Here is a 57251-nt window from a genome sequence, read left to right on the forward strand (position 1 = left end):
GGCTAGAGCGGTTTCAATCCCGCTTCGATCTCGGCCCGGCGCCCTTCGAGGAAGGGCGGAAGGGCGAGGCGTTCGCCGAGGGTTTCCATGGGCTCGTCGGTGGCAAAGCCCGGCCCGTCGGTCGCGATCTCGAAGAGAATTCCGTTGGGCTCCCGGAAATACAGGCTCTTGAAATAGAAACGGTCGATCGGCCCGCTCGATGGCGCGCGGATCGTGCGCAGGCGCTCGGCCGCTTCACGGTAGGTCTCGTCGTCGGGTGTGCGGAACGCCACATGGTGGACGCCGCCGGCCCCCGGATGCGTGGGTTCCAGATGCGGTTCGACCGCCACATGGAGTTCGGCCGCCGGTCCGCCATCGCCCATCTCGAAGACCTGCACGGCGGATTGGCCGCGCCGATACTCCCGGGTCGCGCGCATGCCCATGCCGTCGGCGACGACACGGCCGGTCGGCTCCAGCCGCGGCACGCTCATGGTGATGGGGCCGAGGCCGCGGATTTGATGCTCGGCCGGCACCGGGCTGCGATCCCACGGATGGGCCTCGCCCGCGCCGCCATCATCGACGAGGCCGAGACGCTGGCCCTCGTGGTCCTCGAAATCCAGCCACAAACGACCGTCGCGTTCGACAATGCCCTCGTGGGCGATGCCCCGCGCCGCGAAGCGGTCCTTCCACCATGCGAGCGTCGTCTCGCCGCTCACGCGCAAGGCCGTGTGCACGATGCTGTTGGTGCCCCGCCGCTCGCGCTTGGTGGGAAAATCGAAGAACGTCAGGTCGGAGCCCGGGGACGCGAGCCCGTCGGCATAAAACAGGTGATAGGCGCTCACATCGTCTTGGTTGACCGTCTTCTTGACCAGCCGCATCCCCAGAGCCTGCGTGTAGAACGCGTGGTTTCCGGGCGCGTCCGCCGAGACAGCGGTCAGGTGATGAATTCCGGTGAGTTTCATGGCTCTTCTCTCCACTCTTGCTGCGAGGAAGATAAGGTTGCGAAGACGCACGCGCGACCCCGGCTAATGCCAAATTTCATTTGCACGAACGCAAGACGACTTTCAGCCGACCGCGAAAAGGTCCCGGCTCTCGGTGATAGCCGCCGGCTCCTCGTAGGCGTTCTGATCGCCGGGTCCGGTTTCCCATCCAAGATCGGGAAGGGCGATGATGCGCAGACCGCGGGGATCGTTGCGGGTGACCACGAGGTTACGGCTTTCCAGATAGGCGACGAGCCGGCGGGCCCTTCCGGGCGAGCGGCTGCCGCAGGATCGGGCGATTTCGCCATCGGCCGGACAGGGGGCGCCCATCATCGCGGCGCGGGCGAGGAGCAGGTAGACGCCCTGGATATCTTCGGCGAGATCCGCCGCGAACGCCATCGCGCGACCCCAGTCGGCACCCGCTGCGGTGTCCGCGTCGACACCCGCGCGGGCAACGGCCAGGAGCCGGCGGAAGGCGGGCAGGTTCGGCGGTTCCCCGCCGATCCGCTTGATGCGGCAGCGCACCAGAAAGTCCTGATAGAGCACCGCCACGGTTCGAAACGCCGCTTCGGGATCGGCAAGGATCTCGCGCAGGATCGTATCGAGCGCCACCTCCCGAGCGGCCTTCGATTCGTCCGTCATCTCCGGCGCTGCCTCAGGGGCCGGGGGACGCGAACGTGCGAGCTGGGCGAGGAGGTCGTTGGTGGCCGGCGGAGGCGGGGCCACCGCGCGGCGCGGCGCGACCGGCCGCGCGACTTCGTCCTCGCCGGCGGTGAAAATCAGATCGCGCGCTTCTTCCTTGGCCTGGTCCGGCAGCGGCATCAGCTTGAACGAGCCGCTGCGCGCGGAGGTTTCGACTTCGCCGATGCGCACGGGAACCGGCCGACGCGAAAGGGCGGGGCCCAGCGCCACGAAATGCCCGCGCTCGAGATCGCGGAACATCTCGGCCTGCCGGCGCTCCATGCCCAGGAGATCGGCGGCGCGCGCCATGTCGATATCGAGGAAGGTCCGGCCCATGAGGAAGTTGGAGGCTTCGGCCGCGACGTTCTTGGCGAGCTTCGCCAAGCGCTGGGTCGCGATGATGCCGGCCAATCCGCGCTTGCGGCCCCGGCACATCAGGTTGGTCATGGCGCCGAGCGAAATCTTCCGTGTCTCGTCCGAGACTTCCCCCGCGGCCGATGGAGCGAAAAGCTGAGCCTCGTCGACCACCACCAGCATCGGGTACCAGAGGTCCCGGTCCGCATCGAACAGGCCGCCGAGGAAAGCCGCCGCGCAACGCATCTGCGCCTCGGTATCGAGACCCTCGAGGTTCAGGACGACCGAGACGCGGTGCTGGCGCACACGAGCGGCGATTCGCTGGAGGTCTCCCTCGCTGCGGGCCGCATCCACCACCACGTGACCGAATTTTTCCGCCAGGGTGACGAAGTCGCCTTCCGGGTCGATGACCGCCTGCTGCACCATCGGGGCGCTTTGTTCGAGAAGGCGGCGCAGCAGATGCGACTTGCCGGAGCCGGAATTGCCCTGGACCAGCAGACGGGTCGCCAGCAATTCCTCGAGATCGAGCATCGCCGACGAGCCCTTTGCGGCTCCCGACGCCATCCCCGAGGAGACCTGCCCCATATCGATGCCGACCTTCATCCGCCTCCCTTTCGCAATGCCCTCTTGGCGACCAACCGCTTAGCACATCCGACGAAGAGTCAGCGAACGGGGCCGGAATGCTCCACAGGGCAAGAGGCCGCAGGCGCCCCAAGAGGCCGCAGGCGCCCAAGAGGCCGCAGGCGCCCAAGAGGCCGCAGGCGCCCAAGAGGCCGCAGGCGTATTCAATCGGCGATGGCCGCCTCGGCGGCGCGGACCGCGCTGCCGCGCAGGGGCAATTCCTTCATCCGCAGGAGGAAGAACAGCGAGAGACCGAACCCCACGAAGGCCGCCCCGAAAACGTACCGGAAGGTCTCCGCCATATCGGCGCCCTGTTGCGCGGCCGCCGGACCGAGCGCCTCGTGGCTCGATGCGCCGCCTACTCCCGACAGACCGAGAATGATCGCGCCGAAGATCGCCACGATGAACGCGCCTCCGATGGAGCGGAAGAAATTGGCCACCCCCGTGGCCGTGCCGAGCTCGTGGGGTCGGACCGCGTTCTGGATCGCGACCGTGCTGACCGGCAGCAACGTTCCGAGCCCGACGCTGAGGAAGCCCAGCACGATCTCGATCCCCGTCAAGGAAAGAAGGTGGCCGGCCGCCACCAGAATGCCGGTGCCGACCAAAGACGCCGCCAGGCCCACGACCGGCACCCGCTTGTAATGGGTGATCTTGGCCATCAGCGTCCCCGACAGGTTCGCGCCGAGGACGGTGCCGGCCATCAGGGGGATCAGCGCAAGGCCCGAATGGCTCGCCGACAATCCCCGCACCGTCTCGAAATAGACCGGCAGGTAGATGGTCAGGCCGATATAGGTGCCCATGCCGAAACAGGCGGCAAGCACCCCCATCCGAACCACCGGGTTGTGCAGGACGCCGGCCGGAATCAGCGGCTCGACAGCCGTCCCCATGCGCCAGCTGAAGAGCATCCAGAATACCCCCGACAGAACGACCAGGGCCAGAATGGGCATGGAGATCCAGGGATAGCGCAGACCGCCCCAGCTCAGCGCGAGCAGGATCGACACGGTGGCTGCGACCAGCAGAAGGGCCCCCAGAAGATCGAGCTTGTGCGGCCGCTCATGCCGCGGCAGGCGCTTCAGGCCCCGATAGGAGATCAGGAAAGCCAGCAGTCCGAGCGGAAGGTTGATCCAGAAGATCATCGACCAGTGCAGATGCTGGGCGAAAAAGCCCCCCAGCACAGGCCCGGCGAGACTCGATGTCATGAACACGCTGGCAAAATACACCTGATAGCGCCCGCGATCCCGGGGCGCTACGAGATCGGCCACGATGGTCTGCGACAGGGCAATCAGCCCCCCGCCGCCGAGGCCCTGCAAACCGCGCGCCAGAATGAGAATGAGCATCGAGGGCGCCAGCGCGCAGGCGATGGAGCCGATGATGAACACCGAGATGCCGATCAGCAGGGTGATTCGCCGCCCATGCGCGTCGCTGAACTTGCCATAGAGCGGCGTCGCCACCGTGGCGGTCAGGAGATACGAGGTGACCACCCATGGAAGATGCTCGAGGTCCCCGAGCTCGCGCCCGATGGTCGGCAACGCGGTGGCGATGATGGTCTGGTCCAGCGCGGCAAGCAGCAGCGCCACCATCAGGCCGATGATGATCGAGCGGATCTCGGCCTGGGTCAGCGGCGGCCCGTCGGTCGCGGATCGGCTGGGAGGTGTGGCTTGGTCCATGACATCCAACGTTGGTGGTCCGTCGCTCATAGCCCAGGAATGGGGCGGCGTCCCGGCGCGTTCTGCAACGCAGATATACAGCGCGCGGGTCGAGAGGCGAGAGCAGGCGCTCCCGCGAGGCCCGGGCTTGCGACCTGGGCCGGATTGGCGCTACCTCTTGCATCCATTTCATCCCGGTCTTTATGCCCGTTCGCACGCGACTTTCCCTCTCTCAGGCCCGCCGGATCGCCCTCGCAGCCCAAGGGTTCGGCGACGCGCGCCCGGCGGCTCCCGGGGCCCGGCACGTGGCCCGCACCCTCGGGCGCTCCAAGCTGTTCCAGATCGATTCGGTCAATGTGCTGGTGCGCGCCCATTACATGCCGCTGTTCTCGCGGATCGGGCCGTATGATCGGGGCCTCCTCGACAGGGCGGCCTACCACCCAACGAAACGGGCCACCTTCGAGTACTGGGGCCACGAGGCTTCGCTGATCCATCTCGATCTCCACCCCCTGTTCCGCTGGCGCATGGACCGCGCGGCGCGGGGCGAGAGCATCTATGGCGGGCTGGCGAAGTTCGGGCGCGAAAAGCACGTCTTCATCGAAGAGGTGAGGCGCGAGATTGCCGAAGGCGGCCCCATCGGCGCCGGCGGACTCTCCGGAGGTGGGAAGGGCCTTGGGTCGTGGTGGGGATGGAGCGACGGCAAGCGGGCTCTCGAATGGCTGTTCTGGGCAGGCGAGGTGACGACCGCGACGCGGCGGGGCTTCGAGCGCATCTACGACCTGCCGGAGCGGGTCCTGCCGGCCTCGGTCCTCAACGCGCCGACGCCTCCGGAGGACGAGGCGCAACGCCGGCTTCTGACGCTGGCCGTCCAGGCCCTCGGGATTGCGAGCGAGCGCTGCCTCAGGGACTATTTCCGCATCGAGCCGGCGGACGCCAAAGCGCGTATCCCCGAGCTCGTCGAGGCGGGCGCGTTGCTCCCGGTAGCGGTCGAAGGCTGGCCGGGGCCCGTCTATCTCGACCCTGAGGCGCGCGTTCCCCGGCGCATCGATGCGCACGCGCTGCTGTCGCCGTTCGATCCGATCGTCTGGGAGCGCACGCGCACCGAACGCCTGTTCGATTTCCGGTATCGCATCGAAATCTACACGCCCGCCGAGAAGCGGGAATTCGGTTATTACTGTCTGCCGTTCCTCCTCGGCGAGAGCATCGTCGCGCGGCTCGATCTCAAGGCAGATCGTGCCACCGGCCGGCTTCTGGTCCATTCGATCCACCCCGAGGCGAACGCCCGGCGCGATGAGGTCGCCCCGGCGCTTGCCGGTGAGTTGCGCCGGATGGCCGACTGGCTCGGCCTCACCGAGATCGTCACACCGAAGCCCTGGGCAAGGCTGCTCGCGATCTGAGCCACAGCCGAAAACCGCTTCACACTTTTCGACATCATGCTCTATCTCTTCAGCCATGCAGTTTCTCATCGCGCCCGCGACACGCCTCTGGCTCCGCTTCCGACTGAACGAAGTCGGCCCATTGCTGTCCCTATCGGCCTTCGGCCTTTTTGCCTGGGCGTTCATCGCCCTCGCAGACGAGGTCCGCGAAGGCGAAACGCAAAGTTTCGACCGGGCGCTGTTGCTTGCCCTGCGGAACCCTCAGGACCCCGCCGACCCGATCGGACCGGGTTGGCTCGAAGAGGCGGCGCGCGACATCACCGGGCTTGGAGGCGATACGGTGCTGACGATCGTGACCCTCGCCGCATTCGTGTATCTGCTCCTCGCGGGGAAACGCGCCGCCGCCCTTCTGGTGCTGGTGGCGATCATCGGGGGCATGTTGCTGTCGACCGGTCTGAAACTCGGCTTCGAGCGGGCGCGGCCGGATCTCGTGCCCCATGGGGCCCGTGTCTACACGGCAAGTTTCCCCAGCGGCCACGCCATGCTGTCAGCGGTCACCTATCTCACGCTGGGCGCATTGCTCACACGCGTGCAGGAGCGTCGCCGCATCCAGGCTTTCCTGATGGGGCTGGCGCTCTTCCTCACGCTGCTGGTCGGAATCAGCCGCGTCTATCTCGGGGTGCATTGGCCGAGCGACGTGATGGCCGGGTGGGCCGTCGGCGCCGCGTGGGCGGCCCTGTGCTGGTTTGTGGCGCTGCAATTGCAGCGGACCGGCGCGGTCGAGGATCCCGGTGAGACCTCTCGCCCTTGAGCGACGCCATCGAAAAGGCCGCCCGCAAGGTTCCGCGAAAGGTCACTTCGGCTTATCTGCAGCGGGCCGCCATGGCGTATCTCGAACGCTATGCGGCCTCCGCCGAGCAATTGCGCCGTGTTCTCACGCACAAGGTCGCCAATCGGTGCCGCCTGCGCGGGGAAGATGCGGCGGAATTCCGGGACGCCATCGACGAGGTGGTGGCGAAAAGCCTGCGCGTCGGCCTCGTCGACGATGCCCGCTATGCGCAGGGACGGGTGGCGAGCCTTCGCCGCCGCGGCGGTTCCGCGCGCGCCATCCAGGCGAAGCTGTCGCTAAAAGGTGTCGACCGCCAGACGATCGCCGCGGCCCTCGATGGACATGACGGGGATGACGAGGAGGCGGCCGTGGCGTTCGCGCGGAGGCGCCGGCTTGGTCCCTATCGGCCGGGGGAACGGTTGCCATACCGCGACAAGGACCTGGCCGCGATGGCACGGGCGGGTTTCGGCTTCGGTATCGCAAAACGGATCGTCGATGCGCCGGGCGAGGACGAGCCCTAGATCAGGCTTGCACCCACATTGATGGCGAGCGCCAGAATCATCGTGTTGAAGAGAAACGACAGGATCGTGTGGGCCAGCACGAGGCGGCGCATTTTGCGCGACACCACCGTGACGTCGGAGGTCTGGGCGGCCGCCCCCATGTTGAACGAGAAATACAGGAAGTCCCAATAATCGGGCTTGTCCTCCTTGGGGAAAACCAATCCGCGCCGCTCACCGCCATCGCCGTAGAATTCGTGTGCGTAGTGGATCGCCCAGATGGTGTGCACGAAGAACCACGAACACAGGATCGTGATGCCGGCAATGGCGAGGCGAAAAGCCTGATCGGGCGCCTGCTTTTCGTGGATGCCGTGCAGCTCGATCCCGATGGCCGCCAGACTGGCCAGAGCGGCCGCGACGGTCAGGACGAGAATAGCCACCGCGCCGACATCCTCCACGCTCGCGCGCTTGCGGATCGACTCCGGGCTCGACCGGGCCGCCAACTCGCCAGCGAGCATCAGATACAGAACGGCACCGATATCCCACGAGACGAGAAAGCGTGAATTCGCCCGCCACGCGGAGGGCAGCAGCATGAAGGCGACGATGGTCGCGAGCACGGCGCCCAGGAGGCGGGGGCGAAGCCACCCCGGAATGAGGCGCATGGTTCATCCTTCTGAGCGGCGTCCGGCGCGCGCAACGTCGGTGGCTTGCACCGTAACGACGCCGGACGCGGCGGCAAGCAGGCTTTTTCCGCCTGCGCGATGGCAATCGCGATACCGCGCTCTAATTGCAAGCGCGAACCAACCGAGGGAGATACAGGTATGGATCGCAAGGCAAAGGCCGTCTGGCAAGGCACGGGCAAAGAGGGAACCGGACATCTCTCCACCGATTCGGGCGTCCTCGCTTCGGCCCCGTATTCGTTCAAGACGCGGTTCGAGAACGAGAAGGGCACCAATCCCGAAGAACTGATCGCCGCCGCGCATGCCGGGTGCTTCACCATGGCGCTCGCTTTCCAGCTTCAGGGCGCAGGCTTCACCCCGACGGAACTCACCACCGAGGCCGCCGTGTCGCTGGACAAGGACGGTGACGGATTCAAGATCGGTAAATCGCACCTCACCCTCAAGGCGAACGTTCCGGGTATCGACCGGGCCAAATTCGAGGAACTGGCGCGGACCGCCGAGAAGAACTGCCCGGTCTCGAAGGTGCTCAATGCGGAGATCAGCATGGATTTCACGCTCGCCTGAGAGCGTCCAGTTGCCTGCGGGACGGCCCAAGCTCCTCCCCTTCATGGGGAGGAGTGATTTCGCGAATTATGCGCGCGCCCTGGCGATGGCCTCGCGCTTCTGCTCAAGCGTCATGCCCCCCACATAGGCCTCGGATGCGACGAGATAGGACGGCGTCGCAACGAACCCGAGCGAGTTGCCGAGCGTGAAGGCGTCCTTCATCCACTGGGTGGTGCGGTCGCTGTCGGCGGCCTCGATGATACGCTTTCGGTCGCCGCCGAGACGCTCGGCCTCGGCGACGGCGCGCTCGCCATTGACGGCGCCGCGGAGCGAGAAGAGCGCGAGATGGAGCGGCAGATAACGCTCCGGCCCCTGCGCCTGCAAAAAGCCCAGGGCCGCCCGTGTGGCCTCCACCGAAGGCTTGCCCAGAACGGCAAAATTCACCAGCACGTAGGTGAGATCGGGTTCGGCCTTCAGGAGCGCCTGCAGATCGCCTGCCGAGCGTTTGCACCACGGACAATTGTAATCGAAATACTCCACCATGATCACGTCGCCGCGCGCATGTCCGAGCCGCACTGCCGAACCTAGATCGAGCGTGTCCTCGACGAGTTCGATGGGAACCCGCTGCGCCTCCGGCGCCGATTGAGCGTGGGCCTTGGCGGACACGCCCGACAGGGCAAGGCCGGCGAGAAGCGTACGACGGGACAGAACGATCATGATGAACGGCACTCGAGACAAAAACGCCGCGAGGCCGTAAGGCGCTCGCGATGACGACGCGGTCTTGCGCCGCCTTCGCGGCTCTTGAAGCGTCGGATTGCGGTCTTTTTCAGATCGTCGGAAGGTGACCCAGTCACCCTCGAGCGTGAGGGCCAAAGGCGAGACCGGCGCGGGGCCTAGTCTTCGTCGCCCGTGACGCCGGCTGCATCCTGCGCCTTCAGCACGTCGGGCCGGGGCATCGAGATGGTGTTGTAGCCTGAATCCACATAATGGATCTCGCCCGTGACGCCGTTCGAGAGATCCGACAGAAGATAGAGGGCGGAACCGCCCACATCCTCGATCGTCACCGTGCGCCGTAAAGGAGCGTGCGCCTTCTGGTAGGTGTACATGAGCCGCGCATCCGCGATGCCCGCACCCGCGAGGGTCCGCACCGGACCGGCCGAGATGGCGTTGCAGCGAATGTTGTCGGGGCCGAGATCGGACGCGATGTAGCGCACGCTTGCCTCCAGCGCGGCCTTTGCGACGCCCATAACGTTGTAGTTCGGCATCACCCTGGTCGAGCCGCCATAGGTCAGCGTCAGGAGCGATCCGCCGTTTTTCATGCGCTTTGCCGCGCGCTGGGCAATCTCCGTGAAGGAGAAGCATGAGATCACCATGGTGCGGGAAAAATTGTCCCGCGTGGTGACGTCCACGTAGGGACCCTTGAGCTGGGATTTGTCGGAAAAGCCAATCGCATGCACGACGAAGTCGAGCCCGTCCCACCTCTTGTCGATGGCCTCGAAGGCGGCGTCCACCGACGCGATATCCTCGACGTCGCACGAGACCACGATATCGGATCCGAGCGATTGCGCGAGCGGCGTCACGCGGCGGCCAAGCGCCTCGCCCTGATATGTGAAGGCGAGGTCGGCGCCGTGCTGGCTGAGTGTCTTGGCGATGCCCCAGGCAATCGAATGGTCATTGGCGACCCCCATAATGAGGCCACGCTTTCCTTGCATCAGACCGTTCACGCAAAAAATCCCCTTATGTCCGCTGCTCGGGCCGCAGCCGAAGGCACGATCCGGAAATCGTGCCCCTGTGGCCATATCAAGCAGCGAACGCGATGTCGTTTCAATCTTTGTAACGGCTGAAGACAAGCGTCGCGTTGGTGCCGCCGAAGCCGAAGGAATTGGACAGCACCGTGTCGAGCTTGACGTCGTCGATGCGCTTGCGGACGATGTTCATGTCGGCGACCGCCGGATCGATTTCCTCGATATGGGCGCTCTCGCAGATGAAATCGTTGTTCATCATCAGGAGCGAATAGATCGCCTCCTGCACGCCGGTTGCACCCAGCGAATGGCCGGTGAGGGATTTGGTGGCCGAGATCGGCGGGCATTTGTCGCCGGAGCCGAAGACCTCGCGGATCGCCTCGATCTCCTTCAGGTCGCCGACGGGAGTCGAGGTGCCGTGCGGGTTGATGTAGTCGATCGGGGCCTTCACGGTCTGGAGGGCCATGCGCATGCACCGCACCGCGCCTTCGCCCGAGGGCGCCACCATGTCGTAGCCGTCGGAGGTCGCGCCATAGCCGATGATCTCGCCGTAGATCTTCGCGCCGCGCGCCAGCGCGTGCTCAAGCTCCTCGAGCACGAGGACGCCCGCGCCGCCGGCGATCACGAAGCCGTCGCGATTGGCGTCATAGGTGCGCGATGCGGTGGCGGGGGTGGCGTTATACTTGGACGACATTGCCCCCATGGCGTCGAACAGGTTCGACATCGACCAGTCCAGATCCTCGCATCCGCCGGCGAACATCACATCCTGCTTGCCCATCTGAATCGTCTCGTACGCATTGCCGATGCAATGGTTCGAGGTCGCGCAGGCGGAGGAGATCGAATAATTGACGCCCTTGATCTTGAACCAGGTCGCAAGCGTCGCGGAGGCCGTGGACGACATCGCCTTCGGCACTGCGAACGGCCCGATGCGCTTGGGACCCTTCTCGCGGGTGATGTCGGCGGCCTCGATGATCGTGCGGGTGGAGGGCCCGCCCGATCCCATGATGATGCCGGTGCGCTCGTTGGAGATGTCCTCGGGGCTCAGCCCGGAATCGGCGATCGCCTGATCCATCGCCACGTGGTTCCATGCCGTCCCCAGGCCGTGGAAGCGCATGGCTCGGCGATCGACGAGCTCCTCCGGGTTGAGCGTCGGCTTGCCGTGCACCTGGCAGCGAAAACCGTATTTCACATGGTCTTCGGCCGTGGTGATGCCGGATTTCGCTTCGCGCAGGGAAGTCAGAACCTCCTGCGTGGTGTTGCCGATGGACGAGACGATGCCCATTCCGGTGACGACGACGCGCCTCATAGCCTACCTCTTCAAAGGAAAGTTCCGCCAAGCCTGACCCATGAAGTAGGGTCGGCGGTTGTCATTCTCAACATTAGGCCCGCATTAGGGCCGGAAACGGGATGGTGCCGGGCGTGTCCGCTCAGCCCCCCGCGGCGTCGGCCTGGAAGAGTCCGACCCGGAGGTCCTTGCCCTCGTAGATCCGCTTTCCGTCGGCTTCGAGCCAGCCATCGGCGATGCCGAGAACCAGTTTGGAGCGGAACACGCGCTTGAGATCGACGCCGTAGACCACTTTCTTGTGGGTCGGCAGGACCTGGTCGCTGAACTTGACCTCGCCGATGCCGAGCGCGCGGCCGCGACCCGGCGATCCCGACCAGCCGAGAAAAAAGCCCACCATCTGCCAAAGGGCATCGACGCCCAGGCACCCCGGCATCACCGGATCGCCTTTGAAATGGCAGGGGAAAAACCATAGATCGGGCCTGACGTCGAGCTCGGCCACCACGTGCCCCTTGCCGTAGGCGCCGCCATCCTCGCCGATCGACGTGATGCGGTCGAACATCAGCATCGGCGGAAGCGGCAATTGCGCATTGCCGGGACCGAACAATTCTCCCCGGCCGCAGGCGAGGAGTTCTTCGTAATTAAAGCTCGACTGGCGCGCCATGCCGGATGCCGATCCTTCTCAACATATTGTCATTGAAAGCCCCGGATGGACCGGGACCACGAACTGGGGGCTCTGGTAGCACAGGCTTGGCCGTCCATCAAAGGGGCCGGACGGAGCCTTGCGGGGATGCGCTCGCTTTCTTATCATTGTGATGATAGAAGCCCTTTTTCAACAGACAGTTCCGGCCAAACAGCTTTGACGATGACCGATCCCCTATCCGCCTATATCGAGTCCACGTCCGCGCCTCTGCAACGGCGAGGGTGCCCGCTGTCCGAATTGCGGGACAAGCTGCGCCGCGTCGGCCTGCGCCCGACCCGCCAGCGGGTTTCGCTCGGCTGGCTGCTGTTCGGCAAGGGCGACCGGCATATCACCGCCGAAGTGCTGTTCGACGAGGCGACGCGCGCCCGCGTGCCGGTCTCGCTCGCCACCGTCTACAACACCCTGCACCAGTTCACCGAGGCCGGCCTCCTGCGTCAGCTCGCAGTGGATGGCGCCAAGTCCTATTTCGACACCAATCCCAGCGAACACCACCACTTTTTCCTCGAAGACGAGGGCGAGCTTGTGGATATGCCGAGCGCCGGCATCAATGTCACCGAACTGCCCGAGCCCCCCGCCGGCATGGAAGTCGCCGGCGTCGAGGTGATCGTCCGCTTGCGCCGCAAGGCCGCCTGACCCCGTTCACATTCACGGCTGATCGAGGCCCTGACGTTTCGACATGCCGCTCACCCACATCCTGCTCGCCATTCTGGTCGCCTTCATCTGGGGGCTGAGCTTCGTCGTCATCAAGGTCGGCGTCTCCACGACGCCTCCGCTGGTGCTCTGCGCTCTCCGGTTCGTTTTCGCGGTCTTCCCTGCGATTCTCTTCGTGCCGCGTCCGAAAACCGGCTGGCGGTTCCTGATCGGATACGGGTTCTTTCTTGGCATCGCCCAGTTCGGGCTGCTGTTCGCCGCCATCGCTCTCGGCATGCCCGCAAGTCTGGCGTCGCTGGTGATGCAGGCGCAGGTCTTCTTCACCATCCTGTTCGCGTCCGTCCTCATGGGCGAGCGTCCCGGCCCGCACCAGATCGTCGGGGGCATCGTCGCCTGCCTCGGGCTGATCCTGATCGCCTGGCCGCGTCTTGCCGGCAGCGAAGCGGTGCCGTTTCTGATGACGGTGGTGGCGGCCGCCGCCTGGGGCGTCGCCAACATCATCTCGAAACGGGCCGGGCGCATCGACATGCTGGGTTTCGTCGTCTGGTCGAGCCTGATGGCGCCGATACCGCTACTCGGCCTGTCCCTGTGGCTCGACGGCCCGGACCGGGTCCTGGCCTCGTTCATGCAGCTGGATGCGGCGGCGCTCGGCGCGGTCGCGTATCTGGCCTACCCGACGACCATCTTCGCGTTCGCCATCTGGGCATGGCTCCTGTCCCGCCATCCGGCCGCCACGGTGACGCCCTTCGCGCTCCTCGTGCCGGTCGCGGGGATCATCGGCTCGGCGTTCTTTCTCGGTGAGATCATGCGGCCCGTCGAGGCCATCGGCGGTGCCGTCATCGTGCTGGGCCTGGCGATCAACATCTTCGGCCTGCGCCTGGTCAGGCGCCTGCGGGCCGCTTGAGGCCCGGCGCCTTAGCGGATGAGCCCCAACCCGTAGATTCCGAACGCGATCAGGAAAATCGCCACGAATACGTTGAGGAAACGCGGCGCGACGATCGACGCGACACCGAGAATGATGGCGAGCAGGGGCAGAAGGTTCTTGAGGCTGAAGGAAAGCGTCATCGGGGTCTCAGGTTCAAGTTTCAGGGTCTGTCGGAGAAAGCGGACAGGGCTTCATTCGACCTTTTCGTTGGGATAGACGCCCCACAGCTTTTCCTGGCGGACAAAGCCGTCGACGTCGCGGGCGCGGTCCATCGGAATGGTGACGCGGCACCAGCCCTTGTCGCAGGTTTTGATATTGGCGATGACGCCCGGCTGGAGGTTCGCCAGGACGCCGCCTTTTTCTTCCGCACGGTCGAGAAGCTGGATCGGCGGCTGGTCCGGTTTTGCCCAAGGCATCACCTGGGCGGTCCGGCGACCGGAGAGGAGCGAGTGCAGCACCCAGCCGTCCGTGCCTTCCGCGTCGCGAATCCGCCGCCATGTCTCGTATTCGGCCACGATTTCGACCGGTAGCCCGGCGCGCTGGAACACCCAGGCGGTCCGATGATCCTTCGAGGGTCCTTCGCGCAGGTTCACCCGATCGGTCTTGAGGCTCACATAGCGCGGCACCGGAAGCCCGGTCCCGAGGCGTCCGCCCGGGGGGGTCTGCGCGGATGCGAGCGATGCGCCAAATCCCAGCACGACGAGGGCCAAGATGATCTTGCGCATGGTTTCCTTCACCTTCGGATTTGTGCGGCGGGCCGAGCCTCTGGTAGAGAAGCGTGACGGCCGTTGCCACGGCTCATCGCCTGATGGGTGAGCGAAGGGTCGCGGACGTCGTCGTGTCTCGTCTCTCTTACTCGCCGAGACACGGTTAAGAGACCGTGAAGGTCGTGCGTGGGCGGGTGCGTTTTTAAGTGTTCGGGCCGGGTCGTGATCCGGATCGAAGCAGAGGCCGGACAAGATGATGGGACATTGCCAAGCATGAAGAAGAGACCCCTCGTCGTCGTGACCCGCCGCCTGCCGGACGTCATCGAGACCCGGATGCGCGAATTATTCGACACAAGGCTCAACCTCGAGGACAAGCCGCTCTCGCGAGAAGAGCTTGCCGAGGCGGTAGCGAAAGCCGACGTTCTGGTGCCGACGCTGACCGACGAAATCGACGCTGATCTGCTGGCGAAGGCCGGTCCGGACCTCAAGCTCATCGCAAATTTCGGCAACGGCATCGATCACATCGATGTGCCGGCCGCTTTGGCGCGGGGCATCACCGTCACCAACACCCCGGGCGTGCTGACCGAAGATACCGCCGACATGGCGATGGCGCTGATTCTCGCCGTCGCGCGCCGGATTCCCGAAGGCGCCCGGATCGTTCCCGATGGCGATTGGGCCGGGTGGTCGCCGACCTGGATGCTTGGTCGACGGATCACCGGCAAGCGCCTCGGCATCGTCGGCATGGGGCGCATCGGCCAGGCGCTCGCCCGCCGCGCCAAGGCTTTCGGCCTTTCGATCCACTATCACAATCGCCGCCACGTACCGGCCAAGGTCGAGCAGGAGCTCGAGGCGACCTATTGGGAATCCCTCGACCAGATGCTGGCGCGCATGGACATCGTGTCGGTCAATTGTCCGCATACACCCGCCACCTTCCACCTCCTGTCGGCCCGCCGCCTCAAGCTGATGAAGCCCGATTCCATCTTGGTGAACACTGCCCGCGGAGAGGTGGTCGACGAGGTGGCCCTGACGCGCCTCATCGAGGCGGGCGCGATCGGCGGGGCGGGGCTCGATGTGTTCGAGGAGGAACCGGCGGTCAATCCGCGCCTGCTGAAGCTTGCCCGCGCCCACAAGGTGGTGCTGCTGCCCCATATGGGATCGGCTACGCAGGAGGGCCGCGTCGATATGGGCGAGAAGGTCATCGTCAACATCAAGTCTTTCATCGACGGCCACAAGCCGCCGGACCGGGTCTTGCCGAGCATGCTGTGATTCGCCCTCTGGCGGCGTTCGCCGGGACCCTATGCCAAACCCTTCCCCCCTGTTGTCGAGAGTTCGCCGATGCTGATCCCCTCTGTCTACGCGGCGGCGCGCCAGGTGTTTTCAACGCCGCTCCGCGGCATCCTGTGGAAGTCGCTCGCCCTGACGGCGGCGTTGCTCATCCTGGTCTGGCTCGGGCTCACCCGGCTCGTCGGCTGGTTCCTCGAGGGCCATTCGCTCAGCACCAGCTACCCCATCCTCGACAGCTTCGCGTTCTTCCTGGCCGGTGCCGGCCTCTTCGTGGCGCTGGCCTATCTCCTGCCCGTGGTGTCGGCCATTGTTGCCGGATATTTCCTCGATGACGTGGCCGAGGTGGTGGAGGAAACCGACTTTCCGGCCGATCCGCCGGGACAGGCACTCCCCGTCGGCCGCGCCATTCTTTACGGGTTGCGCTTTGCCGGTTTGTCGCTGCTGGTCAACCTCGCGGCCCTGCTGCTGTTCTTCATCCCCGGCGTCAATATCGCGGTGTTTTTCATGGCGAACGCCTATCTGCTGGGGCGGGAATATTTCGAACTCGCAGCAGGGCGGTTTCGATCGCTCGACGAGGCGGCGCGGATGCGGGTCGCGAATCGCGGAACGGTTTTCGCAGCCGGCGCCATTATCGCAGGACTCGTGTTGGTGCCGGTCCTCAACCTGCTGACGCCGATCTTCGGAGCGGCCCTGATGGTCCACGTGCACAAGCGGCTGAGCGCCTCGCGCGGCAGCGCGATCCTGCCGCCATCGCGAGGCAGGTCGTCCGGAACCTGAGATCCTGACGGGCGGAGCCGCCGCCTCGCCTAGGTCGCTGCCCGGTTTTCGTGCGGGCCGGCCGGCGGTGTCTCGGCGGAATTGCGTTTCAGGTCGAACTGGCCCGTGCGCCGGAAGCGGACGAGATAGGTCGGCACCACGGCCTCGAAGGACGTCGGCACGACGCCTAAGCCCGCCAGGGTGCGACCCTCGGCGATGGCCTTGTCCGACACGACGTTGTCGGTTTCCAGCATGATCGCCTGATCGCGGGTCATCACCAGGTCGTCCGGCATCAGGCCCAGGGTAACCTTGTCGAGAAAACCCAAGGTTCTGCCCTGCAGCCGCCCGAGGGACTTGGGAAGAGACAGGATGACGGCGCGCCGCTCGGTCGCCTGAAGAACGAAGCTGACAATGTCCCGCAGGGTGCGGATTTCAGGCCCGCCCAGTTCGTAGACACGCCCGCCGGGAACCGAGCCTTCGACCGCGCGCGCGATGACTTCGGCGACATCGCCCACGAAGACAGGCTGCAACCGCGTATCCGCGCCCACGAGCGGCAGGACCGGCAGAAGTCGTGCGAGGGCCGCGAAACGATTGAAGAAGCTGTCACCAGCCCCGAAAAGCAGCGATGGACGAATGATGACCGCATCGGGCCGCTTTTCGAACAAGGCCGCCTCGCCCTCGGCCTTGGTCCGCGCATAGGCGGCCTCGGAACGGCGATCCGCCCCGATGGCCGAGACCTGCACCAGATTGGCCTTCGGAGACGCGGCTTCGGCGATGAGGCGCGGCCCCTTGGCCTGGAGGTCGTCGAATGTCTGCCGACCGCCCTCCTGCAGGATCCCCACCAGGTTCACCACATGGTCCGCCCCCGCGACCGCGCGCGCCACGGAGGCCTTGTCGCGCATGTTCGCCTGGACGGCCTGGATCTGGCCGACGCCCCCCAACGGCTGGAGAAAAAACGCGCGCTCGGGCCGGCGTGTCGCGACCCTTACGCGATAGCCCCGTCGCGCCAGCGCCTGAACGACGTGCCGCCCGAGAAAACCGGTACCGCCGAAGACCGTGACGAGCTGCTGCGAGGGCGTGCGGATCGGGGCGATCATGGAAGCCTCCTGCCCGGCGATAAGGCCGGAAACGGATATCGAAAAACCAATGTTGCACCGTCTCTACTGAAACGCCGCGCACGTGTGAAGGGGCCGCCAGCGGGATAAGCCGCAAACCCGCACTTTAGGCGATTGACGCGCCGCCTGCGGGGCCTTAAACGAAGCTCGCCGAACAGGCATGCCCAGGTGGCGGAATTGGTAGACGCACTGCTTTCAGGTAGCAGCGATGCAAGTCGTGGAGGTTCGAGTCCTCTCCTGGGCACCAAATCCGAGTTTCAGGACATCTGATAACGTCCGAGACTGATTCAAAAGGCCCGGTTTTTCCGGGCTTTTTTGTTGTCCCCGGTCCAGGCGGTGGCCTCGACCGCCGCGGCGCGCTCCTCGCCTCATGCGGACGGCCTTGCCGAGCGCTCGCTTCCTGTCGTCGCTCCCCCCTAAGACCATTTGTTAGCGAGGCCCGCGCGGTGAGATAATTTCGGCCGCGCAGCATCTTGGCTGCCCGGGAGACCTATCATGAGAAAGCTCGCGCTTTGTGCCGGGGCTGCCCTCATTGTCCTCGGCAATGTCGGATCGGCCGACGCGCAGTACCGTCGTGGCTACGGCTATCACGGCGGCGTGCGCGGCTATCCGCATGTGTATCGGGGGTCGGGGTGGTACGGCGGTGGCGGTCTCGCGGCCGGCCTTCTGGGAGGGCTCGTGCTTGGGGGACTTGCCGCGGCCGCGACCGCGCCGGCATATTCCTATCCGTATGGCTACGGCTATGGCCCCTCTTATGGCGGCGGCTACTATCCTGTGCGCCCTGTCCGCCCCTATTACGGCTACCCCGCCGCGCCCTATTACGGCCCGGGAATCGTCTATTCGGCCGACCCCTATGCGGCGCCTCATGAAGTCTACGGAGGCTATCGGACGGTCTATCGGCCGGGATACGGGCGGGTGGTTATCGGCGCGCCATACTGAAGTTGTTTTGGGTTTATCATGATCGGTGTCTTCCAGCGTGAACCGGGAGTGATCCATGACATTGTTCAACGATCGCGAGCGGGCGTTCGAGCAGATGTTCGTGCACGACGCAGAAGCTCGCTTCAGGGCGTTGGCGAGGCGCAACAAGCTGCTCGGCGAATGGGCCGTTGCACAGCTTGGTCTGAGCGGCGACAGGGCATCGGCCTATTTGAACGGCGTCAGCCGCAGCGTGGTGGCGGCTGTGGTGGATGAAAGTCTCGTGGAGAAACTCACCGCCGATTTCGCCAAGGCCGGAATCAGCCAATCCGCCGAACAGATCCGCGAGAAGATGTCCAGCCTCATGACCACCGCCATCAATCAGGTCCGCTCGAGCACGTGGTGACGGGCGTTCGGACGTGAGGCGGCTTGTGGCTGCGCCACATTCGCGATCGTCGTCACAGGCGTTGCGCAACGAAGAAGAGTCGGGGAAACCGCAACAGCACCTTGCCGTCTGCCTGGGCCGGATAGGCGTGCGCCAGTTCGAGTTGGTAGCGCTGGAGAAAAACGGCGCGGTCGTGCGGCGGCAGCGGGTCGAGATAGGGTTTAAGGCCGGTCGCCTTGAACCACTCGACGATGGCGCCTACCCCATCGAGAGCGTGCACGTAGGTGGTGCGCCAGATGTCGACACGGCAGCCGGCTCGCTGCAGGCAAGCGTAATAATCCTCGAAGGATCCGATTGTCTCCCGCGCGGTCGCGGCCGCCGCGAGGGCGGCGCTCCATGGGCCATTGCTTGCGACCTGCGCCATCAGGAGATGGGACGGTTCATGGAGGTTGTCGGGCATTTGAACGGCGAGGCACCCGCCGGTTTTCAGGTACGAGACGAGGCGCGGCAGCAGGGTAGGGTGATCCGGAAGCCATTGCAGAACGGCATTGGCGAAAATCAGGTCGAACCGCTCAGCCGGCGTCCAGTCCCGCAAGTCCACGCGATCGAATGCGATTCCCGGCAGGCGCTCGCGCGCCTTCGCGACCATGGCGGCGGAGCTGTCGAGCCCGGCGATCCGTGCCGTGGGGAACCGCTCCAAAAGAAGCTCGGTGCTGTTGCCCGGTCCGCATCCGAGATCCACGCAGCATTCTATCTGCCCTAAGGGAACGCGCCGCAGGAGGTCGATCGCGGCGCGCGTGCGCTCATCCTCGAACTTCAGATAGAGGCCCGCATCCCAATCCACCAACGCGGAGCCTCCCGTTCACATGATCGGGCTGCTGATCGGCGGATCGACGAGAAAGTCCTCCGCGTAATGGCAGGCCACCTGCCGGTGATCGACGATCCGCAGGGGCGGTCGCTCCGCGCGGCAACGGTCCGTCACATAGGGGCAGCGGGTCGAGAACACGCAGCCTTTCGGGGGGTTCAGCGGTGAGGGCAGTTCGCCCTTGAGCACGATCCGCTTGCGCTTCTCGCCTCCCGAGACGGCGGGTGTCGAGGAGAGCAGGGCCTGCGTGTAGGGATGCAGCGGGCGGGCGTAGATCCGCTCTTTGGGCCCCTGCTCGACCGTATGCCCGAGATACATGACGAGAACGTCGTCGGCGATATGACGCACGACGCTGAGGTCGTGGGAGATGAACAGGTAGGCAAGGCCGAGTTCGCTCTGCAGATCGGCGAGAAGGTTCAGCACTTGCGCCTGGATCGACACGTCGAGCGCCGAGACCGGCTCGTCCGCCACCACCAGCTTGGGAGACAGCATCAATGCGCGCGCAATGGCGATGCGCTGGCGCTGCCCGCCCGAGAACATGTGCGGATAGCGATTGTAATGCTCCGGCCGCAGGCCGACCTTGGTCATCATGGCGCGCGCGCGTTCGCTGCGTTCGGCCCCCGATAGCTTGGTGTTGATGGCCAGGGGCTCTTCCAGAATCGCCCCCACCTTTTTTCGTGGATTGAGGGAGCCATAGGGGTTCTGGAAGACGAGCTGGACCGTGCGGCGCAGGTCCTTCGCCTTGCCGGAAGGCGGATTGATCGCGTCGATCCCGTCCAGATTCAGCGTTCCTTCGGTCGGCTTCTCGATGAGGGTCGCCATCCGCGCGAGGGTCGATTTCCCGCAGCCGGATTCCCCCACCACGGCGAGGGTCTTGCCGGGTTGCAGCGTGAAGGAGACTCCGCCGACGGCCTGCAGCCTGCCGGGCTCCTTGAACAGGCCCCGGCGGACTTCGTAGACCCGCTTGAGATCGTGGGCTTCGATCACAGGAGTGCTCACGACGCGATCTCCTTGGCGGGGACGGGATGGTCGGCCAGCCGCCTCGCTTCCCGCGATGGGTCGCCGAGCGGGTAATGGCAGCGGATCTGACCGCCGGCCCATTCGCGCAATTCCGGCCGGACGTTGCGCGAATGCTCGGTCGCGTAGGCACAGCGCGGGCTGAACAGGCAGCCGCGGGGGCGATCGTAAAGGCCCGGGACGACGCCGGGGATCGTCGCCAGGCGACCGTCGTGGCTGTGCTCGGGCAAGGCGGCGAGGAGCGCCGCCGTATAGGGGTGCTGCGGCGAGGCGAACAGATCCTCGGCCGCCCGCTCCTCCATCACCTGTCCGGCATACATGACCATGATGCGCTTGGCCGTCTCGGCGATCACGCCCATGTCGTGGGTGATCATGACGAGCGCCATGTTACGCTCTTTCTGAAGCGTCACGAGCAGATCGAGGATTTGCGCCTGGATCGTCACGTCGAGCGCTGTCGTCGGCTCGTCGGCGATGAGCAGCTTGGGATTGCAGGCGATCGCCATGGCGATCATCACACGCTGGTTCATGCCGCCGGACATCTGGTGCGGAAAGGACGAGAGCCTGCCCTCCGGAGACGGAATGCCGACCTGTTCGAGCAATTCGATGGCGCGGCGCCGAGCGGCCTTGCGGTCCATCCCCTCGTGAAGACGCAAGGTCTCGGTCAATTGGAAACCGATGGTGAAACACGGGTTGAGGCTGGTCGTGGGCTCCTGGAAGATCATCGCCACGTCCTTGCCCGTCAGCTTGCGACGATCCCGGTCGGAGATGGTGAGAAGATCCTGTCCGTTGAACGACAATTTGTCGGCCGTGACTTTTCCCGGAAACGGGACAAGGCCCATGAGCGCCAGCATCGTGACGCTCTTGCCGGAGCCCGATTCGCCGACGACGCCGAGAACCTCGCCTTTTTCGAGGGTCAGACTGACGCCGTCGACCGCTCGCATGATTCCGCCTTGCGTGGGAAATTCGACGGACAGGTTTTTGATTTCGAGCAGAGCCATGATCAGCGCTTCAATTTGGGATCGAGGGCGTCGCGCAGACCGTCGCCCAGGAGGTTGAAGGCCAGCACCGTGATGAGGATGGCGAGACCCGGAAAAGTCACCACCCACCAGGCGCGAAGCACGAATTCGCGGGCATCCGCCAGCATGGTTCCCCATTCGGGCGAGGGTGGCTGGGCGCCAAGGCCGAGAAACCCGAGCGCGGCGGCGTCGAGGATCGCGGTCGAGATGCCGAGCGAGGCCTGCACGATCAGGGGCGCGGTGCAATTGGGCAGCACCTCCTTGAACATCAGGCGGATCGGGCCGGCGCCGCTCACCCGGGCAGCCGTCACGTAATCCTTCGACGTCTCGGTGATGACCGCGGCGCGGGCCAGTCGCACGTAATGCGGGAGTATCACCAGGGCGACGGCGAGCATCGAGTTCATCAGGCCGGGGCCGAGCACCGCCACGATGACGATCGCCAGCAAAAGGCTCGGCAGGGTCAGGATGATATCCATGAGCCGCATGATGAAAATCTCGGTGATGCCGCGCACGAAACCGGCAACCAGTCCCAGAACGGTCCCGAGAACGATCGAAATAGACACCACTGCGATGCCGATCATCAGCGAAAGGCGCGAACCGTAGATGAGGCGCGAGAGGATATCGCGCCCGATCGGGTCGGTTCCGAGCGGATAGGTCAGCAGCCCGCCCTCCTGCCAGAAGGGCGGCTTGAGCGCCACGGTCGTGTCGGTGAGGTAGGGCGAGTGGGGCGCGATCACATCCGCCAGGATGGCGACCAGCACCACGACGACGATCACCACGAGACCCGCGACGGCGCCGTGATTGTTGCTGAAGTAGCCCCAGAATTCCCGGAGCGGATGGGGCGGCGTTGCCGTCGGCACGGCGACGGCCCGTGTATCGAGGATTTCTGCGGTCATCGGTTATGCCTGATGCGCGGATTGATGAGACCGTAGGTGAGATCGACGAGCAGGTTCACCGCCATGACGACAACACCCAGGAGAAGTGCGCCCCCTTGCAGGACCGGATAATCGCGCCGGAAAATGGCGTCGATAAGCCACTTGCCCACCCCTGGCCAGGAGAAGATCGTCTCGGTCAGGATGGCGCCCGTGAAAAGCACCCCGACCTGCAGGCCGATGACGGTCACGACGGGAATCAGCGCGTTGCGCAACGCGTGCAGCGTGATGATCCGGAACTGCGACAAGCCCTTGGCCTTGGCGGTGCGGATGTAGTCCTCGCCGAGGACCTCGAGCATGGCCGAGCGGGTCATCCGGGCGATGACGGCAAGCGGCACGGTGCCCAGCACGATGGTGGGCAGGATGAGATGGCGAACGGCGGACCAGAACGCGCCTTCTTCGTCGGAGAGAAGCGTGTCGATCAGCAGAAATCCGGTGATCGGCTCGATGTAATAGAGGACGTCGATGCGACCGGAGACGGGCGTGAGATCGAACTGCACCGAGAAGAGCAGGATCAGAATCAGCCCCCACCAGAAGATCGGCATGGAATAGCCCGCCAGCGAGACGCCCATCACGCCATGGTCGAAGATGGAGTTTCGTTTGATGGCCGCGAGCATTCCGGCGGGCAGGCCGATGACGAGCGCGAAGATGATGGCGCAGAACGCCAGCTCGATGGTCGCCGGAAACAGCGTCGAGAATTCGGTCAGGACGGATTCCTGGGTGATCATCGACTTGCCGAGATCGCCCTGCAGCACGCGCGCCAGATAGATCCCGTACTGGACGAAAATCGGCCGGTCGAAGCCGTATTCGATCCGCAACTGCTCGAGGCGCTGCGGGTCGATGCCGCGTTCGCCCGCGAGCGTCTCGATCGGATCGCCGGGCACGAGGCGAATGAGGAAAAAGGCCAGCATCGTGATGCCGAGAAAGGTCGGAATGACGAGACTGACGCGGGTCAGGATGAATCTGAGCATCTTGTGAACTAAAAAAGGCGGAGCGGCCGCAAACAGCCGCTCCGCCGAAGGTTGCGAACGAAGGCTTACTTACCCTTGATATCCACGCCGTAGAAGGTGTGGCGACCAAACGGGGAAAGCTTGAAATCGACGACTTCCTTGCGGACCGGCTTGAGCTGCACCGCGTGGGCCACGGTGAACCAGGGAGCCTGTTCCTTGAAGATCACCTGAGCCTGTTCGTAGAGCTTGGTGCGCTCCGGAATGCTGGTGGTGACCTTGGCTTTCAGCACGAGATCGTCGAACGGCTTGTGGCACCATTTGGCGATGTTCGAGCCCGAGGCCGACTGGGCCGAGGCGCAGCCGAGCAGGGTGTGCAGGAAGTTGTCCGGATCGCCGTTGTCGCCCGTCCAGCCGAGCTGAGCCATCTGGTGCTCGCCCGCCTGCGCGCGCTTGCGGTACTCGCCCCACTCGAAGCTCTTGATTTCGGCCTTCACGCCGATCTTGGCGAGGTCGGCCTGCATCAGTTCGGCGATGCGGCGTGCATTCGGGTTGTAGGGACGCTGAACCGGCATGGCCCAGAGGTCCGTCTCGAGACCGTTGGGATAGCCCGCTTCCGCCAGCAGCTTCTTGGCGGCTTCCGGATCGTACGCGTCTTCCTTCACGGCGTCGTTGTAGGACCACATCGACGGCGGGATCGGGTTCTTGGCCGGGATGCCGCTGCCGAGGAACACGGCGTCGACGATGGCCTTCTTGTTCATCGCCATGTTGAAGGCCTTGCGGACGCGGACGTCATCGAAGGGCTTCTTGGTGGTCTGGTAGGCGAGGTAGCCGATATTCAGGCCGGGCTGTTCGAGAATCTGGACGTTGGTGTCCTTCTTCATCGCCTCGAGATCGGCCGGGTTCGGATACGGCATCACATGGCATTCGCCCTTCTGGAGCTTCGCCCAGCGGACCGATGCGTCGGGAGTGATGGAGAAGACCAGATCGTCGATCTTCGCCTTGCCGCCCCAATATTCAGGGAAGGCCTTGTAGCGGATGATCGCGTCCTTCTGGTACTGGACCAGCGAAAACGGACCCGTTCCGATCGGCTCTTGGTCGATCTTCTCGGGCGTGCCGGCCTTCAACATCGCATCCGCGTATTCCTTGGACTGGACGCTTGCGAACATCATCGCCAGGTTGGCGAGGAACGGCGCTTCCGGCTGATTCAGCGTGAAGCGGATTGTGTAGTCATCGACCTTCTCGACCGATTTCAACAGCTTGGGCATGCCCATGTCGCTGAAATAAGAGTGGTTGGGGCTGGTGACCTTGAAGTACGGGTTGTCTTCCTTCCACTGGCGCTCGATCATGAACATCACGTCGTCCGCGTTGGCGTTGCGGGTCGGCTTGAAGTTCTTGTTGGAATGCCACTGGGCGTTCTTGCGGAGATAGAAGGTGTAGACGGTGCCGTCGGGCGACACTTCCCAGCGCTCGGCGAGGCTCGGGACGACCTTGGTGCCGCCGCGCTCGAATTCCACGATCCGGTTGTAGATCTGCTCGCTGGCGTCGAAGGACGTGCCGGTGGTGTTCACGCCAGGGTAAAAGTTCTCCGGGCTACCCTCGGAGCAATAGACCAGGGTTTTTGCAGCGAGCGGTGCGGCGGCCAAGAAGGCCGGAACGCAAACAGCTGCAAGAAGAGCTGATTTCTTCATTCTGATAGTCCTCTGAGACGGCTCTGGATTATGGCCGTTCTGCGACAGAGTTAAGGTGCGAAGGTCCGTTCTTGTCAATCTGTCCCCTTAGGGGACCCACGGAAACGGGAAAAACTATACCATTTCATGGTTACGACGCGCAGGCGCTTCGCGGTGCGAAACCATCACGTCATCGCGACCGCGGGCGAGCAACCTGCTGGAAAGCGTAGCCATTTGGCGGGAATCGTCAATGCAGCCGGTTCCCCAAGGGCAACGTCTGCGAACGAATCCGAATTATATTTCCGCGCGCGAGAGCGCAGCCGCCACTTCGGTGATTTTGGCGGACAGCTCGGCGCGACCGAACGGCTTGTGGAGAAGCGGGAAATCCTTGGCCATCCGGTCGGGGTCGGCATACCCCGTCACGAGCAGAACCCCGATCCCGCCCCGAAGCTCCTGGGCTCTCACCGCAAGGTCGAAACCGGTCATACCCGGCATCGCAAAATCCGCGACCAGGAGGTCGATCTGGCGATCGGTTCGCAGGATATCCAGCGCCGAGGCCGCGTCCGATGCCTCGATGACGCGATGCCCCATCTCGGTCAGATAGGCGGAGGTCACGGCGCGGACCTCAGGGTCGTCGTCCACGAGGAGAATGCTCGCCGCCGGAACGCTTGAGGCAACAGCGCCGTCGTCATCTGCCGCTGCGCCATTCTCCGTGACCGTACGGGCGAGATAGAGTTCCACCACCGTCCCGGCGCCGACGGTGCTCTCGATGGTGACCGTCCCGCCGGATTGCTGCGCCAGACCATAGACCATCGGCAGGCCGAGACCCGTTCCCTTGCCCACCTCCTTGGTGGTGAAGAAGGGTTCGATGACGCGGTTGAGAATTTCCGGCGGAATCCCCGCGCCCTCGTCGGCCACCGCGATCGTCACGTAATCGCCTGCGGCAAGATCCGCTACGTCGTTTTCGGCGATCGTACAATTGCGGGTCGACAACGAAATCAGCCCGCTTTCGGGCATGGCGTCGCGCGCATTGATACACAGGTTGAGGATCGCCAGTTCGAGCTGATCGGGATCGACCATCGCGGGCCAGAGATGATCGGAGAGTTTCTTCTCGATGCGCACGACGCCGCCCAGTGTCCTCGTCAGGAGGTCGTTCATGTCGTCGATGACTTCGTTCACGTTCACGGCGCGCAGGCTCAGATCCCGCTGGCGGCTGAAGCTCAGGAGGCGCTGAGTCAGGGAGGCCCCGCGTTCGGCCGCGTAGGTGGCGTTTTGCAGCAATCGATTGAGACGCGGATCGTCGGGTGCGCGTCGCGACGCAAGATCAAGGGAGCCCAGCACGGCCATCAGCAGATTGTTGAAATCATGTGCGATCCCGCCCGCCAGCGTCCCCAGCGCCTGCATCTTGTCGGCCTGGCGCAACCGCATTTCCATGAGCTTGCGTTCGGTGATGTCGCGCTCGATGGTTGCGACCGTGGTGACGCTCCCCGATTCGTCCAGGATGGGGATGCGGTTGACCAGATACCATTCCGTGACACCGTCCGGATTGACCCGCTCTTCCATGCGTTCGTCCGGTGCGCGGCCGGAGACAGTGGCGCGCTCCGCGTCCGCGATCGCGGCCGCGCGTTCGGCGGATACAAATTCCTTTTCGAGCTGTCCTATGCAGGAAGCAGGCGGGACATTCAGGCTTTTGGCTTTGCTGCCGTTGAGGCGCAGGAAGCGACCGTCGAGGTTCTTGAACGAGATCTGGTCGGTCGTGCTTTCCATCAGCCCCCGCAGCAGAGCGCGTTCCATGTCGAAATCACGCGCGAGAACCCGCCGCTCGTAGGCTGATCTCACCATGCTGGTCAGCAAGGAAGGGTCCCATGGCTTGGGCATGTAGGCCATGATGCGACCCTTGTTCACGGCGCCGATCACCGCTTTCAGGTCCGCATAGCCCGTGAGAAGAATGGCCTCGGCGTCGCTGTGCTCGCGGGCGCGAGCCAAAAATTCGTCACCGGTCATCTCGGGCATCCGTTGATCCGACAGGATGACGGCGATTGCCGGCTCTTTCTCGATGATCGCCAGGGCATCCCGTGGCGAGGTCGTCGCCAGAACGCGGTATTCTTCCTCGAAGAGATCCTCAAGTGCGATCAGGATATCCGGTTCGTCATCGACGACCAGGATCACACCCTTCTTATCAGTATTTGGGACCGGCGAGGTCATCAGTGGGTCTGCCTCGGGATTGTGATGGTGAAGCTCGTGCCTCCCATGGGGCTCGGATCCACCGTGATGGTTCCCTTGTGAGCCTGCACGACGCTATAGGCTATCGCCAGCCCGAGTCCAGTTCCTGCGCCAACCGGTTTGGTCGTGAAGAACGGTTCGAAAATCCGCTCCCGCAGATCCGGCGGAATTCCCGGACCGCTGTCGCTGATCTGGATCGCGTAATTCGTGCTGTCGCTCCAGGTGTGAATTTCGATGGCGCCCGTACCGGTGATCGCATCTGCCGCGTTACCGATGATATTCATCACCACCTGGTTGAGAAGCGCCGGCGAGCAGTAGAGGTCCGGCACGGCGTCATAGCGCCGGCGGACATCGATGCGGGTGCCGAGCCGATGGCTGAGCAGAGCAAGGACGGTGTCGATGGATTCGCACACGTTCACGGTCTGGAATTCGCCCTCGTCGAGACGCGAGAAGCGCCTGAGATTGAGCACCAGTTCCTGGATTCGCCCAAGGCCCAGCTTCATGGCGGCGATGCGTTCCCGCGATTTGGCGACCGGCTTGTGGACGCCGGCGCCATCGGGAAGCTTGCCGGCAACGTCCGACAACAAACGCTCGACCGTACCCTGATGGGCGAGGATGAACGCCAGCGGGTTGTTGATCTCATGCGCGATGCCTGCCACCAACTCACCGAGCGAAGCCATTTTGGCGGCTTGAACGAGCTTGGCCTGCGTGTCCTTCAGGAGGCGGTTTGCCTCTTCGAGTTCATGGTTGGCTTTTTCGAGCGCGCCTGCCAGCGCCGCGCGCGCTTCGGCGGCGGCCGCTTCGGTCCGTGCGCGTTCGAGCGCGAGATCACGCTCCTGCAATTCGGTTTCGATGCGCCAGTTTTCGTCCTGGAGCAGTTTCCGACGAACAAGCGCGCGGATGCGCACCCGCATGGCGTCGGCATCGGCGGCAGCCGGCACGATATCGTCCGCTCCCGCCGCGAAGGCGCGCGCCAGAGTGTCCCCGCCGTCCTCATTGCCGAGTCCTACGATGTAGAACGTCGCCACTTCGGTACCCGGCACCGGGGCAACGCCGCGATAGACGTTCAGGCGCCGACAAAGCTCAACGCCGTCGAATTCCGGACTTTGAATGTTGACGAGCACGCAATCCAGGCTTGTCCCCTGGGCTCTCACGAGATCGAGCGCCTCATCCGGCCCGGACACGCAAGTGACCAGATACCCCTCTCGCGACAACACCTCTTCCAGATACGTTCGCCTGGCCGCCGCATCGTCGACCACGAGGATGCGCGCGCGACGGAACGCATTGAAGCTCGGCGCATCGCGACTCTCCTGAACGCTCGCGAGCGGCGTCGCGCGACGGCGCAGCAAGGCCCGGATTCGGAGAATGATGAGGGCCTGCTCGGCGGACTTGGACACGTAGGCGTCCGCCCCGCTTTCAAGTCCCTGTCGTTCGACCGCGCGCTCCCGTGCCTCGGTCAGCATGATGACGGGGATAGCCCGCGTCCTCACATTGAGGCGCATCTGGCGTGACAGCTCGTCGCCGTTCATCCCGGGAAGGTGAAAATCCGCAATGACGAGGTCCGGCAACTTTTCATTCAGGCTGTCGAGAGCGGCCTCGGCGGTCGAGCGCCAGGTCACATTGAAGCCATTGGTCTCGAGGACGTGCCGCAGTTGCAGCGCCTGCGTCTCCGAATCCTCGACCAGAAGAATATTGGCGCCTTCCGGGGCGCCGGCTGCCGCGCTCATGGGCGGGAATCCTTCACGAGCCGGGTGATCCGTGGCGCGATCAGGTCGAGAGGGAGACTCGCGCGGACGCCGCCCATTCGCAAGGCGGCGGCCGGCATTCCGTAGACTACGGCCGTGCTTTCGTCCTCGGCGATCGTGTAGGCGCCGGCCTGCCGCATTTCCAAGAGGCCCTGGGCGCCGTCCTCCCCCATGCCGGTCAAAATGACGCCGAGCCCTCTCGGGCCGACCGACCTGGCAACCGAACTGAACATCAGGGTGGCAGACGGTCTCTGGCTTGCAAGCGGCGCGCTCGCGCTGATCTGGAGGGTGCCAGCCGGTGACAAGAGCAGGTGCCGGTCGCCGGGAGCCACATAGACGCGACCTCGCGTCGGGATTTCCTGTTCGCGCGCCACCGCGACATCGAGCGGCAGGATGCCGTCGAGCCAGGACGCGAAACCCTCCATGAACGGGGCTCCCATATGCTGGACGAGCAGAATCGGAAGCGGGAAATCCGCCGGAAGCGCGCCCAGCACCTTGGCGAGCGCCGGCGGTCCTCCGGTTGAGGCCGCAATGGTGAGGAGGGTGGGCTGCGTTGCGACCGCATCGTCCCGCAAGCTTGCGCCAGCCTGCTGCGCCGGCCCGCGCCACGCAAGCGAGCGTTGCCGTACGACCGGTACGCGGCTCATGATGTAGAGCTGCGTGCAGATCGTCTCGGCCAGGCTCTCGTATCCGGCATTCGTGACCCCTACGGGCTTCTCCACGACAGAGAGCGCGCCTGCGCGAAGCGCGTTCATGGAGATTTTGAGAGCCGAATCCTCAATGCTGCCCGCGATCACGACGATCGGCGTCGGATGTTCCGACATGATCCGGCGGGTGGCCTCGAGCCCGTCCATGCCCGGCAAGCGGATGTCCATCGAGATGACGTCGGGCTGGACACGGCCGATCTCCCGCAAAGCCTCTTCGGCCGAACTGACGGCGGCGGCCAGAATCAGGCGCGGGTCGCGCGTGATGATGTGCGCGAGCAATTGGCGCACGACAAGCGAATCCTCCACGATCATGACCCGGGCCGGGGTATGCGGCGTGGTTTTCATAACACCTGTCCGATCGTCGCCAGCAATTCGCGCTGGTCGAAATTCTGCTTGGTGATATAGGCGCTCGCCCCGAGATCGAGGCCGCGGCGGATATCCGCCGGATCGGCGCGCGACGTCATCAGAATGACAGGGGTCGCCGAGAGGCGCGGATCCGTCTTGACGGCCTGAAGCAGGCCAAATCCATCCATCCGCGGCATTTCAACGTCGGCGATCACCACATCCACGATAGTTTCGCCCGACCGAAGGACATTGAGCGCGTCGAGGCCGTCCACGCTCAGAAGGACGCGATACCCCTGGGCTTCAAGGATGCTCTTTTCGAGCGTTCGGGTGGTGATGGAATCGTCCACCACAAGAATGGTGGTCGTGTGCTTTTCCGTGCGATCGCCCCACTCGACGAGCCCGAGGCCGGTCGCTGCGACCCGGCTCTCGTGCCGGGTCCAATGCTCGACCAGCAATTCCGGCGAGAGGACCAGCGCCGGCATCTCGTTCTCGAGCATGACGGTTCCAGACACCAGATCGCTGACGCCGATCGCATCGACATCGCTCACCAGCATCGTCCGGACGTCTTCGAAGGCATTCACCGCGAATGCGCAATAACGGACGCCATGTTTCACCAGCACGGCCTTGACGCTCGCATTCTCGATGGGAATTTGCGCATTCGGTGATCCTGTGAGCGCGGCGAGAGCCACCACTGGCACGACAACGTCTTGCCCTCCGATCTCGATCCGTGCGGCAGGACGTCCCTCCACGTTCTCCAGCGCATCGGCGCGCAGCCGAAGCAACCGCTCGATGCCGTAGGTGGGGAACCCGAAGGTCCGCCCTTCCGCCTCGGCGAGCAGGAGCGGCTGGCGGGCAGCCGTGAACGGGACGCTCAGGAAGGCCTCGGTCCCCCACGGAAACCGCGGACGCAACAGAACGGAGCCATGGAGCTTGCGCGCGGCCTCGGCCACCACCGACAGGCCCATGCCTCGTCCCGACAATCTGTCCACGGCGGTCGCGGTGGAAAAGCCGGGGGAAAAGACCAGCGACAGAAGCTGGTCCGTCATCGGCATCCGTTCCCCCGGCGCCCGCGCCGGCAGCAAACCCCGCTCGACGGCCACGTTTTCGATCCGCGCAAGATCAGGCCCGCGCCCGTCATCGCGGATGCTGACCGCCAGCCGCCCGCCCCGGGAGGACAGCTCCAGGGTAATCTCACCGCGCTCGGGCTTGCCGGTCTTCGCGCGCTCGTCCGTCGGCTCAAGGCCATGGCTGACGGCGTTCCGCAGAAGATGCATGACCGGATCCTTCAGGGCCTGAAGGACCCGACGATCCGCCTGAATATCGAGACCGATCGTGCGGACATGAACGTCGCGACCCTCTTCGCGGGCGATTTCACGGACCATCGGACCGAAATTGCCGAACACTGTATCGGCCGAGACCAGCGAAACCCGATCGACGTCGTCACGCACCTGCCGGGCGGCCTGCTCGATGGTCCAGGCCGATCTCCGACGGTCGCGGGAAAGCGACGAGATGGTGCGGAACAGACCTTTGAGATCCTGATCAAAATCACGCAGACGAGACGTGAAGGCGGCCGTGCCGCGCGACGTCGGGTCCGGGACATACTGGGCGCTTCCGGCCGACTTGACCTGACGCTGAAGCAGGTCCCAGCTTCTTCGCAATCCCCGGACGTCGCGTTCGATCTGGTGCAGGTCCTCCGCGATCGCCTCGTCGGCCTGGATCTCGGCCAGGAGCTGGTGCATGGAGCTGGACAATTGCTCCATCTGGTCGGCTGCGACCCTCAGATACGAACCGCCCTCAGACGCGCCTGAGACCTCCGGTCGGAGCGGGGCGTGGCTTTCCTCCCGAGGCGTGAGCGGCTGGGAAGCCGGGGCGGTCTCGTGAGCAAGGGCGCGCCCGAGCGTCGCGAGGGCGGGCTCCGGCGATGTCATGGCTGTCGGCGCATCGATCTCGGCGACCAGATCCTCGATGGTATCAAGGCTCTGCCGGACCGCCGCCACGGTGCTGGCGTCAAGGCCGCGTTGCTCGTCGAGGAGTCGCGAAAACAGCGCTTCGAGGTGGTGGGCGACCTCTTCGACCTGCGGCAGCTCGACGGCGCGCGCAGCGCCTTTGAGCGAATGGGCTCGGCGGAAAACGTCCGTGAGATCGACATTGCCTGCCTCGGCATTGTCCAACGCCTCGCGGATCGCGTGCAAATGCTCTCGATGCTCCACATCGAAAGCGGCCAGCAATTGCTTGCGAATATCCTTCACGATGCACTGGGCTCCGGGCTCACGCGAGGTTCACAAACGATAGCGTTCGACGAGGCCGAGAAGCTGCTGCGACAGATCGGACAGGTTCGCCGCCGCCATTTCGAGCTGGCGTGTACCGGCCGCGGTCTGCTGGCTCGCCTGTCGAATGTTCTGAAGCGCCCCGGTGACCTGTTCGATGCCCAGTTGCTGCTGGTTGGTGGAGGCGACGATCTGCTGGAAGGTTTGCACGCTTTCCTGAACGCGGCTGGAGATCTCGGTGATGGTCGCCTGCGTGGTGTCGGTGCGCTCCTTGCCGGCGGTCACGCGCTTGACAGCCTCCTCGGTCAGCATGACGGAGGAGTTGATGCCGCGCTGGATGTCGCCGAGAATGGAGCGAACCTGCGATGTGGCGTCCTTCGCCTGGTCCGCCAGAACCTTCATCTCGGATGCGACGACCGCGAAGCTGCGACCATTCTCGCCAGCGGCCGCGGCTTCGATCGCCGCATTGAGCGCGAGCAGGTGAGTGCGCTCCGAGATGTCGTTGACGGTGGAAATGATTTCGCCCACCGCCTGCGTCTTCTCACTGAGCGCCACGATGTTCTCCGCCACGGCCTCGCCCTGTTCGCGGATCGCGTCCATCGCGCGGGCCGTTTCTTCGACCGCCTGCAGTCCTGCCATGCTGGTCTGCGCCGTCGCCTGCGCGGACGCGATCACTTCCTGGGCACGTTTTCCGATCTGCGCGCCCGAATGGGTGATCTCATCCACCGTGGCGGCGGTTTCCTGGACCGCGGCGAGCTGCTCTTCGACGCTTGCCGCCTGCTCCTGCGTCGAGGCGCGAATTTCCGCGGCCGCCGCGTTCAGGTTTTCGGTGGCTTCCCGGCTTTGCTTCGCTAATTGCCGAAGCCCGTCCACCATCCCGTTCAGGGTGCCGCCGAGACGCCCGAGTTCGTCCGTTCCCGCGGTCGCGGTCTGGCCGGCGAGATCGCCTCGTCCGACCCGTTCGACGAATTCCATGAAGGCGTTGAGCGGGTTGGCGATCGAGGCCCTCAGGAGATACGTGATGAGGACACTCAGGATGCCGACGACCGCGAGAGCGATGATGATCGAGATGCGGCTCTGTTCATAAACCTCGTTGACCCGCTTCTGCCCGAGGGAGATCGCCTCGCTGAGGACCTTGTTGACGTCCTCCAGGGATTTGCTCCACGCGTCGCGGCTGGTCCGCAGTGAATTTTGCGTGGCAAGAACCGTCGCGAGGTCGTTTGCCTCGATGGCGGCGAACTGGCGCTCGGAGGTCACACGGAGCTGGCGCAACTGCGCACTTGCGCCGCTCAACAATTCGGAAGTCCTGCGCCATGCGTCGGCCCGTTGGCTCGTGACGGACGCCGAGAGGTAGGAATTGGTGGTCGCGATGGCTTGGTTGAGCGCACTCTCGGTCGAGGCGGCGCGGCGGCCCCACTCGGCGACCAGCTCTTCATGCGCCCCCTGCTGTTGGCCGAGGGATCGCAACAGGAATCGCGACAACGCTTCTTCCCGCGTTCCGCGCATCTCGCTCTGGCTGCGGGCCGTTAGATCGAGCTGGCGCTGCAGGGCGAGGTCGCGCGTGACGATCGTCTCAGTCGTCCGTGTGACGTCGTCGAGCTGGTTGATCGTGTAGGCGCCAAGCCCGACCATCAGCGCAACGATGAACGCGAAGCCGAGGAGGATGCGATTCGCTATCGAGATTGTCACCTTAAACTCCGGAAACGGGGGAAGCGGGAAGGAAGGGGCGGATCAGACGTTCCACGTCGATGAGCGACACGACGCGTTCCTTGTCGGACGAGCCCGCTGGGATTTCGGCATATCCGATGACCGCGTCGTTGCGAAAGGCCTGGCCGTCTTCCGACGTCAGCGAAGTCGCCGCTACGACGCCCTGAGCGCGCTCGACTCTCAGCGCGACGCGCGGCTTCTCACGGCGCAGAAGCACGAAATGATCGAAAACAGTCTTGGACGAAGCGGACATACTAAGCGCGGTCGAGAGATCGATCACGCTGACCGGGCGCCCGCGGCGTCCGAGGATTCCGACGAGTGCCGCAGGCCCATCCGGAATCGGCACGCATGTCTGTGCCGGCAAGATCTCGGCGATATCCGCAAGCGGAATGCCATAAAGCTCGGTTCCCGCCACGCAGATGAGCACAGGCGCGGCCATCGTAGTGGGATCAGCGGCGACAGGCCGCCTCGCGGCGAGGTTGCGCGTCCGCTCTTCCAAAATGAGACGAGCGTTCTCCTCGGACGAATAGGCGCCCTCCAGGTTGATCTCTCTCAGTTTGCGACGAAGTGATCTCGCCATCGTCAGACCTTGCTGCGGCTACGGGATCGCGGCGCGAGGTGAGTGCGTGCGAGTGACTTGAAATCGCCGGCCAATAATCCGTCCGCCTCGGCCAAGGGATGCTCCGGCGGCAGCGAGCCCGCGATGCGTGCGGCGTTGGTGATAGAGCGAAGTCCTTGCTCGACCCGTCCGGTGCCGATCATGTGAAGGCCGAGATGATAATGCGCCATGACAAAGTTCTTATCGAGATAGACGCTGTCACGGAAGGCCTTCTCGGCGTCGAACGGCATCTTCCGGGCTTGTGCGACCAACCCCCTGTAGAAATGCAGGACCGGCTCCACGGGTCGCACGGCGAGTCCGCGCTCGCAGGTCGCGGCAGCGTCCACGAGCAACCCCGCATCGGCCAGACGCCGGACCTCGCCCACAAACGTCTCCGCCTTTTCGATTGCTGCCCCGGATGGAGGCGTGGAAGTGGCAGGTGCGCGACGGATCGCGGGTTGCAACTTTTTGGGCTCCGGTGGTGCGGCCGCTGGAAGAGGGACCCACGCGACGGGGATTTCCGGCGCGCCAGCGAAGGCGGAGCTCCACGAAGAATTGTCGGGAGGCAAGCGCCGGTATGCGCTCGTGCCCGGCAGGTTGATCGCCCTCATCATCTCGGCGAATCCCGGATTCGGTTCCGCATGCCCGACCAGCATCCACCCGGATTCCACAAGCGTGTCGCGCAGGGCCTCGACGATTCGATTGACGGTGTCGGGATGAAAATAGATCAGCACATTTCGGCACAGGATCAGGTCGAAATCGGTGAATTGCAGCGGAGAAGTTCCGTCCAGCAGACTCAAAAGATTGTGGCGCTCGAAGCGGACCATGGAGCGGAATTCCGGCCTGAGCTGCCATTGGTCCCGTTCCGACGACTGGACGAAATAGGCGTCCTTGTGTTCCGGGCTCATTGAGCGCAGCGCCCACTGACCGAAGCGCGCCTTGCGTGCAGCTTCGATGAAATTGTCGTTGATGTCAGTGCCTACGATGCTGACACGCCAGTCCTTCAGCGTGTCGCCAAGGAGCTCCGTCACCAGGATGGCCACCGAATAGGCTTCCGCGCCCGTCGAGCAGCCCGCGCTCCAGATCCGCAGACGCTTCTCCGCGCCGTTTCGCGCGACAATCTCGGGGAGGATAACATCCCGGAGGGCGTTGAATTGCTCCACATAGCGAAAGAAAAAAGTTTCGCCGATGGTGATCTCGGCTTCGAGGCGGGCCCATTCGGCCGGCCCCAGGACAGGATCGCTCAGTCGCTCCAGATAGCTGGCGCAATCCCGGTTTCCGGTGGCCCGGAGCCGCTTTCGGATCCGCTCCCAAAGAAGCTCGTCCTTGTCCACGTAATAGAAATGACCCGTCCGTTCAACGATCAGGCTCTTCAGCCGCGGAAACGTTGGATCGAGTGCGAAGCTGGTAACCGGCGAAGGTGCCATCAATCAGCCACCGCCCACTCGCCCAATCGGTCCTGCGCTTTCGCTCCGAGCGCGGCGATGGCCTGCTGTTCTTCGGCGAACAGGATCTTGTCGAGAGACAGGAGATGCACAAGGCGGCCATCCATGTCGATTTCAGCCTCCACGCAACCGTTCAGGGTTCCCGTCTCACGGAGCGGAGACAGCCGGCGGTCGTCGATTTCGCGCAGATCGACCACCCGATCGACCAGAAGCGCCAGCGGATTTCCGGATCCCGGCGCATCCACCTGCATAAGGTGACCGTAGAGGTCGGCATGATTGTGGGTCTTGCCCTCGTCCAGACCGAACAGGATGTCGAGGCGAACGACCGCGACCGCCGTGCCGCCGAGGCTGAAGAACCCGGCAACGGGCCGCGGGGTCGCGGGAGGGCGCCAGAGGTTCGGCACGGGCAGGATCTCCCGCACCGCTTTGCGCCGGATGGCGCAGCGGGTGTCGCGAACATCGAACAGAAGGATCTGCAGGCTAGCCATTACACACTTCAATCAGCCTTGGCAGCGATCGGAGCCGGGTATATTGGGCGGCACACGACCCCCGGCAACCCGCGCTTTCCACAAGCTGAACTATTGGCGGATATTCTGGGTCTTTTCGAGAATCGCGTTGAGGCCCACGCTGGCCTCATCCGACGAGCCGGTTCGGTAAACCGCCCGGAAAATCCGCTCCGCATCCTTGTAACGGCCAAGCTTGAAGTACGACCAGCCGCGCAGCATCATCAGGTCGGTCTGTTCGGGAACGACCCTGTTGCGCTCGCCGAGGGCCAGGGTCACCTCAGTCCAGCGACCTTCGCGATAGGCAGCCAGAGCGCGCTGACTGAGGATGCTGGCGGTCAGTTCCCGACGGCGTTCGGCGGTCTGAGGAGCGGCCGCGGCCGCAACCGCCGCTTCCGCGGTCAGGTCCTTACGCAAATAAGCCAGCGACTTGCCATAGGCGGCCTCCTCACGGGTTTGTCCGGTCCCCCGGCGGACCGCCTCGTCGAACGCGCTGACGGCCTCCATCGGACGATTGAGCTCCATCAGGCACCAGCCGAGGCTAACGGCGGACCCGGGTGATAAGGTGCTGGGACTGCGCGTGACCGTACAGCCCTTCGCGCCGCGACCGGATGAGCTTGCCTCCGCCGTGCGACTGGCGACGCGGCGCGCAGGCGTCACGGGCTCGTCGGGCATTGTCCGTTCGAAAGCCGGCGGCTCATCGGGTCGCCGGGGAATCTCCGCTTGCGCCTGCCGTTCCGGGTCGACGCGCCTTGCGCCGACATCCGACGGGTCGGGGGACGCGGGCGCCGTCATGGCGCCCGTCGTGTCGGACGCTTCCGACCTGACCGATCGTCGGTCGGAAGACGGAATTCGTCCATCAGCCACATCCGCGATCCGTGGGGATTTCGCACGCCATTTTGAGACGAGCGCGTTGAACCCGGCGCGGTCGTTCAACCGCTGAGCGGCGAGAACCGCGCCGTAGGCGGAGAGTTCGTCGTCGGCTTTCCAACTGAGCGATTCCAAGAACCAGTCGCGCGCCGAGCGGAACTGGCCGGTGTTGTAGGAGTACCAGCCCAAAGCCTGCGCGGCATTTGTGGAACGCTCGTTGACCACCGCCGGTATAACGCGGGCGATGACACGCGGCTCGAGGCGCGGAGGCGGGTCCTGGCTCAGGAGCGCGGTGGCGACGTCCAGATACACGCGCATGTTCTCCTTGGCCTTGTCGCGCCAGTCGAAGGCGAACGCCTCTGCCTCGACGAAGCGATTGAGAGCCCGCAGCGACAGCGCGTATCCTTCGGCGGCTTTTGGGTCGGCCCCGCGATCCAGCGCGAGCTTGAACCACTCAAGCGCCTTCTCGGAATTCTTTCGGTGATAATTGTAATAGCCGAGCACCAGCGCATTGCCCGAATCGGCGGGGTTCTCGGCAAGTCGCTCGACAACCGCCAGATCTTCGGGGGCCGCGGTGACTTTGCCGTCGGCGGAGGCCCGCTCGACGCGACGGCGCGCGAGTTCCTCGCGGATCAGGCTGAAATCATCGGGCGTGCCGCCCGACTTGCGCTCAAGCTTCAAAAGCTCGGTGACGTCCGGCTCGGAGAGCAGCGAAACCGCCTTCTGCAAGGTTCCCATACGCTCCGCCGGGTTGCTGCAATTCGTCAGCGTATAGGTGTAGACGTCGCGGGCGCGGGGAGCCTGGTTGGTTTTGACGAAGGCCTCAGCCACGCGCCAGAGCACGTCCACGTTCTCGCAGGTCAAGAGAGAAGGCGTTTCGGTCGCGACAGCCAGAACCGTCCGCCACTGGTTGCTATCTGACGCGTTCGTCAGCCGCTTGCGCGATTCGGACTGCTCGAGCGCCGTGACAAGTTCGGCCGGCGGCTTCCATTGCGGTTCGCGCGTCTGGCGTTCGGCGATGGCCGCGCGAATCTCTGCGATCTTGCCGTCGGCGTAGAGTTGCCAGAGGGAGTCGAGGGCCGGATCGGTGACCGGCACTCCGGACCCCGCGAGCTGCGACAGGTCCGAAGGCGGGACCCATTCGGGATAGAGAGCGCGAAGGCGCGCGATTTCCGCGTCGACGCGACGTGTGTCGCCCTGCGATGCGAAATATCGGAGAGCGGATTCGTCGACCGACGGCCTCGACGACTGGGCGGATCCAGCGGGCGGGGCATTCGGTGGTTGCCGCACGCCACTTTCGCCGGATTGCTGGGCGATGGCCGCGAAGCCAAGGCTCACGATCGCAATCGCTATGGCACCGCGCGCTACAGACATGTCGGATATTTTTCACGCACCAAGGACATCGAGAGCAGATAGAGCGTCGCGGGATAATATAGTTTCGGCTCAAAAGACTTCAGCGGGGCCGGGATCGGCGTGCCATCGACCGCGCAAGAGAGGGCCGCCGCCATCGCCGCATAGCCCTGGTCGGTCAATTGCTCGCGCACCTCGCCCGTGAGGACGTTCACAACGGCGACTCCTTCGCTGCCTGCCTTCCAGCGCTCATTGACCGTCCGCAGCCATGCAAGGTCAGACATGCCCGCCCGCAATAAGTAGAGCGGTATCCTTAACGAGTTGTAACCGAACTCGGGAGGCAGGCCGTCGGCCGTGCGCGGTTGCGCGCGGGCGCTGATGGAGAGCCAGTCCGCGGGAAGCTTCGTCTTGCCGGTGGTCGCCTGTTGCAGCAGCACGAGACCGCGACGCCAGAGGGCGCTCCAGTCGAATTTCGGCGCAAGACTCGCGAGCACCGGAAACGCCTCGAACACCCAGTACGACAGGTTGACCACCGGGCCGTCGGGGCGCTCGGAAGAAGCGAATCCCTTCGCGCCCGGCAGCAGAAACGGCATGTCGCCGTCGCGGCCGATGACCGTCCTGCCGATGGCGGATGCGAGTTTTTGGGCCGCCTTCAGATAGCGATCCTCTTTCCAGAGGGTGGCGGCCTTGCCGAGCGCGTACGCGATGAGGATATCGCCGTCAGTCGCGTTGTTGCGGTCGGTCACATGTGGAGACGCTGCCGGATCCCACTTCCAGACCGCCAATCCGTCGTCCCGGATCAGAAACTCTGTGTGGGTGAAGGTCCAGATCTTCTCGAAGGTGGCGCGGTCTTCAGCCGCGAGCGCCAGGATCAGCCCGTATCCCTGACCCTCGCTGTGGCTGATGTCGCCATTGGCATTGTCCACCACACGCCCGTCGGCGCGAACGAAGCGCGAGCGATAGCCCTCCCAGTCGCCGGCCGAGATGGTGCCGGCGATCCTCACAGGCTCGACCGGGGCGCTCTGCGCTGGCGCGAGGGGAAGCACGAGAGCGACGAACGCGGCGAGGACCCAGGAATGGCGTGGCGCATGACGAATCCCCTTCGCCCTCATTTATCGCGTCCCAGGTGGTTGAGCATCAGGTAAGTGGCAGCGCCCAGCAAGGCGCAGCAGGCGACCATGAGCAGCGCATATTGCAGGATGTTGATCGACATCCAGTTGGCGGCGACAAGTCGCAGGTTCATCAGCGAGAAGGGCCGAGTCTGGACGAAACCGAAATCTCCCACCGGCTGCACCTCCACTTTGGGTTCCGTCGGATCGAGGGAGGCCACACGGCCCGCAACCTGCGACCACACGAGCGGACTCGTGATGCGCACCATTTCGTCGGCTAGGCTCTCGGATGTGCGCGCCGTGACAAGCGTCCATGTCCCCGCGCCGTCTGCCCGGCTCTGGGCCAAGAGAAGGCTGGTGCGCTGAGGCGGTTCATAGGCGATCCCTGCGCGGTCCTCCAGCGAGAGCGAAGCCAGCGACAGATTGAACGTGCGTTCGACCCAATCGGTGAACGAGACGGCGGTTCGCTCGATGAATCCGCGTCGCTGCAGGCTTTCGGCCCATCGCTTGCGGATATCGTCGGTCGAAGCGCTCTCGATGCCGATCGACTGCGTCTTGGGCGGCACATAATCGGATCGGTTAGCATCGGGTACGGTTCCGGCGAGTGCCGCCGTATTGGCGGCGACGCCTTGGGGATAGGACCAATTCGACGACGGCGTCGATTGCCAGATGGTCTTGAGGTCTTCGACGATATTGACCCGGCCGAGCATTCCGGCCGGAAGCTGGTCGATGGCACCAACGACGATCGCGGACGTATCGCCGCCCGATACCGCATTCAAAAACTGCGCCCGGACGGGCTCGCCGGAATCGCGGGCCATGCGCGCCAGCAGAGTTCCGGCGGCGGAATAGTTCAGGGCATCCTGGCGCGCGAGCACGATGGACGCGGGCTGCGCGCCGAACGGATATCCGCCGCTGCTGAGCGCCGCCAGATCGGGAATGCGCCCGATCCGCCCGTAGGTTGGAATGAACAACGCGGTCGTGTCGAAAAGCACGAACCGATTGGCTTCCGACAAGGTCTCCCCCGGCGCGCATCGCTCGTCGGCGGCCGTCATCAAGACGACCTCGAAAGCCACGTGATTGATGCCGGGCTTGAAGTTTCGCATCGGGATGCGGACCGGATGACGACGGAATACATCTCCGCGTGCCGTGATCGTCATCGTGGCGCTGATCCGGCCGTTCACATACAGGTCGACATGACTTCCGGGAAGAACCGCCGGCGTATGCGCGGCATCGAGAAGAAGAGTCGCCTCGCCGTAATCGCCGGCATAAAAATCGGCAGGCAGATTGATGGCAAACCGGGCACGCAGGCGTCGGCCGGAAAATTCCTGGGTGGGAATTCCGAGCTCCGAGAACGGGGTCGCGTTGCCACCCGGGAGGGTCGGAATCTCGGGCCACATCCAGCTTGCGGTGTCCACGGTGTTGCGCACGCGCCCGTCGCGGTTGAGAGCTGGGGCGCCCACGATATTGATGGCGTTGTCGAGGTCGCTCCAGGTCGGCCCGGAGACGACCAACGTTGCCGAGCCTGCGCTGTTGTCATGCATCACGATCGCCAGCGCCTGCACGCCGGCGGCCTCGGGCGGTGAGGCCATGACGCTGCGCAGCTCCCCGGCGATTCCCATCACGACCTTGATGGTTCCGGCGGGACTGGGGCCGGGGTCGGATTCCATCACGCGGATGACGGGGTGGGCATAGCGCCCGCGAAGCGCCACCATCTGGGCGAGGCGCAACAGGCGATCCCTGATCTCGGGCCGGAAGATCCGCGGGGCCACGATACGGATGGTCGTGATGCCTTGCGAATCCATCCCGATCGCCGGCAGATCCTCGAGGGAGCGAATGGTCCGATAGGTGTTGTCGGCGAAGATCAGGCCTGTCGAAGCGGCGTCGAGCTGCGTCCACAATTCGTAGGTCGCGCGGATCGTGCAATCCGTCCTGTGGCGCTGCAGGGCCTCGATGCGGATGATGTTCTGGCCCGCACGAAGGAGTCCTGAGCGGACAGGCAGGACGGAGCGGAAGATGTTGGCCGAGGACGCGATCGTGATGTCGTTGACCGTCTCTCCGTTGATGATGACGCGCAGGCGCGAAGCCTCGGGCATCACCACGACGGCATTCTGATAGCCAACCGCGAGGCTCTTTGCGTTGGCGGCCTCGTCCTGGGTCAGGCTGAAGGCCCAGGATCTCGCGTCGCTTTCACCCTCGAAGCGGAGGGTTTCGAAAGGAAGGATCGGTTTCTCGACCCGGGCCGGCACGCGTGCCGCGTTGACCGGCGCCGGTGCCGGCATGGTCGATGCGCCGGTTCGCGCAGGCGCATCGGGTTGCTGAGTTCGTGCCGCCGCAGCCGGGGGGACCGCACCTTGCGGCGACATGTCGAAGGGCGCGGCCACCGGCGCGACGTTGCCGGGCGGTGCAGGTCGCGGCGGAGCGGCAGGCGCGGGGAGGGGAGCGGCCCCTCGCATATCGAAGGGAGCGGGCATTGCCGGCGTGGCGTCGCCGTTGGTGGGCGGCTTTGGGGCCGCCGCAGGGATGCTGGTCGCCGGCGACATGTCGAACGGAGCGGCTTGGGCCAGGGCCGGGCGCGGGGCGAAGGCCTCGAGAGCCAGCAGGACTGGAATGAGATAGGCGCGCATACCCGATCCTATTTCGACGCGGCCGTCGCCGCGGCCGGCGCGAGCGTGGGAGCCGGTGAGTTGGATGCGCCTAGCTTCTGGAGGCCCAGCATGTAGGCGAGCCCCCGCCCGGTTTGATAGATGGCGACGGTCAGGAACCACAGGGTCCCGCGCAGGATGCCGATGTCCTGATGCCGGCGCTTCTGGAAATGACTCCACTGTTCCGCGTTGGCGAAAACGAGGTCGGCGATGAGTTGGTGATGCTCGGGCGTCTCTGTCAGGAAACGACAGCCGATCAGGACGCCCTTGTCGTCCATGCTCATCTTTCGGACTTCCATGGGCATCTGATTGATGGGCAAATCCGTATGCGGGGTGAATTCCAGCGTTCCGAGCGCGCCTCGCTTCAGGCCGGGCAGCGCCGACTGCGCGAGCTGCATGCTGAGACCGCCCACCGAAACGTCGCGAATCATCGCATCGACCGCCTTGTCGCCCATGAGGAATCGCGCCGGCCGGTCCGCCCGCACCCGGTGGCTCTGACGCCGCGTCGCTCTTTCGGAGACGACGCCAAGCGCGCAGCCCGCGATGATGAGGTTCAGGAGGTTCCAGGCGCCTGTCACCAGCGTGACGTCGGCCTTGTAGGGTTCGGCCCAGAGCCGGACCGCCGTGGCGATGACGCCCAGCACGAGAATGCCGAATATGATGAAGAACGGCGCGCCGAGTTCCGACACGCGGCTCTTGTCCATTGCCTCGTTCTTCGACGTCACCTTGAAGGTCGGCTTGCTGGGATTAGCGATCACCGACAGGATGGCGGGCAGCAGATAGATGGTCTGGATGAACTCATAAAGGTCCGAAATCCATGGCCAGCGGTAGCGACCATAGAGATAGTTCTGCATCATGAAATTCACCATCATGTAGGTCGACGTGTAGGCGAGGAACTCGCCTCCCGACGCGGTGAAGATTTCCATGGAGAAGAACAGGTAGCAGAGCGGGGAGACCAGAAAAGCAAACCGCGTGAACGGGAACAACCAGAACAATGTACTCGACATGTAGCAGAGCCGTTGCGGCAGCGAGAGCCCACGCTTCAGCGGCGGGAAACGGTAGCGCAGGATCTGGATCATGCCCTGCGCCCAGCGCGAGCGCTGACCGATGAAGCTGGCGAAACTGTCGGGCTGCAATCCGGCGATCAGCGGCTTGTCCACGTAGATGCTTTTCCACCCGCGCGAATGAAGTTCGAGCGCGGTCTCGCAATCTTCCGTGATGCTGACGCCGCTGAACCCGTTGGTTTCCTGTAGCGCTTCACGCCGCAGCACCGCCGCCGAGCCGCAGAAGAACGCGGCGTTCCATTTGTCCAACCCGCGTTGAATGACGCCGTAGAACATTTCGTTCTCGGACGGCATGGTCTGAAACGTGCCGAGGTTGCGCTCGACCGGGTCGGGATTGATGAAGAAATGCGGCGTCTGGACGAGAAAGAGGTTCTTTTCCGTGGTAAAATGTCCGACGGTTTCCTCAAGGAACGAGCGCGCGGGCGCATGATCCGCGTCGAACACCGCCACGAGGTCGCCGGTCGAATGCTCGAGTCCGTTGTTCAGATTGCCGGCCTTGGYGTGCTCGTTGCGCGCGCGCGTCAGGTAATTGACACCGAGTGCGGCGCAAAGTGCTTGCAATTGGACGCGCCGGATGCGGGCCTGCGCCGCCGCGGCGGCATCCGTCGAGTCGCATTTCTGATCCGTCCCGCCGTCGTCGAGCAGCCAGACCGTCATTTTTCCTGCGGGGTATGACATGGCCTTTGCGGCGGCGAGCGTCGTCGCCAGGAGGTCCGCATCCTCGTTGTAGGATGGGACGAAGACATCAACGCTGGGTGCGCTCTCCGGATCGAGCCGTGGCGCGCGCCGGGACGGGAGCGGGCTGGAAACCACGAAAAGGCTCAGGAAGAGCATGACGACGCAATACATCTCGGCGCAGTAGAGAAGGATTGCTGGAATGTAGTTCCCGATTTCCGTGATCGGCGGCAGCGTGCTGGTCGTGCGCCAAAACACGTAGCGCAGCACGATCGCCGTCCCAAGCGCCAGGCCGAAGAGCCGCCAGATTCCTTGCGCTTTGAAGAACTTCAGGACGATCATGCAGGAAACCACGACGAGACCGGCGATGAGGTGGGCCTGCAGATTGATGGGGAGCGCCACCAGCAAGAAGATCAAAGCAGCCGCGACGCCCCAAAACGCCACGATGAAACCCTTTTTCATCAGTTCTCGATCTCTGTTCGGTTTTCCCTACGGCACATGCCACGCATAAGCCAAGGAATACGGGCGGTCTACGGATAACTGACCCGCGGATGTGTCCCAGTTCCATTGTCGTAGATGATTGCTGCGGACACGGTCTGCAGGTTCAATCATGGGGGTGGGGGAACGACCGGGTAACCGCGTAGCGGCTCGTGGCGAACCGCCGGCGCCGGCGCGGGAGCCGCCGCTTCGGTGTCCTTCAACACAGGTCGCACGACCTGCCGACGGACGACAACGGCGGGCGGGCGGACCGGCGGCTTGGAGCCGAATTCACCCGACGCCAACGGGTTGAGAGGTGCGTCAAGCTCGCCGAGAGACGCCGAAACCGGGGGCGCCTCGCCGTACGGGTTCCAGTCGGCCGAGGAGAAATAAGCAGAGATCGTGTAGCTGTACATGGTGCGCAGAAGCTGCTCTTCGGTGGCCTCGGCGTCGCAGAGGCGCAGGCGCACCGAGACGGCCCCGCCCGGCGTCAGAATCGCCGGGCTCGTCGGCTCGATCTGCTGCCATGCATAAAGGCAAAGGTCGCCGACGGACGACCGGCCGGTCGCGAACCCGAAGGGCCCGTACTTGTTCTGGGCATAGAACAAGGAGGTGCGCATGGGGACACCCGGGAGCCTGTCTTCCATTTCGGTTTCGACGAGCGCGGGCGTGACACGCTTGAGGCGCAGGGTGTCGTCGATCTCGGACAATGTGTCCAAGTCGTTGATCATGCTGACATAAAAAGCGTTCTGTCCGGGCGTGGCCGAGGCTGTCGAAAGGGCGATCTCCTGCGTGACGCCATTCAGGAACTTGCGTTCCACCACCGCGACCACAGAGGGTCCGCCGGGCGGCGGCAGGATGACGGCTTTGGTCGCCGGCACTTCGCTCATGAGGGTCGCAAACCGCAGTTCGGATTGCGTCGAACAGGCTGCGACCAGCAACAAGGTGGAGATCAGCGGGAGCGTTCTCAGCCGGCGCCAACGACCGATCGCGGCGGGCAGAATTGAAACGGTTCGCGATGCCGGAGCTCCATCGCGATTGCCATTTATATTCTGTTGAAAGGTAAGAGACATGAACCCAATGATCTAACGCCTCCGGAGACCCGCAGGCGGCGCTGAATGAAGTGGCTCCACCCCTCCCCACGCCGAAGCGAAAGAAGAAGACCGCATCTTCACACATGCGCAATCATGGTTAACGAATGATAAAAACGAGATCGGAAACCTAGGAAAACTCAACGATAGCGCGGGCCGTCCAAAGGCAATTGGGCGGTTCCGCGCCGCAGCGAAACACCGTTTCGCATGTTGATTTCCGGTGCGCCGCGAAATGCCGAGGCGGTCAGCCCTTGGTCGCACCCATCGGATTCGGCAGGTATCCCAGGAAACCGGCGATGCGCCATCGTCCCTCGACGCGACGACAGAAATAGAGGGTTTGCCAGCGCAAAACGACCGGCTCTCCGGTATGAGGGCGGATCGTGCCATCGAATTTCTTTCGCGCCATCGCGAAGTCCCCCATGATGTCGATGTCGTCGAGGCGGGTCAGGGCGAAGATCGCCTGCCGCAGCTCGGAATCGGCGATCCGGCCGTCCATCTCGTGCGCGCCGGCAAGCCAGGCCTCGCGATAGCGTGCGATATCCGCATAACGGGCGCGCCACGCATCAGGGTTGTCCGAAAAACCGGCGTCGATGCCGAAAAAGAGTTCGGGGGCGAAATCCTCGAAATGCGCATCCCAGTTGTGCGCCACATAGGCCTCGATGTCCCGACGGACGAGCATCTCCCAGATCGCCTGTCGGCTCTCATCGCTGATTGGAAAGGGATTCACGTCGGACATAAACGACCTTCCAGGGAGTTTTCGATCGGCAGTCTGATGGTTTCGCCACCCCGATGGAAGGGCGGTTCAGGGAAAAAATCACGCATACGAGGGTATCCTGCCGGGATGAGGACCGCGCCTCATTGTGGGTTCGAGAAGGGCGCAATAACATGCGGAGATCAGATTGCGATCTCTCCCGGTCAAAGTGGGGTGCTGAATGCTCAAGACCGTTCTGGTAACCGGCGCGGCTGGCGACATCGGACGGGCGCTTTGTGCGCGTTTCCTGGCCGACGGCCATCGCGTGGTCATGCTTGATCGGGACGAAAGGGCGCTCGAAAACGCGGCGGACGCAATCGGACGGGGCAAGGCTCTGGCAATTGCTGTGGCGGACGTAACAGACCTGGCCGGTGTCAAAAGGGCCGTCGCCGAGGTCGAGGAGCGTTTTGGTCCGATCGACGTATTGGTGAATAACGCGGGCGCCGTGGTGAGCCCCACGCTCGCCTCGACCGATGAGGCAGCCTGGCTGGCGGACGTGGATCTCAACCTCAACGGCGCCTGGCGCTGCGTGCGCGCACTCCAGGACGGCATGATCGAGCGCCGCGAGGGCACTATTCTGAATATCTCGTCGGTCAACGGATCGGGCATCTACGGTTATCCCGCCTACAGCGCAGCGAAAGCCGGGCTTGAACAACTCACGCGCTTTCTCGCGGTCGAACTCGGTCGGTACAACATCCGCGCCAACGCCATCGCGCCAGGAAGTGTGAAGACGCAGGCCTGGAAGGCGCGGGTGGAAGCCAATCCGGAGATTTTCGAGCGGTTGAAGAAATGGTATCCGCTGGGCGACATCTGCGTGCCCGAGGATATCGCCGGGGTCGCGGCTTTCCTGATCGGTCCCGATGCACGCATGATTACCGGTGCGATCCTCCCTGTGGATGGCGGCCTGTCGGTTGGATCGACCACCATGGCGCGCGAGTTCTGCGGGGTGGAATTCTGATTGCGAACTGATCGGCTCGACCCGGTCGGCTAGAACCGGACCCCCAGATAGGTGCGGTCATCGGCCCAGGTGGTCCCGATAGACCCTTTCGGCGAGGCGTAAAGGACAACCTTGGCGGGATCATCCCGCTCGACCTCCGCGAAGGCCTTTTCCCACGCCGCGATCCCGAACCCGTTCCCGGGTTTGAAATAGCCGTCGGAGAAGATCTCGATGGACTTTACTTTATCGCGTGGGACGCTCTCGACCCGGATCAGGCTTTCGGGAACCGGAAACCCGTCGAGGCACGGGTAGCCGAGCACCGTCGAGGGGTCGTTCAGATAGCCTCCTTGCGCGTTGACGATCCCGCCGGTGACAAGGTTTTCAATCTCGCCTCGCGGCACGTGTGGGAGCGCTTCGACGTTCGCCGCAATGGCGAGTCGTTCGATTTCGGCGACATCTCCGGCCTCCAGCACACCTTCGAACCCATCGAGGGATTGGCGCGTCCCGTGCCATGTGATGCGGCGGGAAAACTGTTCTCGCAAGACCGGATCGGACGTTTTCCGGCCGATGATCGGCCATGCTATGCGCCGCAGCGTCGAGGTAATGAGATCGAGGTCCTTCTCCACGCGGAGGATGTCCTCGCCGTTGATGCGCACTCCGCTATCGCCGACCAGAACAACTTCCAGCGTCGTGTCCCTGACGAGGACGAGCGCGAGGGCCGCGGACAGGCGGACRTTCCAATCCGAGTGCACCTGCTCCCACATCCCGTGGGCCTCGTAAGCACGGGAGATTTCCGCCGTCAGCGCCTCGACGATGCGTATCGCCGGCGGCATCGGGCCGGGCGCGCTCAGCATGTGCTCAAGCGCGCCCTTGACGATCATGGCCGCATATTGCCCGGACAGGACACCTTCATAGCGGGTGCCCAGGCGGTCTGTGACCCCATCGATGACCGCATAGGCACGGCCTGGGAGGATCACGAGGCGATCCTCGTTCGATTGAGGCGCGGACGGGTCCTTTGCCTCGGAGAATGCCTCGATGATCATGGATGATGATCGCTCTTTAGCGGTTTTGCAGCGCTGCCTTCCACTTGGCGATCCAGTCGGCGCGGTTCTGCGCGACCTTCTTGATGTCGTACTCGACGAGTTTGACCTCGCTGATCGGCTTGAGGCCGGCCCCGGTCACATCGTTACGCACCGAACGACGCCCGATCTCGGACACGAGCTGCTCCTGGACTGGCTTCGACAGAAGCCAGTCGATGAACACCTTGCCGTTGTCCGGATGCGGAGCGCCTTTCACGAGAGCCACGCCGTCCGCGACGGTCGATGAGCCGTCGGCCGGATAGACGATGTCCACATTGCCGCCGCCCTTAACGTAGTCGAGGGCGTTGTCCTCGAGAGTCAGGCCCACGAGCGCCTCGCCGTCGTTGACGTAGCGCGGCACGGCGCCCGAGCTGTCGGACAGGTTGGTGTTGGCAAGGATCTTGTTGTTGACCTCCCAGCCCTTGTCGCCATAGGCGAGCAGCAYGGTCGCGAGCTGCTGGAACGATGAGCCCGAGGTGTCGGCACGTGCGGCCGATACCTTGCCCTTCCATTTCGCATCGCCCAGCTCGGCCCAGGTCTTGGGATAATCGGCCGGCTTCAGGTCTTTCTTGTTGACGGCCATCACCAGCAGAATGCCCGTATAGGGGATCCATTCCGGGCTGACCTTGTAGGCGGGGAGGAGAGCCGCATCGTCCTTGGGCTTGTAGGTCGCCAGAAGATCCTTGTTGTCTTCGAGCTGTTCGCCGCCGATGCTCCAGATGACGTCGGCTTTCGGCGCGGAGGATTCGGCCTTCACACGCTTGATGATGTCGCCCGAGCCGGCCTTGACGACGTCGACCTTGATCCCGGTCTCTTTCTCGAATTTCGGCACCAACGCGTCGACGATCGACGCCTTATGGGCGGTATAGACGACGACGGACTTGTCCTGCGCCATCGCCGCGACGCTCATGGACGCGAGAAATACGCCCGCAGTCAGGCCAGCTTTCAACATTATCTATCCTCCCAGGATCAGGTATCAAAGCGGCGGCATGTTGCTGAAAGCAATAAGTTTTGTAAAGTCGCCGGAACGTAAGGCGCAGGCCGGACAAAAAGCAGGAGCGGGGCGTGGCGGAGTTGAGAATCCAAGGGCTTGCCAAGAGTTACAAGGATGTGCGGGTCCTGGAAAGCATCGACCTCCATATCGCGTCGGGAGAATTCTTCACGCTGTTGGGCCCGAGCGGTTGCGGGAAGACGACCCTCCTGCGGACCATCGCGGGTTTTCAACAGCAGGATCGCGGCGAGATCATCGTCCGGGGCGTGAGAATTGACGACAAACCTGCCCACAAGCGCGACATCGGCATGGTTTTTCAAGATTATGCGATCTTTCCTCACCTGACGGTGGCGGAGAACGTCGCGTTCGGGCTGAAGGCTCGCTCCCTGCCGAAGGCCGAGATCGACCAGCGGGTCGATGAGAGCCTCAGGATGGTGCGTCTCGATGGATATCACGGCCGCTACCCCGCCGAGATGTCGGGAGGGCAACAGCAGCGAATCGGCCTTGCCCGCGCCATGGCGATCCGGCCCACGCTTCTGCTGATGGACGAGCCGCTTTCCAATCTCGACGCCAAGCTTCGCATCGAATTGCGCGAAGATATCCGCGATATCCAGCGCCGCCTGGGCATCACCACAATCTATGTGACGCATGACCAGGAGGAGGCGCTCGCCGTCTCGGACCGCATCTGCGTGATGAACAAGGGCAATGTCGAGCAGATCGGAACGCCCTATGAGATCTATCGCGAGCCGTTGCGGCGGTTTGCTGCGGGTTTCGTCGGAACGATGAATTTCCTGCCGGCCCGCGTCGAGGGAGGGCGTCTCACGGTCGGCCACCAATCCATCCCGTTCGCGGAGGCGAATGGTCAAAGCGCCACCGAGATCGCATTCCGCCCAGAAAACGTCATCCTGACCGACCAGGCCGTGGACGGAGAGACGCTGAGCCTGCGCGCAGACGTACGCAAGGTGACGTTTCTCGGTCGCGAGGCGCATTACATGCTGACGACTGAAGCGGGAGAGATCGTCGCCCAGGTCGCTGACCCGAGTGTCGATTTCATCGCCATGGAGGGCAAGCCCGTGCAGGTCCGCCTCCCCCTGTCGAAGATCGTGCTGTTTGATCGAAACGGGGATCTGGTCAGGACGGAATCCACCCCATGAGCCGGCGCTTTCGCTTCGACATCTGGACTTTTGTGCTGATCGGTTCCTGGGCGATCCTCCTGATCCTCCTGATCTGGCCGCTATCTTCCATTCTGCGCGCGAGTCTCATCGACAACGTCACGGGTGCGCCGTCACTCGTGCATTACGTGGAGATTTTCACCACGCGGGTCTACCAGCGCGCCATCACCAACACGTTCATCGCCGGGTTTGGCGGCATGACCGGCGCGCTTGTTCTCGGCGTCACGCTGGCCTTCGTGACCACACGGTTTCACATCTATGGACGCGCTCTGATCCAGACCCTCGCAGTCATCGCGTTGGTCTCGCCTCCGTTCATCGGCGCTTATGCGTGGATCGTGCTTTTCGGCGCCAGTGGTGTTGTGCGGAAGGGCCTCGACAGTATCGGGATTTCAATCCCGCCCATCTATGGCGTCGCGGGCGTCATCATGGTGTTCAGTCTCAAATTCTTTCCGCACGTCTTCCTGATCACGTCTGGCGCGCTTGGAGCGATCAACCGTTCGGTGGAGGAGGCGGCGGAGAGTTTGGGGGTGCCGCCTGCAAAGCGCCTGTTCAAGATCACGTTTCCCCTGATCCTGCCGGCGATTTCCGCAAGCGCTCTGCTCACCTTCGTGCTGTCGATCGCGGATTTCGGCACGCCCCGCATCATCGGGCGTGACTTCAACGTGTTGGCCACCGAGGCCTTCAACCTCTTCGGCGGGGAGGTCGGGGGCAATCCCGGAATGGCGTCGGCGCTCAGCATGGTGCTTATCGTCATCTCGATGACGATCGTGTTCGCCCAGCGATGGGTTTTGCGCCGCAACGTCTATCACAGCAACATGATCAAGAAGCCGGAGCGTCAGAGTGTCGAGGGAATGAAGTCGGCGGGCCTCCATGCGCTCGCCTACGGCATCGTGCTGCTCGGCGCATTGCCGGCCTTCATCGTTGTGCTGTTCTCGTTTCGCCGGACCAGCGGGCCGGTCTTCCAGCCCGGTATCAGCCTGCAGAGCTACCAGAAGGTGATCGCCACGGTCTCGGACCCGATCTGGAACACGCTCATCTTCTCGTCGATCGCCGTCGTCGCCATCGTGATTACCGGGACCCTCGTGGGATACCTGATCTCGCGCCGCCCCGGTATCGCCACCGGCGCGCTCGATGCGCTTCTGATGGTGCCCTACATCGTTCCGGGGATCGTCATGGGCATTGCGTTTATCACCCGCTTCAACGACCCGCCGCTGGCGCTCACCGGCACCGGCCTCATCATCATTCTGGCCGTCTATATCCGTCGTCTGCCTTATTCGGCGCGCTCGGTGGCGGCGGCGCTGAAGCAGGTCGGACCGAACCTCGAGGATGCAGCGGTGAGCCTGGGATATTCTCCCGGAAAGGCTTTCATGAAGGTGACGGTACCGTTGATCCTCCCCGGCATCATGGCGGGCGCACTCATGAGCTTCGTGACCGCCATGAATGAATTGTCCTCCTCGCTGGTCCTGTATGTCGGCCGCACCATCACGATGCCCGTCCGGATCTATCTGTCGGTGATGGATGGGGAATACGGCACGGCTTCCGCTCTGTCGACCATTCTGCTGAGCATGACCGTGGTGGCGGTTTACGCGGCATTCCATCTGTCAGGCCGGAAGGAAAGCGCCTTGCTCTGACCGGCAACGCGGCGATGATCGGCTTTCGACGCCGCCCCGTTACATTCTTTGACTTGACCTCTCACCTGCGAGGCCTAGAAACCGGTTGCGAGCTTGCAGACCGGCGTCTGCTCCTCTTCCCGACATTTCTCAGGCTGACCCGGCGCAGACCCTTTCCTTCCGGATCGTCCCACGTTTGACGTACCGCCCCAAGGCGGAGCGATGAAAAGCTGCCACTCATGAAATCCGCCTTTCTGCGAAACGCCATCGTTCTCGGAATGCTCTCGGCCATCGGGCCGTTCGCGATCGACATGTATCTGCCGGCCTTCCCCGCCATCGCCCGCGATCTGTCGGCGGATATCGGCGCGGTGCAGATGAGCCTGATGAGCTTTTTTCTCGCGGTGGCTCTCTGCCAGGTTCTCTATGGCCCCATTTCCGATCGCGTAGGCCGCAAACCGCCGATTTACTTCGGGTTGACGCTTTTTGTCATAGGCGGCATCGGGTGCAGCTTTGCGACGAGCGCCGAGGCTTTGATCGCCCTCCGCTTCGTCCAGGGCGTCGGAGCCTGCGCCAGCATGGTGATCACGCGGGCGATCATCCGCGATCTCCATACCGGCCACGAGGCGGCGCGGCTGATGGCCACCACGATGCTCGTCTTCAGCGTCTCGCCGATCCTCGCGCCGCTCGCCGGCAGCATATTGACCGAGTTGTTCAGCTGGCGCGTCATCTTCTGGGCCATTGCGCTCATCGGCGTCGGCGGACTGGCGGTCGTGGCCTTTCTTCTTCCCGAGACACGCACACCTGAAGCGCGGCAGGGCAGCATCGGCCAGGGGGGCGTCGGGAGTATCGCCCGCACCTATCTGGGTCTGGTGAAGGATCGGCGCTTTCTCGGGCTCGTGTTCATCGGCGGGTTGGGGCAGTCCAGCTTCTTTGCCTATCTGGCGGGGTCCTCGGTGGTTTTCATCGAGCATTTCGGCCTCAGGCCCTCTGCCTACAGCTTCGTATTTGCGACGAACGCCATCGCGTTCATCGGTGGCGCGCAGTTCAACTCTTTCCTGATGCGCCGGTTCGGTGCGGAGCGTGTGGTGCGTACGGCCGTATCGATTTTCGCCGCGCTCACGAGCCTGTTGCTGGTCCTGACGCTGGGCGGGCTGGATAACGGCTTTGTCCTTTGGGGCATGCTTTTCGCGGCGTTCGGCTGTCTCGGCCTCGTCATCCCGTCGACAGCCGTCCTCGCCCTCGAGGCCCATGGGGCGCATGCGGGCACCGCTTCGGCGCTGATGGGAACCTTGCAGCTCTGCACCGGGGCCTTCGTGATCGTTCTGGTCAGCGCCTTCTTCGACGGCACCGCCATGTCGATGGTGACGGCGATCGCCGGCTGCGGATTGACCGCCATGACGTTGAGCTGGGCCTTGCAGCGCCGGTCACCATCGTTTCGCTAGCCGGCGGCGCTCTCCCGGATCCAGTCTCGAAACGACCGTACGAGCGGCGCTTCGGCTTTCGGATCGGGATAGACGAGATAATAGGCCCCGCTGCTGACGAGGCTTTGGGGAAACACGATCTGCAGGCGACCGGATTGGAGTTCGTCCGCGATCAAGAACTGTGGGATCAGGCCGACGCCCAGGCCTGCGACCGCCGCCTGGGCCACCATGGCGAATTGCTCGAAGCGCGGCCCCCGTAAGGCATTGCCCATATCGACCCCGGCGCTCGCAAACCATTCGGCCCAACCGGTCGAGCGCGTGCTCTGCTGAAGGAGGGTGACGCGGGTAAGGTCGACGGGATCGGAGATCCGTTCCCGCCGCAGATAGGCTGGACTGCAGACCGGAACGCATTCCTCCCGCATGAGCAACTCGCATACCGCCCCAGGCCAATGAGGCTGGCCGAAATGGATGGCGGCGTCGAAAGGTTCGGCGGAAAAATCGAACGGAACGAGCCTGACCCCGAAATTGACCGTGACGTCCGGGTGGCGTGAAAGAAATTCTGGAATGCGCGGGATCAGCCAGCGGGTTCCGAATGTCGGCAGCACGGCCAGATTGAGAACACCGCTGGTGCCCGAGAGCGCAATCGCCTGCCGCGTCGCATCCGATAGGTCAGCGAGGGTCTGGCGGACTTGGGCGGCGTACATTCGCCCGACATCCGTCAGCACCACCCGCTGGCGGGTCCGGCTGAACAGGGACAGCCCGAGCGTCTCTTCCAGCTGCTGGATCTGCCGCGAGACGGCGCTCTGGGTCAGGCTGAGTTCTTCGGCGGCGCGCGAAACGGAGCTGTGGCGGGCCGTGGCCTCGAAGGCGAGAAGGTTGCCCACACTGGGAAGGAAACCGCGACGGAGCACCAAGTTCATTCCTTTTCAGAATAACCTGCTTCTAAGATGTCGATTTACATGACGGCTGTCCAGAGCCACTTTGCGCGCCAAATTCAACGGCTCGGCGTGTCCGATGTTGTCCGGCCGAGTCACCAGGAAAAGGATCAACATGATGTCAGGCGCACACAAGGAGCTCGCGAAGCTCCAGTGGCAGGACCCGCTGCTCATCGAGGATCTTCTGACCGACGACGAGCGGATGATCCGGGATACGGCGCGGGCCTACGCTCAAGAGAAGCTCCAGCCCCGCATCATCGAGGCCTATCGGGAGGAGAAGACCGACCGTTCCATCTTCAACGAGATGGGCGAGCTTGGCCTTCTGGGCGTCACCTTGCCCGAGGAATACGGGTGCGCGGGCGCCTCATACGTCTCCTACGGCCTCGTGGCGCGTGAGGTCGAGCGGGTCGATTCCGGCTACCGGTCGATGATGAGCGTGCAGTCGTCGCTCGTCATGTACCCGATCTACGCCTACGGCTCCGAAGACCAGCGCAAGAAGTACTTGCCGAAGCTCGCCAGCGGTGAATTCGTCGGGTGCTTCGGCCTCACCGAACCTGACGCCGGTTCCGATCCTGCCGGAATGAAGACCCGCGCCGAGAAGATCGATGGCGGATATCGGCTGACCGGCGCCAAGACCTGGATCTCCAATTCGCCGATCGCGGACGTGTTCGTCGTATGGGCGAAATCGGCCGCGCACGACAATGCGATCCGCGGCTTCGTGCTCGAAAAGGGTATGAAAGGCCTGTCCGCCCCCAAGATTGGCGGAAAGCTCTCGCTTCGAGCCTCCATCACCGGCGAAATCGTCATGGAGGGCGTCGAGGTCTCCGAGGACGCGCTCCTGCCCAACGTCTCGGGCCTCAAGGGCCCGTTCGGCTGTCTCAACCGGGCCCGCTATGGCATCTCCTGGGGTTCCATGGGCGCGGCGGAAGATTGCTGGCACAGGGCGCGGCAATACACCCTCGACCGCAAGCAGTTCAACCGACCGCTTGCTGCGACCCAACTCGTGCAGAAGAAGCTCGCCGACATGATGACCGAAATTACGCTCGGCCTCCATGCGTCCTTGCGGGTCGGACGTCTCTTCGACGAGGGCCGGGTAGCGCCTGAGATGATCTCCCTGGTGAAGCGCAACAATTGCGGCAAGGCGCTCGATATCGCGCGCGTGGCCCGCGACATGCACGGCGGCAACGGCATCCAGGAAGAATACCATGTGATGCGCCACGCCCAGAACCTCGAGACGGTGAATACCTATGAGGGCACCCACGACGTGCACGCCTTGATTCTGGGTCGCGCAATCACCGGATTGCAGGCGTTCTTCTAGGACAGGCGGATACATCGATGGATAAGCCGCTCGCAGGCCTGAAAGTGCTCGAACTCGCCCGCATCCTCGCGGGTCCCTGGGTCGGGCAATTGTTGGCCGACCTCGGGGCCGATGTGGTGAAGGTCGAGCGTCCCGGTGCCGGCGACGATACGCGCGGGTGGGGCCCGCCCTTCATCGAGGCGGCGGATGGCGGCGATCTCTCGGCTGCGTATTTCCATTCCTGCAACCGCGGGAAACGTTCGATCGCGGTGGATTTCGAGACGGTGGAAGGCCAGCGCCTGATTCGGGAGCTGGCGCTTCATGCCGACGTGGTAGTGGAGAACTTCAAGGTCGGGGGTCTCAAGAAATACGGCCTCGACTTCGAGAGCCTGAAGGCGGTCAATCCGCGCCTCGTCTATTGCTCGATCACCGGTTTCGGTCAGGACGGGCCCTACGCCTCACGCGCGGGCTACGACTTCATGATCCAGGGCATGGGCGGCATCATGGATCTGACCGGCGACCCCGAGGGGGAGCCGCAAAAGATCGGCGTGGCCTTCGCGGATATTTTCACGGGCGTCTATTCGGTCGTTGGCATTTTGGCCGCCTTGCGGGGACGCGACGAGACGGGCAGGGGCGCGCATCTCGACATGGCCTTGCTCGATGTTCAGACCAGCGTCCTCGCCAATCAGGCCATGAACTTTCTGGCATCGGGAAAAACGCCTCGCCGCATGGGCAATGCGCATCCCAACATCGTTCCCTATCAGGTCTTCCCGGTGGCGGATGGGCACGTGATCGTCGCCGTCGGCAATGACGGCCAGTTCGCCCGGTTCGCGACTGTTCTGGGAATGCCCGAGCTGGCGCAGGACGAGCGATTCCGGACCAATATGGGCCGTGTCGGCCACCGGCCCGAGCTGGTGCCGCTGCTGACCGCGCAGACCATCAAGGTCACGCGCGAATTCTTGCTTACGGCCTTGGAGGCGCAGGGGGTGCCGGCCGGTCCGATCAACAGCGTGGCAGACGTATTCGCCGACCCGCAGGTCATCGCACGCGGCATGAAGATCGATCTCCCCGCGGCCGCCGCGAAGACAGGCGCTATTCCGTCCGTGCGCTCACCTATCGTCATGAACGGCATGCCGATGTCC

At 64.0% G+C, this 57251-nt stretch carries 50 protein-coding genes and 1 tRNA gene (1 of these 51 running past the window's edge); 17 read left to right on the forward strand and 34 right to left on the reverse strand.

Features of this window, described 5'->3' with window-relative positions; genetic code table 11:
* Window positions 1–2: 2 nt before the first annotated feature.
* The 3 genes from AC1DVM_RS02475 to AC1DVM_RS02485 all read right to left on the reverse strand — a co-directional run bounded on the left by AC1DVM_RS02475 (window position 3) and on the right by AC1DVM_RS02485 (window position 4282).
* Window positions 3–941 carry a ring-cleaving dioxygenase gene (locus tag AC1DVM_RS02475; protein WP_477251742.1) on the reverse strand — a complete coding sequence of 313 codons (939 nt, stop codon included), beginning with the start codon at window positions 939–941 and terminating at the stop codon, window positions 3–5.
* 102 nt (window positions 942–1043) lie between these two features.
* Entirely contained in the window at window positions 1044–2597 is a 1554-nt protein-coding gene (locus tag AC1DVM_RS02480) for a helicase HerA domain-containing protein (protein ID WP_477251744.1), read from the reverse strand.
* Window positions 2598–2779: 182 nt separating this feature from the next.
* Window positions 2780–4282, reverse strand: coding sequence for an MDR family MFS transporter (locus AC1DVM_RS02485; protein ID WP_477251746.1), 1503 nt, complete (start codon window positions 4280–4282; stop codon window positions 2780–2782).
* A gap of 182 nt (window positions 4283–4464) precedes the next feature.
* Between AC1DVM_RS02485 and AC1DVM_RS02490 the strand changes: the two genes are divergently transcribed.
* Genes AC1DVM_RS02490 through AC1DVM_RS02500 form a run of 3 tightly spaced genes read left to right on the forward strand, consistent with a single transcriptional unit; the run spans window position 4465 to window position 6987 of the window.
* Window positions 4465–5658 carry a winged helix-turn-helix domain-containing protein gene (locus AC1DVM_RS02490; RefSeq protein WP_477251747.1) on the forward strand — a complete coding sequence of 398 codons (1194 nt, stop codon included), beginning with the start codon at window positions 4465–4467 and terminating at the stop codon, window positions 5656–5658.
* A 55-nt stretch (window positions 5659–5713) separates the two neighbouring features.
* Window positions 5714–6448: a phosphatase PAP2 family protein gene (locus tag AC1DVM_RS02495; RefSeq protein ID WP_477251749.1), complete on the forward strand. Its 735-nt coding sequence runs from the start codon at window positions 5714–5716 to the stop codon at window positions 6446–6448.
* A complete protein-coding gene (locus AC1DVM_RS02500) occupies window positions 6445–6987 on the forward strand; it encodes a regulatory protein RecX (RefSeq protein ID WP_477251751.1) in 543 nt (180 codons plus the stop codon). Before AC1DVM_RS02495 ends, AC1DVM_RS02500 begins: the two co-directional genes overlap by 4 nt.
* On the opposite strand, the gene AC1DVM_RS02505 is transcribed toward AC1DVM_RS02500, so the two are convergent.
* Window positions 6984–7625 (reverse strand): DUF1345 domain-containing protein, encoded by a 642-nt coding sequence (locus AC1DVM_RS02505; RefSeq protein ID WP_477251752.1) that lies wholly within the window; start codon window positions 7623–7625, stop codon window positions 6984–6986. The two genes, AC1DVM_RS02500 and AC1DVM_RS02505, sit on opposite strands and share 4 nt — an antisense overlap.
* Before the next feature lie 159 nt (window positions 7626–7784).
* Here AC1DVM_RS02505 and AC1DVM_RS02510 point away from each other — a divergent pair, with 159 nt between their 5' ends.
* A complete protein-coding gene (locus AC1DVM_RS02510; RefSeq protein WP_477251754.1) occupies window positions 7785–8207 on the forward strand; it encodes an OsmC family protein in 423 nt (140 codons plus the stop codon).
* A gap of 66 nt (window positions 8208–8273) precedes the next feature.
* On the opposite strand, the gene AC1DVM_RS02515 is transcribed toward AC1DVM_RS02510, so the two are convergent.
* The 4 genes from AC1DVM_RS02515 to fabA form a co-directional block, all read right to left on the reverse strand.
* On the reverse strand, window positions 8274–8903 hold the full coding sequence (locus tag AC1DVM_RS02515) for a DsbA family protein (protein ID WP_477251756.1): 630 nt from the start codon (window positions 8901–8903) through the stop codon (window positions 8274–8276).
* 176 nt (window positions 8904–9079) lie between these two features.
* A complete protein-coding gene (gene fabI, locus AC1DVM_RS02520; protein WP_477251758.1) occupies window positions 9080–9910 on the reverse strand; it encodes an enoyl-ACP reductase FabI in 831 nt (276 codons plus the stop codon).
* Window positions 9911–10010: 100 nt separating this feature from the next.
* On the reverse strand, window positions 10011–11234 hold the full coding sequence (gene fabB / locus AC1DVM_RS02525; RefSeq protein ID WP_477251760.1) for a beta-ketoacyl-ACP synthase I: 1224 nt from the start codon (window positions 11232–11234) through the stop codon (window positions 10011–10013).
* Window positions 11235–11355: 121 nt separating this feature from the next.
* Entirely contained in the window at window positions 11356–11874 is a 519-nt protein-coding gene (gene fabA / locus AC1DVM_RS02530; protein ID WP_477251762.1) for a 3-hydroxyacyl-[acyl-carrier-protein] dehydratase FabA, read from the reverse strand.
* Window positions 11875–12075: 201 nt separating this feature from the next.
* Here fabA and irr point away from each other — a divergent pair, with 201 nt between their 5' ends.
* Together irr and AC1DVM_RS02540 are read left to right on the forward strand one after the other, a co-directional pair.
* A complete protein-coding gene (irr, locus tag AC1DVM_RS02535) occupies window positions 12076–12546 on the forward strand; it encodes a Fur family transcriptional regulator Irr (RefSeq protein ID WP_477251764.1) in 471 nt (156 codons plus the stop codon).
* Window positions 12547–12589: 43 nt separating this feature from the next.
* Entirely contained in the window at window positions 12590–13468 is an 879-nt protein-coding gene (locus AC1DVM_RS02540; RefSeq protein ID WP_477251766.1) for an EamA family transporter, read from the forward strand.
* A gap of 11 nt (window positions 13469–13479) precedes the next feature.
* On the opposite strand, the gene AC1DVM_RS02545 is transcribed toward AC1DVM_RS02540, so the two are convergent.
* Together AC1DVM_RS02545 and AC1DVM_RS02550 are read right to left on the reverse strand one after the other, a co-directional pair.
* Window positions 13480–13629 carry a DUF3096 domain-containing protein gene (locus AC1DVM_RS02545; RefSeq protein WP_477251768.1) on the reverse strand — a complete coding sequence of 50 codons (150 nt, stop codon included), beginning with the start codon at window positions 13627–13629 and terminating at the stop codon, window positions 13480–13482.
* Between the two features lie 51 nt (window positions 13630–13680).
* Complete coding sequence (locus AC1DVM_RS02550; protein ID WP_477251770.1) at window positions 13681–14214, reverse strand: SH3 domain-containing protein; 534 nt, start codon at window positions 14212–14214, stop codon at window positions 13681–13683.
* Window positions 14215–14469: 255 nt separating this feature from the next.
* Between AC1DVM_RS02550 and AC1DVM_RS02555 the strand changes: the two genes are divergently transcribed.
* Together AC1DVM_RS02555 and AC1DVM_RS02560 are read left to right on the forward strand one after the other, a co-directional pair.
* A complete protein-coding gene (locus AC1DVM_RS02555; RefSeq protein ID WP_477251772.1) occupies window positions 14470–15462 on the forward strand; it encodes a 2-hydroxyacid dehydrogenase in 993 nt (330 codons plus the stop codon).
* 69 nt (window positions 15463–15531) lie between these two features.
* The gene (locus AC1DVM_RS02560) at window positions 15532–16257 is read left to right on the forward strand and encodes a sulfate transporter family protein (protein ID WP_477251774.1); all 726 of its coding nucleotides are present in this window, start codon (window positions 15532–15534) and stop codon (window positions 16255–16257) included.
* Between the two features lie 29 nt (window positions 16258–16286).
* Here the strand turns inward: AC1DVM_RS02560 and AC1DVM_RS02565 are convergent, their stop codons facing one another.
* Complete coding sequence (locus AC1DVM_RS02565; protein WP_477251775.1) at window positions 16287–17333, reverse strand: complex I NDUFA9 subunit family protein; 1047 nt, start codon at window positions 17331–17333, stop codon at window positions 16287–16289.
* A 180-nt stretch (window positions 17334–17513) separates the two neighbouring features.
* On the opposite strand from AC1DVM_RS02565, the gene AC1DVM_RS02570 reads away from it, so the two are divergent.
* The 3 genes from AC1DVM_RS02570 to AC1DVM_RS02580 all read left to right on the forward strand — a co-directional run bounded on the left by AC1DVM_RS02570 (window position 17514) and on the right by AC1DVM_RS02580 (window position 18672).
* Window positions 17514–17598 (forward strand) — tRNA-Leu (locus tag AC1DVM_RS02570).
* A gap of 248 nt (window positions 17599–17846) precedes the next feature.
* Window positions 17847–18290, forward strand: coding sequence for a hypothetical protein (locus AC1DVM_RS02575; protein WP_477251777.1), 444 nt, complete (start codon window positions 17847–17849; stop codon window positions 18288–18290).
* Between the two features lie 55 nt (window positions 18291–18345).
* Window positions 18346–18672, forward strand: a complete 327-nt coding sequence (locus tag AC1DVM_RS02580) for a DUF1476 domain-containing protein (protein WP_477251779.1) — start codon at window positions 18346–18348, stop codon at window positions 18670–18672.
* Between the two features lie 52 nt (window positions 18673–18724).
* On the opposite strand, the gene tam is transcribed toward AC1DVM_RS02580, so the two are convergent.
* From tam to AC1DVM_RS02680, 20 genes are all read right to left on the reverse strand, one after another.
* The gene (tam, locus tag AC1DVM_RS02585; protein ID WP_477251781.1) at window positions 18725–19498 is read right to left on the reverse strand and encodes a trans-aconitate 2-methyltransferase; all 774 of its coding nucleotides are present in this window, start codon (window positions 19496–19498) and stop codon (window positions 18725–18727) included.
* A 15-nt stretch (window positions 19499–19513) separates the two neighbouring features.
* Window positions 19514–20515, reverse strand: coding sequence for a peptide ABC transporter ATP-binding protein (locus AC1DVM_RS02590; RefSeq protein ID WP_477251783.1), 1002 nt, complete (start codon window positions 20513–20515; stop codon window positions 19514–19516).
* Window positions 20512–21531 (reverse strand): ABC transporter ATP-binding protein, encoded by a 1020-nt coding sequence (locus AC1DVM_RS02595; protein WP_477251785.1) that lies wholly within the window; start codon window positions 21529–21531, stop codon window positions 20512–20514. Before AC1DVM_RS02595 ends, AC1DVM_RS02590 begins: the two co-directional genes overlap by 4 nt.
* A gap of 2 nt (window positions 21532–21533) precedes the next feature.
* Window positions 21534–22445: an ABC transporter permease subunit gene (locus tag AC1DVM_RS02600; RefSeq protein ID WP_477251787.1), complete on the reverse strand. Its 912-nt coding sequence runs from the start codon at window positions 22443–22445 to the stop codon at window positions 21534–21536.
* Window positions 22442–23452: an ABC transporter permease subunit gene (locus tag AC1DVM_RS02605; protein WP_477251788.1), complete on the reverse strand. Its 1011-nt coding sequence runs from the start codon at window positions 23450–23452 to the stop codon at window positions 22442–22444. The genes AC1DVM_RS02600 and AC1DVM_RS02605 overlap by 4 nt, the downstream gene beginning before the upstream one ends.
* A 65-nt stretch (window positions 23453–23517) precedes the next feature.
* On the reverse strand, window positions 23518–25119 hold the full coding sequence (locus AC1DVM_RS02610; RefSeq protein ID WP_477251790.1) for an ABC transporter substrate-binding protein: 1602 nt from the start codon (window positions 25117–25119) through the stop codon (window positions 23518–23520).
* A gap of 273 nt (window positions 25120–25392) precedes the next feature.
* Window positions 25393–27303: a response regulator gene (locus tag AC1DVM_RS02615; RefSeq protein ID WP_477251791.1), complete on the reverse strand. Its 1911-nt coding sequence runs from the start codon at window positions 27301–27303 to the stop codon at window positions 25393–25395.
* Window positions 27303–29048, reverse strand: coding sequence for a response regulator (locus AC1DVM_RS02620; protein WP_477251793.1), 1746 nt, complete (start codon window positions 29046–29048; stop codon window positions 27303–27305). Before AC1DVM_RS02620 ends, AC1DVM_RS02615 begins: the two co-directional genes overlap by 1 nt.
* Window positions 29045–30118, reverse strand: a complete 1074-nt coding sequence (gene cheB, locus AC1DVM_RS02625; protein ID WP_477251795.1) for a chemotaxis-specific protein-glutamate methyltransferase CheB — start codon at window positions 30116–30118, stop codon at window positions 29045–29047. The genes AC1DVM_RS02620 and cheB overlap by 4 nt, the downstream gene beginning before the upstream one ends.
* Complete coding sequence (locus AC1DVM_RS02630) at window positions 30115–32367, reverse strand: hybrid sensor histidine kinase/response regulator (protein WP_477251797.1); 2253 nt, start codon at window positions 32365–32367, stop codon at window positions 30115–30117. The genes cheB and AC1DVM_RS02630 overlap by 4 nt, the downstream gene beginning before the upstream one ends.
* A gap of 30 nt (window positions 32368–32397) precedes the next feature.
* Window positions 32398–34074, reverse strand: coding sequence for a methyl-accepting chemotaxis protein (locus AC1DVM_RS02635; RefSeq protein WP_477251799.1), 1677 nt, complete (start codon window positions 34072–34074; stop codon window positions 32398–32400).
* Between the two features lies 1 nt (window position 34075).
* A complete protein-coding gene (locus tag AC1DVM_RS02640) occupies window positions 34076–34672 on the reverse strand; it encodes a chemotaxis protein CheW (RefSeq protein ID WP_477251801.1) in 597 nt (198 codons plus the stop codon).
* A gap of 2 nt (window positions 34673–34674) precedes the next feature.
* Window positions 34675–36117, reverse strand: a complete 1443-nt coding sequence (locus tag AC1DVM_RS02645) for a CheR family methyltransferase (protein ID WP_477251803.1) — start codon at window positions 36115–36117, stop codon at window positions 34675–34677.
* Entirely contained in the window at window positions 36117–36623 is a 507-nt protein-coding gene (locus AC1DVM_RS02650) for a chemotaxis protein CheW (RefSeq protein WP_477251805.1), read from the reverse strand. The genes AC1DVM_RS02645 and AC1DVM_RS02650 overlap by 1 nt, the downstream gene beginning before the upstream one ends.
* A 90-nt stretch (window positions 36624–36713) precedes the next feature.
* Window positions 36714–38882, reverse strand: a complete 2169-nt coding sequence (locus tag AC1DVM_RS02655; protein ID WP_477251806.1) for a tetratricopeptide repeat protein — start codon at window positions 38880–38882, stop codon at window positions 36714–36716.
* The gene (locus AC1DVM_RS02660; protein ID WP_477251808.1) at window positions 38873–39970 is read right to left on the reverse strand and encodes a family 8 glycosyl hydrolase; all 1098 of its coding nucleotides are present in this window, start codon (window positions 39968–39970) and stop codon (window positions 38873–38875) included. Before AC1DVM_RS02660 ends, AC1DVM_RS02655 begins: the two co-directional genes overlap by 10 nt.
* Window positions 39967–42591, reverse strand: coding sequence for a cellulose biosynthesis cyclic di-GMP-binding regulatory protein BcsB (locus AC1DVM_RS02665; RefSeq protein WP_477251810.1), 2625 nt, complete (start codon window positions 42589–42591; stop codon window positions 39967–39969). The genes AC1DVM_RS02660 and AC1DVM_RS02665 overlap by 4 nt, the downstream gene beginning before the upstream one ends.
* Before the next feature lie 8 nt (window positions 42592–42599).
* A complete protein-coding gene (bcsA, locus tag AC1DVM_RS02670) occupies window positions 42600–44810 on the reverse strand; it encodes a UDP-forming cellulose synthase catalytic subunit (RefSeq protein WP_477251811.1) in 2211 nt (736 codons plus the stop codon).
* 146 nt (window positions 44811–44956) lie between these two features.
* Window positions 44957–45715, reverse strand: coding sequence for a cellulose biosynthesis protein BcsN (bcsN, locus tag AC1DVM_RS02675; RefSeq protein ID WP_477251813.1), 759 nt, complete (start codon window positions 45713–45715; stop codon window positions 44957–44959).
* A gap of 445 nt (window positions 45716–46160) precedes the next feature.
* Complete coding sequence (locus AC1DVM_RS02680; protein WP_477251815.1) at window positions 46161–46652, reverse strand: Cif family virulence factor; 492 nt, start codon at window positions 46650–46652, stop codon at window positions 46161–46163.
* Between the two features lie 196 nt (window positions 46653–46848).
* On the opposite strand from AC1DVM_RS02680, the gene AC1DVM_RS02685 reads away from it, so the two are divergent.
* Window positions 46849–47625 (forward strand): SDR family oxidoreductase, encoded by a 777-nt coding sequence (locus AC1DVM_RS02685; protein ID WP_477251817.1) that lies wholly within the window; start codon window positions 46849–46851, stop codon window positions 47623–47625.
* 29 nt (window positions 47626–47654) lie between these two features.
* Here the strand turns inward: AC1DVM_RS02685 and AC1DVM_RS02690 are convergent, their stop codons facing one another.
* A complete protein-coding gene (locus AC1DVM_RS02690) occupies window positions 47655–48647 on the reverse strand; it encodes a hypothetical protein (RefSeq protein WP_477251819.1) in 993 nt (330 codons plus the stop codon).
* A 16-nt stretch (window positions 48648–48663) separates the two neighbouring features.
* Entirely contained in the window at window positions 48664–49635 is a 972-nt protein-coding gene (locus tag AC1DVM_RS02695; RefSeq protein WP_477251821.1) for an extracellular solute-binding protein, read from the reverse strand.
* A 113-nt stretch (window positions 49636–49748) separates the two neighbouring features.
* Between AC1DVM_RS02695 and AC1DVM_RS02700 the strand changes: the two genes are divergently transcribed.
* The 3 genes from AC1DVM_RS02700 to AC1DVM_RS02710 all read left to right on the forward strand — a co-directional run bounded on the left by AC1DVM_RS02700 (window position 49749) and on the right by AC1DVM_RS02710 (window position 53898).
* Window positions 49749–50828 (forward strand): ABC transporter ATP-binding protein, encoded by a 1080-nt coding sequence (locus tag AC1DVM_RS02700; protein ID WP_477251823.1) that lies wholly within the window; start codon window positions 49749–49751, stop codon window positions 50826–50828.
* Window positions 50825–52477: an ABC transporter permease gene (locus AC1DVM_RS02705; RefSeq protein WP_477251825.1), complete on the forward strand. Its 1653-nt coding sequence runs from the start codon at window positions 50825–50827 to the stop codon at window positions 52475–52477. Before AC1DVM_RS02700 ends, AC1DVM_RS02705 begins: the two co-directional genes overlap by 4 nt.
* 218 nt (window positions 52478–52695) lie before the next feature.
* A complete protein-coding gene (locus AC1DVM_RS02710) occupies window positions 52696–53898 on the forward strand; it encodes a multidrug effflux MFS transporter (protein WP_477251827.1) in 1203 nt (400 codons plus the stop codon).
* Here AC1DVM_RS02710 and AC1DVM_RS02715 read toward each other — a convergent pair.
* Window positions 53895–54797 (reverse strand): LysR family transcriptional regulator, encoded by a 903-nt coding sequence (locus AC1DVM_RS02715; protein WP_477251829.1) that lies wholly within the window; start codon window positions 54795–54797, stop codon window positions 53895–53897. The genes AC1DVM_RS02710 and AC1DVM_RS02715 overlap by 4 nt on opposite strands.
* A 133-nt stretch (window positions 54798–54930) precedes the next feature.
* Here AC1DVM_RS02715 and AC1DVM_RS02720 point away from each other — a divergent pair, with 133 nt between their 5' ends.
* The gene (locus AC1DVM_RS02720; protein WP_477251904.1) at window positions 54931–56130 is read left to right on the forward strand and encodes an acyl-CoA dehydrogenase; all 1200 of its coding nucleotides are present in this window, start codon (window positions 54931–54933) and stop codon (window positions 56128–56130) included.
* A gap of 17 nt (window positions 56131–56147) precedes the next feature.
* A protein-coding gene (locus tag AC1DVM_RS02725) for a CaiB/BaiF CoA transferase family protein (protein ID WP_477251831.1) crosses the window boundary here: on the forward strand, window positions 56148–57251 show its 5' portion. Its footprint extends 72 nt past the window's final position; 1104 of the gene's 1176 nt are visible here — the first part of the coding sequence; its start codon is at window positions 56148–56150; its stop codon lies beyond the right edge, outside the window.

Source organism: Microvirga sp. P4_A5, from assembly GCF_056402495.1.

Coding starts and splice junctions, on each gene's coding strand:
- AC1DVM_RS02475 (WP_477251742.1), bottom strand. CDS start 941: ATGAAACTCACCGGAATTCATCACCTGACCGCTGTCTCGGCGGACGCG.
- AC1DVM_RS02480 (WP_477251744.1), bottom strand. CDS start 2,597: ATGAAGGTCGGCATCGATATGGGGCAGGTCTCCTCGGGGATGGCGTCG.
- AC1DVM_RS02485 (WP_477251746.1), bottom strand. CDS start 4,282: ATGGACCAAGCCACACCTCCCAGCCGATCCGCGACCGACGGGCCGCCG.
- AC1DVM_RS02490 (WP_477251747.1), top strand. CDS start 4,465: ATGCCCGTTCGCACGCGACTTTCCCTCTCTCAGGCCCGCCGGATCGCC.
- AC1DVM_RS02495 (WP_477251749.1), top strand. CDS start 5,714: ATGCAGTTTCTCATCGCGCCCGCGACACGCCTCTGGCTCCGCTTCCGA.
- AC1DVM_RS02505 (WP_477251752.1), bottom strand. CDS start 7,625: ATGCGCCTCATTCCGGGGTGGCTTCGCCCCCGCCTCCTGGGCGCCGTG.
- AC1DVM_RS02510 (WP_477251754.1), top strand. CDS start 7,785: ATGGATCGCAAGGCAAAGGCCGTCTGGCAAGGCACGGGCAAAGAGGGA.
- AC1DVM_RS02515 (WP_477251756.1), bottom strand. CDS start 8,903: ATGATCGTTCTGTCCCGTCGTACGCTTCTCGCCGGCCTTGCCCTGTCG.
- fabB (WP_477251760.1), bottom strand. CDS start 11,234: ATGAGGCGCGTCGTCGTCACCGGAATGGGCATCGTCTCGTCCATCGGC.
- fabA (WP_477251762.1), bottom strand. CDS start 11,874: ATGGCGCGCCAGTCGAGCTTTAATTACGAAGAACTCCTCGCCTGCGGC.
- irr (WP_477251764.1), top strand. CDS start 12,076: ATGACCGATCCCCTATCCGCCTATATCGAGTCCACGTCCGCGCCTCTG.
- AC1DVM_RS02540 (WP_477251766.1), top strand. CDS start 12,590: ATGCCGCTCACCCACATCCTGCTCGCCATTCTGGTCGCCTTCATCTGG.
- AC1DVM_RS02545 (WP_477251768.1), bottom strand. CDS start 13,629: ATGACGCTTTCCTTCAGCCTCAAGAACCTTCTGCCCCTGCTCGCCATC.
- AC1DVM_RS02550 (WP_477251770.1), bottom strand. CDS start 14,214: ATGCGCAAGATCATCTTGGCCCTCGTCGTGCTGGGATTTGGCGCATCG.
- AC1DVM_RS02555 (WP_477251772.1), top strand. CDS start 14,470: ATGAAGAAGAGACCCCTCGTCGTCGTGACCCGCCGCCTGCCGGACGTC.
- AC1DVM_RS02560 (WP_477251774.1), top strand. CDS start 15,532: ATGCTGATCCCCTCTGTCTACGCGGCGGCGCGCCAGGTGTTTTCAACG.
- AC1DVM_RS02565 (WP_477251775.1), bottom strand. CDS start 17,333: ATGATCGCCCCGATCCGCACGCCCTCGCAGCAGCTCGTCACGGTCTTC.
- AC1DVM_RS02575 (WP_477251777.1), top strand. CDS start 17,847: ATGAGAAAGCTCGCGCTTTGTGCCGGGGCTGCCCTCATTGTCCTCGGC.
- AC1DVM_RS02580 (WP_477251779.1), top strand. CDS start 18,346: ATGACATTGTTCAACGATCGCGAGCGGGCGTTCGAGCAGATGTTCGTG.
- AC1DVM_RS02595 (WP_477251785.1), bottom strand. CDS start 21,531: ATGGCTCTGCTCGAAATCAAAAACCTGTCCGTCGAATTTCCCACGCAA.
- AC1DVM_RS02600 (WP_477251787.1), bottom strand. CDS start 22,445: ATGACCGCAGAAATCCTCGATACACGGGCCGTCGCCGTGCCGACGGCA.
- AC1DVM_RS02605 (WP_477251788.1), bottom strand. CDS start 23,452: ATGCTCAGATTCATCCTGACCCGCGTCAGTCTCGTCATTCCGACCTTT.
- AC1DVM_RS02610 (WP_477251790.1), bottom strand. CDS start 25,119: ATGAAGAAATCAGCTCTTCTTGCAGCTGTTTGCGTTCCGGCCTTCTTG.
- AC1DVM_RS02615 (WP_477251791.1), bottom strand. CDS start 27,303: ATGACCTCGCCGGTCCCAAATACTGATAAGAAGGGTGTGATCCTGGTC.
- AC1DVM_RS02620 (WP_477251793.1), bottom strand. CDS start 29,048: ATGAGCGCGGCAGCCGGCGCCCCGGAAGGCGCCAATATTCTTCTGGTC.
- cheB (WP_477251795.1), bottom strand. CDS start 30,118: ATGAAAACCACGCCGCATACCCCGGCCCGGGTCATGATCGTGGAGGAT.
- AC1DVM_RS02640 (WP_477251801.1), bottom strand. CDS start 34,672: ATGGCGAGATCACTTCGTCGCAAACTGAGAGAGATCAACCTGGAGGGC.
- AC1DVM_RS02645 (WP_477251803.1), bottom strand. CDS start 36,117: ATGGCACCTTCGCCGGTTACCAGCTTCGCACTCGATCCAACGTTTCCG.
- AC1DVM_RS02650 (WP_477251805.1), bottom strand. CDS start 36,623: ATGGCTAGCCTGCAGATCCTTCTGTTCGATGTTCGCGACACCCGCTGC.
- AC1DVM_RS02655 (WP_477251806.1), bottom strand. CDS start 38,882: ATGTCTGTAGCGCGCGGTGCCATAGCGATTGCGATCGTGAGCCTTGGC.
- AC1DVM_RS02660 (WP_477251808.1), bottom strand. CDS start 39,970: ATGAGGGCGAAGGGGATTCGTCATGCGCCACGCCATTCCTGGGTCCTC.
- AC1DVM_RS02665 (WP_477251810.1), bottom strand. CDS start 42,591: ATGCGCGCCTATCTCATTCCAGTCCTGCTGGCTCTCGAGGCCTTCGCC.
- bcsN (WP_477251813.1), bottom strand. CDS start 45,715: ATGAGCGAAGTGCCGGCGACCAAAGCCGTCATCCTGCCGCCGCCCGGC.
- AC1DVM_RS02680 (WP_477251815.1), bottom strand. CDS start 46,652: ATGTCCGACGTGAATCCCTTTCCAATCAGCGATGAGAGCCGACAGGCG.
- AC1DVM_RS02685 (WP_477251817.1), top strand. CDS start 46,849: ATGCTCAAGACCGTTCTGGTAACCGGCGCGGCTGGCGACATCGGACGG.
- AC1DVM_RS02705 (WP_477251825.1), top strand. CDS start 50,825: ATGAGCCGGCGCTTTCGCTTCGACATCTGGACTTTTGTGCTGATCGGT.
- AC1DVM_RS02710 (WP_477251827.1), top strand. CDS start 52,696: ATGAAATCCGCCTTTCTGCGAAACGCCATCGTTCTCGGAATGCTCTCG.
- AC1DVM_RS02715 (WP_477251829.1), bottom strand. CDS start 54,797: ATGAACTTGGTGCTCCGTCGCGGTTTCCTTCCCAGTGTGGGCAACCTT.
- AC1DVM_RS02720 (WP_477251904.1), top strand. CDS start 54,931: ATGTCAGGCGCACACAAGGAGCTCGCGAAGCTCCAGTGGCAGGACCCG.